The following is a 55,592-nucleotide window of genomic DNA, read 5'->3' as shown; positions in this document are numbered from 1 at the left end:
ATCACGTCGATCTCTTCGTGGCCGAGGTGGCCGCCTTCGCCTGCGTGGGGGTTCAGGCCGCAGACCAGAATGCGCGGGTTGGCCAGGCCGAATTTGTCGCGCAGGTCGGCATGCAGGATGCGGGTGACGCGCTCCAGGCGATCCGGGGTAATGGCATCGGCGATCTGTCGCAGCGGCAGGTGGGTGGTCACTAGGGCGACGCGCAGGCCGCGGGTGGCGAGCATCATCACCACCTGGGCGGTGTGGGTGAGATCGGCGAGAAACTCGGTATGGCCGGAGAAGGCGATGCCGGCTTCGTTGATGACGCCCTTGTGCACGGGGGCGGTGATCATCCCGGCGAAATGTCCGTCCAGGCAGCCTTGGCCGGCGCGGGTGAGGGTTTCCAGCACATAGGCGGCGTTGGCCTGGTTCAGCTTGCCCGGTTCGACCGGCGCTGCCAGTGGAGTGTCCCAGACATAAAGGCTGCCGGCCGGAGCAGCGACATCGGGCCAGTGGCCGGGGCCGACTTCCTGCAGGTCGATGTTCAGCCCCAGCAGCGCGGCACGCTCTGCCAGCAGTTCACGACTGGCGACGGCAACCAGTGGATGCGGTTGAATTTCGCGGGCCAGCAGCAGGCAGAGGTCGGGACCGATGCCGGCGGGCTCGCCGGGAGTGAGGGCGAAAAGGTGGGAAGTGCTCATGGATGACTCTCGAATCAGGATTTACCGCGAATGTTCCTACTCTACGACGAAGCTTCCTGCAGGCAAAAAGAAACCCGGCCATGGCCGGGTTTCTTCGTAGCGACTCGCACTGCTTACTGCTTGATCTCGACGTAGGCTTCGTCGCGGATCTGGCGCAGCCAGGCCTGCAGTTCCTCGTCGTACTTGCGTGCGCGGAGGGTCTGGGCGGCTTGTTGCTCGCGGAACTTGTCGCTGCTGTCGGTGGCGCGACGGCCGAGGACTTCCAGCACGTGCCAGCCGAACGGCGAGCGGAACGGCTTGGTGACCTGGCCTTGCGGCGCATTGTTCATCACGTCGCGGAATTCCGGTACCAGGGATTCCGGGTCGACCCAGTTGAGGTCGCCGCCGTTGAGCTTGGAGCCCGGGTCTTCGGAGAATTTCTTCGCCAGGTCGCTGAAGCTCTCGCCGGCCTGGATGCGCTCGTAGAGCTTCTCGGCCAGGCGCTGGGTTTCTTCTTCGCTGCGAATCTCGCTGGGCTTGAGCAGGATATGGCGGACGTGGACTTCGTCACGCAGCATCTTGCTGCCACCGCGCTTCTCTTCCAGCTTGATGATGATGAAACCGCCCGGGGTGCGGACCGGCTCGGTCACGTCGCCCACAGCCAGGGTGCCAATCATGCTGTCGAACGGCGAGGGCAGCTGGGCGGCCTTGCGCCAGCCGATCTCGCCGCCTTCCAGGGCGTTGTCGCCGGCCGAGCGGGATACCGCCAGCTGGCCGAAGTCCGCGCCCTGCTTGAGCTGCTGGTACATTTCCTGAGCCTGGCGAGCCGCAGCCTGCACCGTCTCGGGCGAAGCGCTGTCCGGCACCGGGATCAGGATGTTGGCCAGGCGGTATTCTTCCGAGAGCTGGATCTTGCCGAGGTCGGAGGCCAGGAAGTTCTGCACTTCCTGCTCGCTGACCTGGATGCGCTCGGCCACACGGCGCTGGCGCACACGGCTGATGATCATCTCGCGGCGCACCTGCTCGCGGGCCTCGTCGTACGACAGGCCGTCGTGGGCGAGGGCAGCACGGAACTGGTCCAGGCTCATGTTGTTGCGCTGGGCAATGGTGCCCATGGCCTGGTTCAGCTCTTCATCGGTAATGCGCACGCCGGAGCGGTCGCCGATCTGCAGCTGGATGTTCTCGATGATCAGGCGCTCGAGCACCTGCTGGGTCAGCACATGCTCGGGCGGCAGCGGCGCGCCGCGCTTCTGGATGGTTGCACGGACTTCGCGCAGGCGCTGGTCCAGCTGGCTCTGCATCACTACGTCGTTGTCGACGATGGCGACCACACGGTCCAACGGAACCACTTCGGCGTGCACGACGGAACTTGCCAACAGCGCGCCCAGCATCAGCGGGCGCAGGGCCTTACATAGCATTGTCTTCACGTTGACGATAACCCTGGATACCTTGGTCGAGGAAGCCTTCCACCTGGTTGCCAACCACGCCGCCAAGGCCTTTCAAGATGATTTGAAGGAACACACCGTGGTCGCCCTTCGACGTGTTGTTGGAGCTGATGTATTGGTCGTCGTCGTAGTCAACCCAGTAACGATTGATCAGACGAAGCTTCCAGCAGCAGCTGTCGTACTCGAAACCACCGAAGGCCTCCAGCGTGCGGCTCTGGTTGTAGTCGAACTGCCAGCGGCCGATGGCGGCCCACTGTGGCAGCACGGGCCACATGAAGGAGAAATCGTGCTGCTCGATCTTGTACTCGTCGCTACCGTATTCGAACCGTCCGGTGTTCGGGTCGAAGCGTTTGCTGTCCGCGCGGTAGCGATAGCCAGCGTTCAGCACCTTGCGAGGATCGGCTTCGGGCTGATAGTGGAACATCACGTTGCCGTTGTCGGTGTGGTGAGTGTTCGGGTTCCAGTTGAAGTCCGAGCTGGCGTACCAGTCGCGGTTGAAACGATAGATGCCGGTGAGTGCGTAGGGCGAGCGCCAGGTGTCTGCGTCGGCGTTATCAATCGTATTGTTCGGATTAGCCGCATTGTAATTGCGCAGATAGGTCTCGGTCAGACCAGGAAGTTGAACGCGACGATCGCTGAAGTAATAGATCTGGCCAGCAGCGATGTACGCCCGCTCGAAACCGTCGTCCTCGATGAAGCGCGAACCCAGGCCGAGGGACAGCTGGTTGGCGTCGCCGATTCGGTCGCGGCCGGTGAAGCGGTTTTCACGCCATAGCGAGTCGTAGCTGAAGGTGAATTCGCCTGTATCGAAGACGGGCAGGTTGTCCTGGTCCTTGTACGGGACGTACAGGTACATCGCCCGGGGTTCCAGGGTCTGGCGGTATTTGCTGCCACCGAAGGTGGTGTCGCGGTCGAAGTACAAGCCGCCATCCAGCTTGGCCAGGCCCAGCGAGCGGTCTGGGCTGCTGTCGAAGCTGACATCGCCGTAGTTCGTACTTGGATTGGCAAGCTGGGCTTTGCCAACGCTGTCCAAGTCCAGATCGTACTTGGTGTACATGGCCTTGACGGTCGGCGTAATGAAGCCCCAGCTGCGGTTCATTGGCAGGCTGATACCAGGCTCGGCATGGAAGCGATCACCGGTGGCTCGCGCGAGGCCCTGGATATTGGCGTCCGGGCGGGTGCCTTTGATGGTGCCGTCGTCGTTGAGGTAGACGGTTTCGTCGAGGTCACGATCAAAGCGCACGGCTTCGGTGCTGTAGGTGAAATTCAGGCCGCCCGGATTGAACGGCAGCTTGCCGTCAAGGGTGAGCTGCGGCAAGCGATCATACGGGGTGACGTCGGTCACGGTCGCCAACTGGTAGGACTGCGCGTTCAGCCGGGCGGTATAGCTGTCGCCGCGGTAGGTTAGCGAGCCCTGCTGGTTGACGTAGGTCGGCGAGCCAATGCCCAGCGAAGTGTCCAGGTCCTGGAAGTAGTACGGGTCGCTGATGCGGGTGTAGTCCACCTGCGCTAGCCAGCGGGAATCCAGTCCGCTGGTGTTTTTCCAGCCGTACAGCCAACGGGTGTCGGTGTACTTCGGGAAGTCTTCGCGGTCATCGTCCTTGTCGTTGAGGTAGGCCGCGTTGAACTGGCCTTCGCTGCTGTGGGTCAGGTAGCGGAACTCGCCTTCCATCAGCAGACCGCGCTTGACCATGTAGTGCGGGTACAACGTGGCGTCGTAGTTGGGCGCCAGGTTGAAGTAGTACGGCGTGGTCAGGGTGAAACCGGTGTCGGTCGAGCTGGCGAAGGAAGGCGCCAGGAAGCCGGATTGACGACGGTTGTCGATCGGGAAATAGATGTACGGGGTGTAGAAGACCGGAATGTCCTTCACCCGCAGGGTCGCGTTGGTCGCGGTGCCGAAGCCGGTGGCCGGGTTCAGCTTGATGTTGTTGCCCTTCATGACCCAGGCGTTGCTGCCCGGCTCGCAACGGGTGTAGGTGCCGTCCTTGAGCTGGATGATCGCGTCTTCCTGGCGCTTGGCGTACAGCGCGCTGCCGCGGATCTGCGCCTGGTGCATGACGTATTCGGCGTTGTCGATCTTCGCCGCGCCGTTGTCCAGTTGCAGCTCGGCATGGTCACCGACGATCAGCGCGCCGTTGTCGCGCAGCTTGACGTTGCCGACCAGCTCGCCGCGGTTCTCGGCCTGGTGCAGGTTGGCCTCGTCGGCCTCGACCTGCATGCTGCCCTGACGCAGGACCACGTTACCCGCGAGGGTGGCGATCTGCTTTTCCTGCTCGTAGCGGGAAACCTTCGCCGAGACGTAGGTCGGGGCCTCGTCGTTCGGCGTCTTGTCGTTCATGCCTGGACGTACCGGCTCGACGTAGGCGCCGCTGCAGTACGGGCCCATTTCGGCCTGTTGTGCAGCGGTGAGCTTGTCGCGTGGGATCCAGTCGAGGTGGCTGTAGTCGCTGCTGCGCGACTTCAGGCCGCGGCCGCCGGATTCGGTGACCAGTTGTTTCGGCTCTTCGCCAGCGGCGCTGCTCGAGCTGCCCGAGGACTTCGAGCTGCTCGCGGCCGTGCCGCCAGCGCTGACGGAGGTGGCCCCATGCTGTGGGCGCGGTACTGTGCTGGCGCTGTTCTGCGAGGAGCAGTCCCAGGCGCCGGATGCGGAGGGCTGGCAGGCGAACTGCTCGCCGGGCGCCGCGGTCACAGTGGCGAGCGGTTGGATAGCCAGCAGGCCACCGGTCACCAGTAAGGGGAATTTTCTACGGAACACGGGGAAATTCACTGCCATCTTGTTAATCCGGGCTTCCTGCGAGCCTTCAGCCCAAAACGGGCCGCACGCCTATCGATGGGCTCAAAAAGATGCTGGATAATAAAGCATGACCCGCGCAACGGCTAGCGCCGTGGAGAACCCCGAAAAATGACCGAGGATGCTCGTTACCAGCAGATGATCCGCTGGTTGGACTTGAGTTTGCCCGCAGTGTTCAACGTGCAAGGCTGGGGGCAGGTGCCCGAGGCCAGCCTCACCGCGGCCAGCAGCGACGCCAGTTTCCGCCGTTATTTCCGCTGGCAGGGAGCAGGCCGCAGCCTGATCGTGATGGATGCGCCGCCACCCCAGGAAGACTGCCGTCCGTTCATCAAGGTCGCCGGTCTGCTGGCCGAGGCTGGAGTGCACGTTCCGAAGATTCTGGCCCAGGATGTCGAGCAGGGCTTCCTGTTGCTCGATGATCTGGGGCGGCAGACCTACCTCGATGTACTCACTGCGCAGAATGCCGAGGAGCTGTTCGAGAACGCCCTGGATGCCCTGGTGGCCTTCCAGCAGGTGGATGTGGCCGAGCGCCTTCCGGCCTACGACGAAGCCCTGTTGCGCCGCGAGCTGCAGCTGTTTCCCGACTGGTACCTGCAGCGCCATCTGGGCGTGACGCTGGAGGGCGAACAGCTCGCTCGCTGGGAACGCACCTGCGACCTGCTGGTGCGCAGCGCCCTGGGACAGCCCTGTGTGTTCGTGCACCGCGACTACATGCCGCGCAACCTGATGCTCAGCGAGCCGAACCCCGGCATCCTCGATTTCCAGGATGCGGTCTACGGTCCGGTGACCTATGACGTGACCTGCCTTTATAAGGATGCCTTCCTCAGTTGGCCGGAACCGCGGGTCCACGACGGCCTGTCGCGCTACTGGCGCAAGGCCCAGGCGGCCGGTATTCCGCTGCCGGAGAACTTCGAGACCTTCTTCCGCGCCAGCGACCTGATGGGCGCCCAGCGTCACCTGAAGGTGATCGGCATCTTCGCGCGCATCTGCCATCGCGATGGCAAGCCTCGCTACCTCGGCGATGTGCCGCGTTTCTTCCGCTACCTGGAAAGCGTCATCGCGCGCCGGCCGGAACTGGCCGACCTTGCTGCGCTGCTGGCCGACCTGCCCGAAGACGAGACGCATCCCGCATGAAGGCCATGATTCTCGCCGCAGGCAAGGGTGAACGCCTGCGCCCGCTGACCCTGCACACGCCCAAGCCGCTGGTGCGCGCTGGCGGCGTGCCGCTCATCGAGTACCAGTTGCAGGCGCTGCGCCAGGCTGGCTTCGATCAGGTGGTGATCAACCACGCCTGGCTTGGCCAGCAGATCGAAGACCACCTGGGCGATGGCTCGGCCGTTGGCGTGAGCATCCGCTATTCGCCCGAGGGCGAGCCGCTGGAAACCGGCGGCGGCATCTTCAAGGCGCTGCCGCTGTTGGGGGACGACGCCTTCGTCATCGCCAACGGTGACATCTGGACAGACTTCGATTACGCAAGCCTGCACGGCGCGTTGGCCGAGGGCGACCTGGCGCATCTGGTGCTGGTGGATAATCCCGGCCACCACGCTCGGGGTGATTTCTGCCTGCGTGACGGCCGCGTCAGCGACTACCGGGAAGGTCAGCCGAGCCTGACCTACAGCGGCATCGCCATCCTCCGTCCGCAACTGTTCGACGGCTGCCAGCCCGGCGCGTTCAAGTTGGCGCCGTTGCTGCGCCAAGCGATGGAGGCGGGGTGCGTAAGTGGCGTGCACCATCGTGGCCGCTGGATTGATGTCGGCACCCACGAGCGCCTGGCAGACGTCGAACGCCAGTTGGCGGAGGGCTGAAGTGTTCTGGCCGGGTACCCTGGTGGGTGTCATCGCCGGATGGGCGTTGGCGAGCATTCCGGGCGCCATGCTTGGTGCGTTGCTCGGCCAGGTGCTCGACCGGCGCTTGAAGCAGCGCACCTGGCGGGGCTTGCTGGAGCAGTTGCGCGGCGGCCCTCGGGTAGGCGACCAGGAACTGCTCTTCCTGCTGCTCGGCAGACTGGCCAAGAGCCGCGGCCGTGTGGTCGATGCGCACATCCAGCAGGCGCGTTCCGAAATGCAGCGCTTGCAGCTGGATGACAAGTCCCGTCGCCAGGCCATTGATGCCTTCGGTCGCGGCAAGCTGGGCGGTGAATTGCTGGACGTCGGCCTGCGCCAGCGCCATGGCCAGGAGGCGACTGCCGAAGGGCTACTCCAGGCCTGTTGGCGAATGGCCTGGGCGAGCGGTACGCCGAACGCTGCGCAGAAGAACCTGCTGCTGCAGTGGGGCGATTCACTGGGGCTTTCTCGCTCCAGGGTATTGGCGATGTCGTCCGGTGCCGAGCCGCCCAAGCCGCCGGCTACTCCGCGCGAATCCTATACCGGAGCGCTGCGACTGCTGGGCGTGACGGCAGAGAGTGAGCCGGAGGAGATCAAGCGCGCCTACCGCAAGCTGATCAGCCAGAACCACCCGGACAAGCTCGAAGGCATGGGTGCCAGCCCCGAGCGGATTGCTGCGGCGACCAACAGGACCCGCGAGATCCAGGCGGCCTACCTGCTGGTGCGCCAGCGTCGCGGCTTCCGCTGACTCAGGGCTGCTCGATCGGCTCCAGGTGCATCGACAGCCAGCCGCGGATGCGCCGGTAGAGCTGTTCCTGCTCGGTGCCCAGGTCGGCTGGCAGGGCGTTCATGCCAATCTGCACATAGTTGGGGGCTTTCTGCCGCTTGCTGGCTTGCAGGCGCAGCTTGGCTGCCGCTACATCGGTTGACTTGTCCTTGTAGTAGAAATCGCCGGTGGCGAGGTTCAGCAAGGGGACGGTCTCGTCCAGCGATGGTTTGAAGTCGCGCGGCATCTCCGGCGCCACCAGCAGCAGGTTCTTGATGTCCGCTGGTGTGCGCTCGCCCAGGTAGCGAGTGGCCCAATAGGCGCCGGTACCATGACCAAGCAGGACGATGGTTTTGGGTTTGTGCTGCTGCGCCAACTCGACCGCTGCCTGGATGCGCGCCAGCACCCGTTCGGCGTGGGCCTTGCGCAGCTCCACCGGGTCGGTGGGCGGCGGCGGGGCTTCCGGGCTGGCCTGGGCCGGTTCCGCACTGCCGGTCTCGGCGGTGCTTTCCGGAGTTGGCGTCGCGCTGCCTTGGCTGCCTTTCACTTCCGGTTTGCTCGCGCTATCGGCAGCGCTGGCGTCGGTGTCGGCGCTGGCTTTGTCGGGCGATTCCTTCGGCCGTGGAATTGGTGCAGTGCTCTGTGGGTCGGGCAGGGTGACGGCCAGGGTCTGCCAGCCGGCATCGGGCAGCTTGCGCCGCAGCGGTCCGATCGCCACCGGCCAGTCGGCGCTTTCGCCATCGCCGGGGATGAGGATCACGGCGCCTTCGGCATCGGCGGTATTGGCCGGCAGCCAGAGGGCAAGGAAGGTTTCGTCGCCGGCCTTGAGTTCCTGGCGCTCGCTTTCGGGTAACTGGCGCACCAGGCCGTTGGCTTCGTCCTGGCTGCGCTCGCTCACCGCCTGGCGCACCACCGGTACCGTGGTTGATTTTGCGTCGGTGGCGGGCTTGGCGTCTTCGGCCCGACTGGCGCCCAGCGGTGACAGGCCGAGGGACAGGCAAAGGGCGAGAAGCGTCGGTCGAGACAATTGCGGCATCGGTGATATCCCAGTCTGGCGGGCAGCACGCGGCGGGGCGCGAGTGCGGCCAGCCTAGCGGCTTGTATTAGCTTTGTCAGGCGCAGGCGTGCCGGGTTCAACCGGGGTTGCGGTAAGGTATGCCGGCCCTTTGCTTTGACCCGAGTGAAATCCATGGTGTTGTCGGCATGAGTCGTGTGTTCTGGAAAGCCTGCCTGGCGTATTTCCTGTGCCTGCCCCTGCTGGCCATGGCGGAAACCGCCGTGCCGCCACTGGCGCTGGACGTAGCGCAGCGCGCCTGGCTTGCAGAGCATCCGCAACTGCGCGTGGGCGCCGTACTGGAGGCGCCCTATGTGCAACAGGATCGCCGGCTACAGCAGCTCTCCGGGGCCAACGTGGAATTGCTGGAATGGCTGGCCAAGGCCATGGGTGTCAGCCTCGAGTGGCGTACCTACCCGGACCAGGCCGCGTTGGAACGAGCCGTGCACAGCGGCGAAATCGACCTGGCGCCCGGCGTCAGCCAGACGCCCTCGACCCTTCGCGACTGGCTGTTTTCCGACCCCTACCTGCGCGTGCCGCGGCTGGTGGTGGGCGACCGCCGCAGCGGCACGTCAGTGGAGCTGGACAGCCTGCGCGAGGGCGAATCGGTCTCTGTGCGGGGGCCCGGCCCGGTGGTGGATTACCTGCGCAGCACCTATTCGGGCTTGACCCTGCAGATCGTCGACAGCGACCGCGAAGTGCTGCGCAAGGTGCTGGGCCGCGAGGCCAATTACGCAGTGATCGACGAGGCGCAACTGGCGCGGCTGACCCGCGAAACCGAATTTACCGGCCTCTGGGTGGTGGCCGATATCGGCTATCCACAATTGCTGCGCGTGGCGACGCGGCGCGGCTTGCCGGAATTGGCCGGGATCATCGACGCGGCCCTGCGCGCGGTGCCGGCCAAGGACCTCGACCAGCTGCACGAACGCTGGCTGCAACCGACCTACCCGCGCCTGGGGTCTTCCCCCGGCTTCTGGCAGAACCTCTGCATCCTGCTCGGCCTGCTGCTGCTGTTCGCCGTTGCCGCACTGCTCTGGCTGCGCCGGCAGCACCGCGCATTGGAGTCGCGCCTGCTGGCGGCGCGCCGCGACATCGAGCTGCGCCAGGCTGCGGAGCAGGCGTTGCGCCTGACCCAGTTCGCCATCGACAGCAGCACCGTCGGCATCCTCTGGGTCAACTGGGATAGCCATGTGCGCTATGCCAACCGCGCCGCCGAGGAGCTGCTCGGTTATGCCGCGGGCGCCGTGGTGGACCGGCCGCTGGCGGACTTCGAACCGACGCTGAACATGGACCGCTGGCTCAACCTCTGGCGCCGCGCGCGCAACGCCGACGAAGCTCCGCTGAGCTTCGAAACCCGCTGCCTGCGTGCCGACGGCCAATGGCTGCCGGCCGATGTCTCGCTGAGCTTCCTGCGCTTCGGTGATTCGGAGTACCTGCTGGTCTTCCTCAGCGACGTCACCGAACGCCGCCGCGCCCGCGCCGCGCTGGAAGAGAGCGAGGCGCGTCTGCAGGGCATCGCCGCCAACGTGCCGGGGCTGGTGTTCCGCCTGGAGCCCAATGCGCCGGACGACGACTCCGACTTTGCCTACATCAGCTTCATCACCGGCGGCAGCGAAACCTCGCTGGGCTACTCGCCCGGTTACCTGCGCGAGAGTGGCCTGGGCATCATGGGCCTGGTGCATCCGTCCGAGCGCGAGGGCTATCTCGCCAGCCAGCTGGAAGCGGTGGCAGGCCAGCGCAACTGGCTGTGGCAGGGCCGCATCCTCACCCGCAGCAACGAGCCGCGCTGGGTCGACATCAAGGCGACGGTGCGGACCCTGGACGACGGTCGGTCGGCCTGGGACGGCGTGGTCTGGGACATCACCGAGCACAAGCACATCGAGCTCGAACTGCAGGATTCCCGCGGGCAACTGCGCGAGCTGTCGGCGCACCTGGAGAGCGTGCGGGAGGAGGAGAAGGCGCGCATCGCCCGCGAGGTGCACGATGAATTGGGCCAGGTGCTCACCGTGCTGAAGCTGGAAACCTCGATGTGCGAACTGGCCTATGGCGAGCTGGACGCGGGGCTGCGCGAGCGCCTGGACAACATGAAGCGTCTTATCGCCCAGTTGTTCCAGCTGGTGCGCGATGTGGCCACCGCGTTGCGCCCGCCGATCCTCGATGCCGGCATCGGTTCGGCGGTGGAGTGGCAGGCGCGCCGCTTCGAATCGCGCACGCAGATTCCCTGCCTGGTGGAGGTACCGGAGAACCCGCCGGAGTTGTCGGACGCCAAGGCCATCGGCCTGTTCCGCATCCTCCAGGAGGCGCTGACCAATGTGATGCGCCATGCCCAGGCGCATACTGTGGAACTGCAGCTGAGCGTCGAGGGCAGCGAGCTGTGCCTGCGCATCGCCGATGACGGCGTGGGCTTCGATCCGCAGGCCACGCGCCAGGGTGTGTCCTTCGGCCTGGTGGGCATGCGCGAGCGGGTGCTGATGTTCGGCGGCACCCTGCAGATCGACAGCCAGCCTGGGGAGGGCACCACGCTGTGGATCCGGGTGCCTCTGCGCTCCCGAAGCGCTTAATCGGGCGACAACGGCATCGGCATCGATAACGACAATGACAATGACAATGACAAGTGCGAAGCGGGAGGAAGGGCAGTGATTCGAGTGCTGGTGGCGGAAGACCATACGATCGTGCGCGAAGGCATCAAGCAACTGATCGGCATGGCCAAGGACCTGCAAGTGGTCGGCGAGGCCACCAATGGCGAGCAACTGCTCGAGAACCTGCGCCAGACCCCCTGCGAAGTGGTCCTGCTGGATATCTCGATGCCTGGCGTCAATGGCCTGGAGGCCATCCCGCGTATCCGTGCGCTGAATAATCCGCCGGCGATCCTGATGTTGTCGATGCACGACGAGGTGCAGATGGTCGCCCGTGCGCTAAAGGTCGGCGCCGCTGGCTACGCCACCAAGGACAGCGACCCGGCGCTGCTGCTCACGGCGATCCGCAAGGTCGCCAGCGGTGGCCGCTACATCGACCCGGACCTCGCCGACCGCATGGTCTTCGAAGTCGGCCTTACCGATTCTCGCCCACCCCACGCACTGCTCTCCGAGCGTGAATTCTCGGTGTTCGAGCGCCTGGTGCACGGCGAGGGCGTCAACGAGATCGCCCAGCAACTGGCGGTCAGCAGCAAGACCATCAGCACCCACAAGGCGCGGCTGATGCAGAAACTCAATGCCAACTCGGTGGCCGATCTGGTGCGCTACGCCATGGAGCACAAGCTCGTCTGACCGACCCGTGCCGCCGGTTTGATCTGTGGCAGATGGCTCGCTGAATTTTCCCTTCACTCTGTGCGACGTGTCCGATTTCTGTAACAAACCGTCTATCTAGCGGGCGTGAGGCAGGGAATGATTGCCCGCTTCATGCGGTACGTCGTGATAACAAGGAGAAGAAGATGTTGCGAGCGGTAAGGGGAGGGCTGCTGTTCGGCCTGCTGGGGAGCGCTGCGATGCCGGCGCTGGCGGACTACGTCACGGTGATTTCCTTCGGTGGCGCCAACAAGGAAGCCCAGGAGGCAGCCTTCTACAAACCGTTCAAGGAAGTGACCGGCAACGCCGTCGTCCACGGCTCCTACAACGGCGACCTGGCCAAGCTCAAGCGCATGGTGGAAATCAGCCACGTGTCCTGGGATGTGGTGGAAGTCGAGGCCCCCGAACTCGCGCGCGGCTGCGAGGAAGGGCTGTTCATGAAGCTTGACCCCAAGACCCTGGGCAACACCGCCGATTTCGTTCCCGGCGCGGTGCAGCCGTGCGGCGTTGGCATCTTCGTCTGGACCACGCTGCTGGCCTACAACCAGAACAAGCTTCAGGGCACGCCCAGCAGTTGGGCGGATTTCTGGGACACGAAGAAATTCCCCGGCAAGCGCGGCCTGCGCTGGGGCGCGAAGTACAGCCTGGAATTCGCCCTGATGGCCGATGGTGTCGCGCCCAGGGACGTCTACAAGGTGCTCGCCACCAATGACGGCGTCGATCGCGCCTTCCGCAAGCTCGACGAACTGAAGCCGAACATCAACTGGTGGAAATCCGGCCAGGATCCGGTGCGCGATCTCGCCGACGGCACCGTGGTGATGAGCTCCGCCTATAACGGCCGGATCGCCGCCGCGCAGGGCGAGCAGAAGGGCTTCCGCATGGTCTGGGCCGGCGGTATCTACGACTTCGATTTCTGGGCGCTGCCCTCGGGCGTGTTCAAGAAGGAACTGGCCGAGCAATTCGTCAACTTCGCCGGCCAGCCGCAACAGCAGAAGGCCTTCGCCGAAAACATTTCCTACGGCCCGACCAACCGCAAGGCGGTGGAGCTGCTGGCGCCGGATGTGGCGGCCAATCTACCGACCGCGCCGCAGAACATCGCCAATGCCGTCGGCATGGACGTGGCGTTCTGGGCCGAGCACGGCGATGCGCTGGAGAAGCGCTTCCAGGCCTGGGCCAAGCGCTGATCCGCGGACTGCCGACCAGCTATTGGTCGGCAGTCGGTTTCCCTGTTTTTTGTAGGGCGATCCCTACAAAGCATCCTCTCTAAGCCTTATAGCAATCTCTCATACCGCCCGATTTGCGCGCCGGTCCAGCTTCTCTAGGCTTGAGATCAACGGCATTTACAAAAAAACAAAGGTGCGGTGATGGCCGAGAATCAGGCAAACGATGTGCTGGTGAGTTTCCGTGGCGTGCAGAAGAGCTACGACGGCGAATCCCTCATCGTGAAGGACCTCAATCTGGACATTCGCAAAGGCGAATTCCTGACACTGCTGGGGCCGTCCGGTTCCGGCAAGACCACCAGCCTGATGATGCTGGCCGGTTTCGAAACTCCTACCGCCGGTGAAATCCAGCTCGCCGGCCGCGCCATCAACAACGTCCCCCCGCACAAGCGCGACATCGGCATGGTGTTCCAGAACTATGCGCTGTTCCCGCACATGACGGTGGCCGAGAACCTGGCCTTCCCGCTCTCCGTGCGCGGCATGAGCAAGACCGATGTCAGCGAGCGCGTGAAGCGTGCGCTGTCGATGGTCCAGCTCGACACCTTCGCCGGCCGTTATCCCGCCCAGCTCTCCGGTGGCCAGCAGCAGCGTGTGGCCCTGGCCCGCGCGCTGGTCTTCGAGCCGCAACTGGTGCTGATGGACGAACCCCTGGGTGCGCTGGATAAACAGCTGCGTGAACACATGCAGATGGAGATCAAGCACATCCACCAGCGCCTGGGCGTGACCGTGGTCTACGTGACCCACGACCAGGGCGAAGCCCTGACCATGTCCGACCGCGTGGCCGTGTTCCACCAGGGCGAGATCCAGCAGATCGCTCCGCCGGCCGAGCTCTACGAGCACCCGCGCAACTCCTTCGTCGCCAACTTCATTGGCGAGAACAACCGCATCGCCGGCCAGCTCCAGGCCCGCGATGGCGACCGCTGCACCGTGGGCCTGGCCCGTGGCGAGAAGGTCGAAGCGCTGGCGGTCAACGTCGGCAATGTCGGTGACACCGTCAGCCTGTCGATCCGCCCCGAGCGCGTGCGCCTCAACGGCCACAGTGAAAACTGCGTGAACCGTTTCTCCGGCCGTGTCGCCGAATTCATCTACCTGGGCGACCACGTGCGCATTCGCCTGGAGGTCTGCGGCCGTACCGATTTCTTCGTCAAACAGCCGATCGCCGAGCTCGATCCCGCGCTCAGTGTTGGCGACGTGGTTCCGCTGGGCTGGGAAGTCGAGCACGTCCGCGCGCTCGACCCACTGTCCGCGGCGTAACGAAAGCGGACCGGCCACTCCCGGACGCATCCAAGAAAAACAAACTGCACACTGTGGAGACAACAATAATGTCGAAGTCCTTGAAAGCATCGGGGCTCAAACTCGCAGCGCTGACTCTGGGCGTGGCCTTTGCGGCCCAGTCCATGGCCGCCACCGACCTGACCGTGGTGTCCTTCGGCGGTGCCAACAAGAACGCCCAGGTGAAGGCGTTCTACGAGCCCTACGAAAAATCCACCGGCAACAAGATCGTCGCCGGCGAATACAACGGCGAGATGGCCAAGGTGAAGGCCATGGTCGACACCAACAGCGTCTCCTGGGACCTGGTGGAAGTCGAATCGCCGGAACTGGCCCGCGGCTGTGACGAAGGCCTGTTCGAAGAAATCGACCCGGCTATCCTCGGCAAGGCCGAAGACTACGTGCCGGGCGCCGTCAGCAACTGCGGCGTCGGCTTCTTCGTGTGGTCGACCGTACTGGCCTACAACGCCGACAAGCTGAAGAGCGCGCCGACCAGCTGGGCCGATTTCTGGGACACCCAGAAATTCCCGGGCAAGCGCGGCCTGCGCAAGGGCGCCAAGTACACCCTGGAATTCGCCCTGATGGCCGACGGCGTCGCGCCCAAGGACGTCTACAAGGTGCTGGCCACCAAAGAAGGCCAGGACCGCGCCTTCAAGAAACTCGACCAGATCAAGCCGAACATCCAGTGGTGGGAAGCCGGCGCCCAGCCGCCGCAGTACCTCGCCTCCGGTGACGTGGTCATGAGCTCCGCCTACAACGGCCGCATCGCCGCCGTGCAGAAAGAGAGCAACCTGAAGATCGTCTGGAACGGCGGCATCTACGACTTCGACGCCTGGGCCATCCCCAAAGGCGCCAAGAAGAAGGACGAGAGCCTGAAGTTCATCGCCTTCTCGGTCCAGCCCGAGCAGCAGAAGACCTACTCCGAGAACATCGCCTACGGCCCGGTCAACAAGAACGCCGTACCGCTGCTGAGCAAGGACCTGCTGAAAGACATGCCGACCACCCCGGAAAACATGCAGGGCCAGGTGGGCATGGACGTGACCTTCTGGGCTGACTACGGCGAGCAGTTGGAGCAGCGCTTCAACGCCTGGGCTGCCAAGTAAGCAGCCGTCCCTTGCCGTCGCGGCTGCCCGAGCCGCGACGGACCGGAGCCGCCGTTCCCCCTCGCGGCGGTTCCTCCTGACACCACACCTTGGCCGCTCCCGGGCGGCCTGTTTTACCGGAGTTCGCTATGGCCACCGCTGTGTCTCTGAACGAGGTCGCCGGCCCCACCCTCAAGCAGCGCCTGGCGCGCGCGGAGCGGATGAACCGTCTGAAGTCCCAGGCGCTGGTGCTGCCCCTGCTGGTCTTCCTGCTGCTGACCTTCCTGGTGCCCATCGCGGCGCTGCTCTACAAGAGCGTGAACAACCCCGAGGTCGTCGGCGCGATGCCGCTGACCGTCAACGCCATTTCCGAATGGGACGGCAAGTCGCTGCCCTCGGACGCGGTGTACAAGGCGCTGAGCGAAGACCTGGTCGCCGCGCGCAAGAACCAGACCATCGGTGACCTTTCCAAGCGCCTGAACATGGAACTGGCCGGCTACCGCAGCCTGCTATCCAAGACTGCCCGTGCGCTGCCGTTCAAGGAGCAGCCGGCGTCGTACAAGGATGCGATGGAGGCCCTCGACGAGCGCTGGGGCGACCCGGCCTACTGGCAGGCGATCCGCCGCAATGCCAGCTCCGTCACGCCTTATTACCTGCTGGCGGCACTCGATCACCGCATCGACGACCTGGGCGAGATCGCCCGCGCCACGCCTGACCAGTCGATCTACCTGGACATCTTCGCCCGCACCTTCTGGATGGGCGCGGTGATCACCCTGATCTGCCTGGCGCTGGCCTACCCGCTGGCCTACCTGCTGGCGATCCTGCCGACCCGCAAGTCCAACCTGCTGATGATCATGGTGCTGCTGCCGTTCTGGACCTCGATCCTGGTGCGCGTCGCTGCGTGGATCGTGCTGCTGCAGTCGGGCGGCCTGATCAACGGCGCGCTGCTGAAGATGGGCCTGATCGACCAGCCGCTGCAACTCGTGTTCAACCGCACCGGCGTGTACATCTCCATGGTGCACATCATGCTGCCGTTCATGATCCTGCCGATCTACAGCGTGATGAAGGGTATTTCCCCGAGCTACATGCGCGCCGCGATCTCCCTGGGCTGCCACCCGTTCGCCAGCTTCTGGAAGGTCTACTTCCCGCAGACCGTGGCCGGTGTCGGCGCCGGTTGCCTGCTGGTGTTCATCCTGTCGATCGGCTACTACATCACCCCGGCGCTGCTGGGCAGCCCGAACGACCAGATGGTCAGCTACTTCGTCGCCTTCTACACCAACACCACCATCAACTGGGGCATGGCCACGGCCCTGGGCGGCCTGCTGCTGTTCGCCACCCTGGTGCTCTACGTGATCTATGGCTGGCTGGTGGGCGCGAGCCGCCTGCGCCTGGGCTGATGGAGCCTGTTCAAGACCTTGCCGAACGCAGCTCAGGCAAGGCGAGAACAGGCGAGAAAGCGCAGTTTACGCGCTGTAAATGAGCATTTTGAGCCTGTTCTCAACGCCGCATGAGCAAGTGCAGGCTGGTATTGAGCAGGCTCCGAGGAGAACAAGAAGATGCTGAGTCCTTACATGTCCCCGGTCGAGCGCGTGTGGTTCTACACCCTGCGCATCCTCTGCGGCCTGATCCTGCTGTTCCTGGTGCTGCCGGTACTGGTCATCGTGCCGCTGTCGTTCAACTCCGGCACCTTCCTGGTCTACCCGCTGCAGGGCTTCTCCCTGCGCTGGTATGCCGATTTCTTCAACTCCGCCGAATGGATGCGCGCGCTGACCAACAGCATCATCGTCGCCCCGGCGGCCACCGTGCTGGCCATGGTCTTTGGCACCCTGGCGTCGATCGGCCTGACCCGTGGCGACTTCCGCGGCAAGGCGCTGATCATGAGCCTGGTGATCTCGCCGATGGTCGTGCCGGTGGTGATCATCGGCGTGGCGAGCTACCTGTTCTTCGCACCGCTGGGCCTGGGCAACAGCTATATCTCGCTGATCATCGTCCACGCGGTGCTCGGTGTGCCCTTCGTCATCATCACCGTGTCGGCGACCCTGCAGGGCTTCAACTACAACCTGGTGCGCGCCGCCGCCAGCCTGGGCGCGCCGCCGGTGCTGACCTTCTTCAAGGTCACCCTGCCGCTGATCGCTCCCGGCGTGATTTCCGGTGCGCTGTTCGCCTTCGCCACGTCCTTCGATGAAGTCGTGGTGACCCTGTTCCTTGCCGGCCCTGAGCAGGCCACCCTGCCGCGCCAGATGTTCAGCGGCATCCGCGAGAACCTCAGCCCGACCATCGCCGCCGCGGCGACCCTGCTGATCGGTTTCTCCGTCCTGCTCCTGCTGACCCTCGAGTGGCTGCGCGGCCGCAGCGAGAAACTGCGTACCGCCCCGACTTCCTGAGTTCACAGTGTTTCGCGGACGTTCCCGTCGCCGTGCTCACCCACGGCGGCGGGACCGGTCCGCGATTTTTTTTGCCTGAATTTCCGCCTGGGCTTGCCCCGCCCGGCATCGACTATCGGCCCAGTCCCCTTCCAGCCGTCCGAGCGGCTACAATGCGCGCCATCCGTGATTTCCGCCCACAGAGGTGCGCCATGCAACCCTACGCCATCGCTCCGTCGATCCTGTCCGCCGATTTTGCCCGCCTGGGCGAGGACGTCGACAAGGTGCTCGCCGCCGGCGCCGACATCGTCCACTTCGATGTGATGGACAACCACTACGTGCCGAACCTGACCATCGGCCCGATGGTCTGCACGGCCCTGCGCAAGTACGGCGTCACCGCGCCCATCGACGTGCACCTGATGGTTTCCCCGGTGGATCGCATCATCGGCGACTTCATCGAAGCCGGCGCCACCTACATCACCTTCCATCCCGAAGCCACCCAGCACATCGACCGCTCCCTGCAACTGATCAAGGACGGCGGCTGCAAGGCCGGGCTGGTATTCAATCCGGCCACCTCGCTGGACGCGCTGAAGTACGTGATGGACAAGATCGACATGGTTCTGCTGATGAGCGTGAACCCCGGCTTCGGCGGGCAGAAGTTCATCCCCGGCACCCTCGACAAGCTGCGAGAAGCCCGCGCGCTGATCGACGCTTCCGGCCGCGATATCCGTCTGGAAATCGACGGCGGGGTGAATGTGAAGAACATCCGCGAGATCGCCGCTGCTGGCGCCGACACCTTCGTCGCCGGTTCCGCCATCTTCAACGCACCGGACTACGCCGAGGTCATTCGCGCCATGCATGCCGAGCTGGCGCAGGCGCGCAAGTGATGAGCGCTGCACAACTGCCGTTCGCCGGGCTGCCGCGTCTGGTGATGTTCGACCTGGACGGCACCCTGGTGGACTCGGTCCCCGACCTCGCTGCGGCGGTGGACAAGATGCTGCTGGCGCTCGGGCGCCAGCCGGCCGGCCTGGACGCCGTGCGTCACTGGGTCGGCAACGGCGCGCGCGTACTGGTGCGCCGCGCCCTGGCGGGCGACATCGAGCATGAAAGTGTTAGCGAAGAAGACACCGAGCGCGCGCTGGAAATCTTCATGGACGCCTACGCCGACAGCCATGCGTTGACCGTGGTCTACCCCGGCGTCATCGAGACCCTGAAGTGGCTGAAGAAGCGCGGCGTCGAGCTGGCGCTGATCACCAACAAGCCCGAGCGCTTCGTCGGCCCCCTGCTGGACGAGATGAAGCTGGGCAAATTCTTCCGCTGGATCATCGGCGGTGACACCCTGCCGCAGCAGAAGCCCGACCCGGCCGCGCTGCTGTTCGTAATGAAGATGGCCGGTGTATCGGCAGAGCAGGCGCTGTTCGTCGGCGACTCGCGCAACGACATCCTTGCGGCCAAGGCCGCCGGCGTGCGCAGCGTCGGCCTGAGCTACGGCTATAACCATGGCCGCCCCATTGCCGAAGAAACCCCGACGCTCGTGCTCGACGACCTGCGCCATCTGCTGCCTTGCTTCGACTCGGGCAAAGCGATAGTGTTGCCCGACTCCGCTTCAAAACCCGCTCAGCGAGACAGCACCGTGGAAACGGCTCCCCACACACTCTGGATGAAAGTCATCAAGGCCCTGGCCCGCTGGCGCTGGCGCGCCTGACATCCTTTGGCCGGTACGACCGGCGTGTGTGCACCCAAGTCCGTTTCCCCCTCAGAGCCCGTTTACTATCTGCTGCGCGTCGGCGGCACTGCGTTGAAATCGCTTTCGAGATGCTCATTTACTGCGTGTAAACTCCGCTCTCTCAAGCGATTTCGCCTTGTTCCGCTCTAGCTCGCGAGATCCTAAACAGGCTCTTATTCCACGAGGCTGATCATGACCCGCGAAGAATTCCAGCGCCTGGCCGCCGAAGGCTACAACCGCATTCCGCTGACCTGCGAAACCCTTGCCGACTTCGACACCCCGCTGTCGATCTACCTCAAGCTCGCCGACGGTCCGAACACCTACCTGCTCGAATCCGTGCAGGGCGGCGAGAAGTGGGGTCGCTATTCGATCATCGGCCTGCCCAGCCGCACCGTGCTGCGCGTCTACGGCCACCAGGCGAGCATCAAGGTCGACGGCGTCGAGACCGAGAGCTTCGAATGTGCCGACCCGCTGGCCTTCGTCGAAGCGTTCAAGGATCGCTACCGCGTGCCGACCATCGCTGGTCTGCCGCGTTTCAACGGTGGCCTGGTGGGCTACTTCGGCTATGACTGCGTGCGCTACGTCGAGCAGCGCCTGGCGCAGTGCCCGAACCCGGACCCGCTGAACAATCCGGACATCCTGCTGATGGTCTCCGACGCGGTCGTCGTGTTCGACAACCTCGCCGGCAAGATGCACGCGATCGTCCTCGCCGATCCGGCCCAGGCCGACGCCTACGACAAGGGCCTGGCGCAACTGGACGAGCTGCTGGAGCGCCTGCGCCAGCCGATTACCCCGCGCCGCGGCCTGGACTTCAGCGCGGTCAACGCGCCGGAGCCGCAGTTCCGCGCCAGCTTCACCCGCGAGGATTACGAGCGGGCGGTGGACACCGTGAAGGAGTACATCCTCGCCGGTGACTGCATGCAGGTCGTGCCGTCGCAGCGCATGTCCATCGACTTCAGCGCCGCGCCCATCGACCTGTACCGCGCGCTGCGCTGCTTCAACCCGACGCCGTACATGTACTTCTTCAACTTCGGCGACTTCCATGTCGTCGGCAGCTCGCCGGAAGTGCTGGTGCGTGTCGAAGATGGCGAAGTCACCGTGCGCCCCATCGCCGGTACCCGCCCGCGTGGCGCGACCGAAGAAGCCGACCGCGCACTGGAAGAGGACCTGCTGTCCGACGCCAAGGAAATCGCCGAGCACCTGATGCTCATCGACCTGGGCCGCAACGACGTCGGTCGCGTGTCGCAGACCGGCAGCGTGAAGGTCACCGAGCAGATGGTGATCGAGCGCTATTCCAACGTCATGCACATCGTTTCCAACGTGAACGGCCAACTCAAGCCGGAGCTCTCGGCGATGGACGCCCTGCGCGCCATCCTGCCGGCCGGCACGCTGTCCGGCGCACCGAAGATCCGCGCCATGGAAATCATCGACGAGCTGGAGCCGGTCAAGCGTGGCGTCTACGGCGGTGCCGTGGGCTATCTCGCGTGGAACGGCAACATGGATACCGCTATCGCCATTCGCACCGCGGTGATCAAGAACGGCGAACTCCACGTGCAGGCCGGCGGCGGTATCGTCGCCGACTCGGTGCCGGCGGCGGAGTGGGAAGAAACCATCAACAAGCGCCGCGCGATGTTCCGCGCCGTGGCGCTGGCCGAGCACACCGCGCGTTTGCACGGTAACGATTGAGTCGCTGATTCGACTGAAAAGCCCCGCTTCGGCGGGGCTTTTTCTTTTCGTAGGAGCGGACTCCGTCTGCGATATCCAGCTACGAGTCGCGCCGGGAGCTATCGCGGACGGAGCCCGCTCCTACGCGATACATCAGGTTCCCTGACTCGGCTTTCGCGCAGTCGCCGGCTGCTCTGTGTAGGAGCGAGCTTGCTCGCGAACCGATCAACATCGGAGCACCCGGCCAACGCCGTTCGCGAGCAAGCTCGCTCCTACAAGAGCCTGATCACCCGGCCTGGCGCGCCTCCATCACCTGAAGACCCGACTTGCGCTGAACCAAGGCAGCATTCGCCTGCTGCGAGCGCTCCTCCACATACGCGGCGAGATGATCCACCGCGACGTATTGCATCGCCTTGTGGCTGTCATCCAGCGTGGTCACCGGCAGGGCGATGCGCCCGCAGGACAGTGCCTTGCTGAAATTCTCCCGGTTCAGGTTGCGGAACCAGCGCTCGCGCACTTGCTCCAGCGGCACCAGGACGTCCCCGAAGATCTGATAGACCAGGCTCACCGTCTCCGGGCGCGGGGCGGGGCGAATATCGGCGGTCGACTGCATGGGACTCTCCTGTTCCGATGGTGGTGGCGACAGGAGAAATATAGCAAAGGTTGTATTTCTTTTCAATCGCCGCGCAGAGAAAACCCCGCCGAAGCAGGGTTCATGACCAGCAGGCGATGCTTAGCGAACCAGGGTCGGTGCGCGGCGATGGCGTACCGTCGACCACCAGAACACCCAGCCGATCATGCGGATCTGGCCGCTGTCGAACTGCTCCGCCGGGTACTCCTCGTCAGGGTATTCGTCGCGGTTGAAGCTGCGCAGGCGGATGCCTCCGCCAGGCAGGCGATAGACGAACTTCACCCGCAGCATGCCCTCATGTTCCAGGGCGTAGATCTCACCGTCGGTGATGTGCGTGGTGGCCGTGTCGATGCCGATGGTGGAGCCATCCATGATCAGCGGCTCCATGCTGTTGCCGGTGAGCTGGGCGCAGATCGCCGCCGCCGGGTCGACTCCCGCAGCGCGCAAGGTGGCGTACGAGAAACGCAGCTTGCGCCCTTCTATCTCGCGCACCGCGGTGCGGCCGGCGCCAGCCGCCAGTTCCACTTCCTTGTACAGGCGTAGTTCCACTTCGTCCTCGTCCAGCGGTGTGTCGCTATCCCATGGGTGCAGCGGTTCCAGCCGCAGCGGGCTGCCATCGGCCGGGCGCACTACCGGCGCGCTGGTGGTGGCCGCCGGCGAACCTTCTCCGGTCGCCAGCCAGGTCGGCGAGACGCCCAGGGCGCTGGCGATCTCGATCAGCTTGCGCGTGCTCTGCGCCTTGCCCGAGGTCAGCTTGTGGATGGTGTTCTGCGAAACCCCGGCAGCTTCAGCCAGGGTTTCCTGCTTCAGGTTACGCGAGGCCATCGCCTGTTTGAGGCGGTCTGCCAGCGTCGATGAGGGTGAGTTTTCCATGGGGGCACTCTACCTCCTGGGTTGTAGGCTGTAAATAGCTTTGGTGTTGACTAAATATAGCCATGGTTGTAATCATAAAGCCAGCAGCCGACCGAAGAGATGAATACCGGTTCGGCTGAAGGGAGGCGAACGGCTTCCCCCTCACCGCGGCAAGGACGCCGCGGGTTGCCTGCGAAGCGCGATGCGCGGGGCAGGCTGGAGGGCGCGGGCAGGCCAGGGAGGTGCTGCCCGCGCACCGGCAAGGGACGCCGCCACGATGGTCAGGCGTCCGCGACGAACAGATCGCGACTGACCACCACAGGCCGACCGAAGGCTCGGCGACCACGGAGGGCAGGTCGCCAGGAGGACCTTCATGAATCAACACCTGCAACACGCCAGGCATTGCGCACAAACCGTCGATACGGAGGTGCGCCGTGGCTGATATCGCTGACTACGCCAACGACCTGGTGCTCGACCGGATCGAAGACCTGCTGCATAGCCGCCGCTCTCGCCTGGCAGTCAGCTCCGCCGAGTATTGCGAAGACTGCGGCGACGATATTCCACCCGCACGTCGACTGGCCGCACCGGGCTGTACGCGCTGCATCGACTGCCAGGCAATGGACGAACTGGAGCGGCGGCACTGAGCCGCCAGGGAGAAATGCCGTGATCAAACCGATCGATGAAATGCTCAAGCTCTGGGCCGAGGAAATGCACAATCCGGGTAGCGCCGGCGGTGGTTACGCGGGGGGCAACCTGCTGGCGATGATGATTGCCAACAGGGGCGAAATGATCCGCGGTACCCGGGGTAGCAAGGTGATCCTTGATCGCGTCGCCGAACTGGACCTGATCATCAACCAGTTGCCGGACGAGCAGAAAGACGTCGTCACCGAGCACTACCTCAACCGCGACAGCGAAGCCGCGCAGAAGTACCGGCACTGCCGCTGCAGCCGCAACACCTTCTACCTGCGCCTGCATGTGGCGCACCAGAGCATCCAGTCGCGGCTGATGCGCCGCGCCGCCTGAATCCTTCCAGCCCTTCTCCGAAGCCCGGCCCTGCGCCGGGCTTCGTGCTTTTCGTGGGGGACCTTGAGCTATGCTCGCGCCCCATGAAAACGCCTATTCTTCTCCGCCGCGCTGAACCGGCCGACGCCGATGCCATCCTGCGCATCCTCGGCGAAACCTATGAAGCCACCTGGAAGCCCGCGCTGAGTACCCAAGCCATCGCGCGCTTCGAGTCTTCCGCACATACCGTCGCCTATGTGCGCGAGCGCCTGCCGCATTTCCAGGTCGCCTGCATCGATGGCGAGATCGTCGGCCTGCTCGATTGGCGCGACGACTTCATCGATGCTCTGCACGTCTCACCCGGCCAGCAGCGCCGCGGTATTGGTGCTGTGTTGCTGGATCACGCGGAACAGAATATCCGCGCTGCAGGTTTCGCCCGGGCCCGGCTGGAGACCGACACCTTCAACCAGCAGGCGCGCGCTTTCTATGGCAAGCAGGGCTATGCGGAGGTTGATTTCTACCCGGATGAGGAGTGGCACAGCGGCTTTACCACCGTGCTGATGAGCAAGGTGCTCTGAAATTTCAGACGCTGGATTTCGGCGTTTCGGCAGCACATTACGGTGTGTCATCTGCGTATTGCAGCGCATTCCCTAAGAAGCCTTGTTCCGGCGGGAATCGGGGGGTAAAAAGTAGTCATTCTTGTAAAGGTGCGTCCCCAGGGAGCACAACGCGAAACCCCGAAAAGCCCGGCCTCAGCGCCGGGCTTTTTCATGCCCGCGTTTTTTGAACCGCCGATTCGGCGGGCGGCCGGCGAGCTTGCCGGCAGTGATCCCCGGCCGGCTGATAGCCGCCGGTTTCGCCCGTTCGCGGGCGTCTTTATCCAAGGTGAGCCAATGGGCAACGAACCTCAGACCCTGGCCGACGTGCCTTTGTGGGGGCTGATCCTGCTCGCGGTTGCGGGCGGCATCAGCGGTGAAATGTGGCGCGCCGACAAAGCGGGCCTGGGCGGCTGGCGATTGCTGCGACGCCTGGCGCTGCGCTCCGGTGCTTCCATCGTCTGCGGCATGGCGGTGATGTTCTTGGCCATGGCCTGCGGCGCCTCGCTGACTCTCGCTGCGGCCATCGGCAGCCTGACCGCGGCGGCCGGTGCGGAGATCGCCGTCGGTCTTTATGAACGCTGGGCGGCGAAGCGCCTGGGCGTCTGCGAACTGCCGCCGAGCGAGCGCGGACAAGAGTGATGCTTCAAGGAGACGACATGTCCGAACAACCTTTGACCCTCGCCCTGCTGCTCGACACGGTGGAGCAGGCGCTATCCACGCGACTGACCGAGATCGGCGCCATTCTGCGTGGCCCACTCAAGCAAGCGCCGGCGACACTTCCTGCGCTGGCGCTGGAGTACGCCGGCCTGCTGCCCGGCCGTGATCCCGGCAATGGCCAGACCGCACTGGTCTGCCGGCTCCAGGCGCGCATTCTGGTAGCAAGGGATGACGCGCAAGCCGAGGCTTTTGCACTGCGCAACGTCGCCGCGCTGGCCATGCTATTGCGCGCCCAGAACTGGGGGCTGGAACTGGAGCCGGTCAGCTTCATCCAGGCCCAGCCGGACAGCGAAAGTCCTGCGCTGGCGACGTGCCGGGCGTGGCTGGTCGAGTGGCAGCAACCGGTATTGCTCGGTGAAACGGAATGGCCGTGGGAAGACCAGCCGCCGGGCAGCCTGGTGCTGGGGTTCGATCCCGAGACCGGTCCCGGTCATGAGGACGATTACTTCGATCCTGGAGCGCTGCAATGAACCAGGACTACGTGAGCGCCGAGCACGACCGCATGCTGGCCGCGCTGGTCATGCCATGCGAGGTGGTAGCGGTGGACCTGGCGGCGGCGCGGGTACGCGTGCGGTCCGGCGAGTGGACCAGCGCCTGGGTGCGCTGGCACGCACAGGCCGCTGGTGCCGCTCGGCACTGGCGCGCGCCGAGCCTGGGCGAGCAGGGCGTATTGCTGAGCCCGTCTGGCATGGCCGCGATGGGCACCTTCGTGCCCGGCTTGTTCGGGGTGGCAGCGGCTGCACCGAACAATCGCGGCGAGGTGGAGAGCTGGCATTTCCCCGATGGCGCGGTGCTGAGCTACGACTGGCAGGCGCATCGCTACGACCTGCAACTGCCTGCTGGCAGTGCAACGGTGAAGGTCGGTGGCACCCAGGTGGTGATCGATCCGGGGGCGGTGACCGTCTCTGCCGCGAGCATCCAGCTGACCGGGCCGGTGAACATCAAGGGCGCGCTGACGGTGAACGGCAATATCAGCAGCACCGGTTCGATCATGGACACCGCCGGCAACAGCAATCACCACACCCACTGACGACAGTCGATTATCAACCCGGGCCCGCCATGTGCGGGCCTTTGCATTTCTGGAGACCTGCCATGGGCAAAGAATCCTGTGCGCACCCTGAGTGGCGGAGGGCGCGGCCATGATCGGCATGGATCGGCGCAACGGTCAGCCGCTCAGTGGGCTGGCACACCTGAAACAATCCATCGAGGACATCCTCGGCACGCCGCTGGGCAGTCGACGCATGCGCCCCGAGTACGGCAGTCGCCTGCGGCGCATGGTCGACCTGCCGGTGACCGAGGGCTGGAAGGGCGCAGTACAGGCGGAAGTAGCCCGCGCCATCGGCCGTTGGGAGCCGCGCCTGCGCCTGAGTTCCGTGCAGGTGACGGCGGTGATGGGCGGCCGCGTTTCGCTGCGCTTGCGCGGCATCTACCTGGGTGACGAAGTCGGTCTGGAGGTGGCGGCATGAGCCTCATCGACCTGTCCCAGTTGCCCGCCCCGGAAGTGGTAGAAAACCTCGACTACGAGAGCCTCTACGACGAGCTACTGGCAGATTTCCGCAGTGCCATGGGTGAGGCCTGGAGCGCCGCGCTGGAGTCCGATCCGGTGGTCAAGCTGCTGGAGTTGGCGGCCTACCGGGAGCTGCTGCTGCGCGCCCGGATCAACGACGCTGCCCGTGCCGTGATGCTCGGCTACGCAACCCAGGGCGACCTCGATCAACTGGCCGCCGGTTACAACGTCAAGCGCCTGGTGATCCAGCAGGCAGACGCCACCACCTCGCCGCCGACGCCGGCCGTGCTGGAGGGCGACGACTCGCTGCGCAACCGCACCCAGTTGGCCTTCGATCAGCTTTCGGTGGCCGGCCCGCGCAACGCCTATGTGGCCTTCGCGCTCGGCGCCGACGGGCGCATCGCCGACGTCTCGGCGGTCAGCCCGCAGCCGTGCGAAGCACTGGTCAGCGTGCTGTCTTCCGAGGGCAACGGTGCTGCTTCGGAAGAGCTGCTCCAGGCGGTGCGCACGGCTCTGAACGATGAGGATGTGCGCCCGGTAGGCGACCGCCTCACGGTGCAGTCCGCCGCCATCGTGCCTTACCAGGTCGATGCCGTGCTCTACATCTACCCGGGGCCGGAGGCCGAGCTGATCCAGCAGGCTGCCGAGGCTTCGCTGCAGAGCTACATCGCTACCCAGCGCCGCATCGGCCGGGATATCCGTCGTAGCGCGCTGTTTGCCGCCCTGCATGTGGAAGGCGTGCAGCGTGTCGAACTGGCGAAGCCGGCAGCGGACGTGGTGCTCGACTCCACCCAGGCGGCCTATTGCAGCGGCTACCAGATCCGCGTCGGTGGCTCCGATGAGTAGCCGCCTGCTGCCGATCAACTCGACGCCGCTGGAGCGTGCGCTGGCCGATGTGCAGGTCGGTGACCTGCCAGTGCCGCTGCGCGAGCTCATGGACCCGCAACGTTGCCCTGTCGCGCTGCTGCCGTATCTCGCCTGGGCCTGGTCGGTGGACCGCTGGGATCCGGCCTGGAACGAGGCGGTGAAGCGCAAGGCGGTGGCCGCTGCGTTCCGCATCCATCAGCACAAGGGAACCATCGCCGCGCTCCGGCGGGTGATCGAGCCGCTGGGTTACCTGATCGAGATCATCGAGTGGTGGCAGGGCTCGCCCATGGGCGAGCCGGGCACCTTCCGCCTGCGCATCGGCGTACTTGACAGCGGTATCAGCGAAGAGATGTACCAGGAGGTGGAGCGTCTGATCGAGGACGCCAAGCCGCTCACGCGGCACCTCATCGGGCTGGATATCAGCCTGGAATCCCAGGGGCGGATCACCGTCGGCTCCGGGCAATACGACGGCGACATCGTCACCGTCTATCCCTACCTCCCGGATGTGATCGAAGCGATCGGCAGCCACGGCTTGCCGTGCCGGGAGCACACCATCGATAGCTTGAGTGTCTACCCATGGCAGTAACCTACTACGCACTACTCACCACGATCGGTGCCGGCAAGCTGGCGAATGCCACTGCGCTGGGCACCTCCCTGAAAATCACCCAGCTCGCCGTCGGCGACGGCGGCGGCAACGTACCGACGCCCGATGCCAGCCGCACGAATCTGGTCAACGAAGTCCGTCGTGCGCCGCTGAACCGGCTGAGTGTCGACCCGGCGAACAGCTCGCAGATCATCGCCGAACAGGTCATCCCCGAGGACGTGGGTGGCTGGTGGATCCGCGAGATGGGCCTGTACGACGAAGTCGGCGCGCTGATCGCCTACGCCAACTGCGCGCCCTCCTATAAACCGCAACTGGCCGAAGGCAGCGGCCGCACCCAGACCGTGCGTATCGTGCTGATCGTCAGCAACGCCGCGTCGGTGGAGTTGAAGATCGATCCGAGTGTGGTGTTGGCAACTCGCGAGTACGTCGATAGCGCCATCGTCAGCGCGATGAATCGACTGGACTGCAAGCAGTCGGTGCGCGTGGCGTCGACCGCGAGCATCACCCTCAGCGGATTGCAGACCCTGGATGGCGTCGCCCTGATTGCTGGCGACCGCGTGTTGGTGAAGAACCAGAGCAACTCCGCTGACAACGGCATCTATGTCGCGGCGGCGGCCGCGTGGAAGCGGTCCACCGATGCCGACGAAAGCGGCGAAGTGACACCGGGCCTGACGGTGGTGGTGGAAAGTGGTACTTCCCAGGCAGACAGCATCTGGCAACTGGTGACCGATGGCGCGATCATCTTGGGCACTACGGCGCTGAGTTTCCAGAACATTACTAACGGCCTGGCGAAGCTGGCATCGCCGGCATTCTCCGGCACCCCAACTGCGCCCAATCCAGCTCAAGGTGATCTGTCCACACGCTTGGCGACTACCAGTTACGTCCGCAACCTGGTGGCTGGCCAACTGACGAAGTCTGTCGCGGGGGGAGCGGATGTCACCTTGACCGCTGACGAAGTCGGCTACGGCATGCTGGTGTTTACCGGTGTTCTCACCGCCAACATCAACGTGATCGTGCCGAATGTTTATCGTCAGTGGGTGGTGCATAACCGCACGAGCGGTGCGTTCACCGTGACGATCAAGACTGCTGCTGGAGCCGGCGTGACGGTGACCCAGGGGCGGCAGTGTTCGTTGGTCTGCAACTCGGTCGACGTGTACTACCCGGAAATGGATTTTGTGAACACATACCTGGCTGGAAGGCCCACCACCACGACGGCTGCGCGCGGCGACAGTTCGACTGCGGTGGCGACGACGGCTTACGTCCAGGACACGTTGAACAGTTCCGGTCTGGCAAGCACCGGAGCAGGAGAGGCTCCGGCCGATGCCTCGGCGCTGGCGGCATTGAAATCCGGTATGTATTACTTGCCGGCGAATGTTTCGCCTTACTCCAATTACGCGTTTCTGATGCGTATGACTTACGGCGGGAACAGGGGATTCGAGATCGCCAACATTCCCTCCGGCGATCGCTTCTTTGGTCGGTCCAGCAACAGCGACGGCACCTGGCGTGCACCGGTAGAACTGGCGAAGCTGGATTCGCCTGCTCTGAGTGGAGTGCCGACAGCTCCCACGCCGTCACCAGGAAGCAATTCGCAGCAACTCGCAACCACTGCGTTTGTACAATCGGCGGTGTCACCACTGGCACCACTGGCCTCTCCGACACTTACTGGGAATCCCACCGCCCCCACTCCGGCCCAGTACGACAACGATACATCGATAGCAACCACTGCTTTTGTCAAATCAGCAGGTGTGCAGTTCTCCAGTTGGCTGTCTTTTTCTACTGCTGGCGTTGCCATTCCGTCCAGTGCTTGTGGTAGGGCTATCCAGCTCTCTCTGCCAGCCAATGGCACCTTGACACTCCCGAGCGCCGCATCGGTTCCTAATGGCAGCGCTCTGTACTTCAGCAATTCCAGCGGTACTACCACTACCACGCTACAACGAGTGGGGAGCGACAACATCGCCCAGCCACAGGCCTCGATCATGATGGGAGTCGGCCCAGGTGACGATCTGGTGCTGATCAGTAATGGGGTGAACGCATGGTTTGCAGTGAGTGGTAGTGCCAGGTTGGGATCTGCAGCGGCGTTTGCGGCTAGTCCAACGGTTAGTGGTTATCAGCGGCTTCCCAGCGGTCTGCTGATTCAGTGGGGCAATGCTGTAATTGCCCAAGGGGCATCGTCTGGCAACTTCCCATTCACACTCCCGTTTCCCTCCACCTGTTTCCAGGTTATCGCGTGTGATGCAGGAAACAGCTGTATTCCGGTAGGAGCGTCCCCCATAACCAACTCCCAGTTCGTCGTCTACAGAGCAGGCAAGGTGTATATGAACTCGGGAGACTTGGTTGTGCCAGGAATTGTGACTTTCCGTTGGTTCGCAGTGGGCATCTAGTTACAGGTCTCACCGGAGCGTTGTCTTCATTGATCCAATCTTGGCGCGATGAGGACTCACAAAATCATCCATTACTTGTTCGAAAAACCGCCCTCACCTTCGTTGAATGGGCAAACCACCCGACCGCCTCCCGGCGGTTTTTTTATGTCTGGAGAAAACCCTATGAGCTTCTTTCACGGCGTCACCGTGACCAATGTCGACGTCGGTGCGCGCACCATTGCGCTACCGTCGTCCTCGATCATCGGCCTGGTGGATACCTTCACCCCCGATAGCAAACTGACCGCACAGGCGGACATGCCCGTGCTGCTCACCAACCTGCGTGAAGCGGCCGCCGCCTTCGGTACCGCATCGGCCATCTACAAGTCCTGCACCGCCATCTTCACCCAGTCCGCCGCAGTGGTCGTGGCGGTCGGCGTGGCGAAGGTCGAGGATGCTGCGCAGCAGACTTCCTCGATCATCGGCAGCGTCACCGAAGCCGGCCAGCGTACCGGCCTGCAGGCGCTGCTCGATGGCAAGTCGCGCTTCAATGCCCAGCCGCGCCTGCTGATCGCGCCGAAGCATTCCGCCACCCAGGCGGTTGGCACTGCGATGGGCGCGCTGGCCGAGAAGCTGCGCGCCATCGCCATCGTCGACGGCCCCAACACCACCGACGAGGCGGCGATCGCATACGCCGAAGAGTTCGGCAGCAAGCGCATCTACCTGGTCGATCCGGGCGTGCAGTACTGGGACACCGTCAGCAGCGCCACTGTTGACGCACCGGCATCCGCCAACGCCGCCGCGCTGTTCGCCTGGACCGACAGCCAGTACGGCTTCTGGTCCTCGCCGTCGAACAAGGAACTGCTCGGCATCACGGGTACCGGCCGCCCCATCGAATTCCTCGACGGCGACGAGACCTGCCGCGCCAACCTGCTCAACAACGCCAACATCACCACCATCATCCGCGACGACGGCTACCGCCTGTGGGGCAACCGCACCCTCTCCAGCGACGCCAAGTGGGCCTTCGTGACCCGCGTGCGAACCATGGACATGGTGATGGACGCAATCCTCGCCGGGCACAAGTGGGCGGTTGACCGCGGCATCACCAAGACCTACGTGAAGGATGTCACCGAGGGCCTGCAGGCCTTCATGCGCGACCTGAAGAACCAGGGCGCGGTGATCGACTTCGAGGTCTATGCCGACCCGGAACTCAACACCGCCAGCCAACTGGCCCAGGGCAAGGTGTACTGGAACATCCGCTTCACCGACGTACCGCCTGCCGAGAACCCCAACTTCCGCGTCGAGGTGACCGATCAGTGGCTCACCGAAGTCCTGGACGCAGCTTAAGGAGAACCCCAGATGATTCCGCAGATCCTCACCAATACCAACCTCTTCGTCGACGGCGTCAGCTTTGCCGGTGACGTGCCCTCCCTGACCCTGCCGACCCTCAAGGTGAAGACCCAGGAGTACCGTGCCGGTGGCATGGACGCTCCGGTCCTGCTCGACGTCGGCCTGGAGGCCATGGAGGCAAAGTTCACCACCAACGGCGCGCGCCGCGAGGCCATGAAGTTCTTCGGCCTGAGCGACCAGGGAGCATTCAACGGCACCTTCCGCGGCTCCTTCAAGACCCAGAAGGGCGGCACCGTTCCAGTGGTCGCCACCGTCCGTGGCCTGCTCAAGGAGATCAACCCGGGCGACTGGAAAGCCGGCGATCTGGCCGCCTGCACCTACAGCGTGGCGGTCACCTACTACAAGCTGGAAGTCGAGGGTCGCGAGATGTTCGAGATCGACCCGGCCAACTCGGTGCGCAAGATCGACGGCGTCGACCAGCTCGCCGCCATGCGTAACGACCTGGGCGTCTGAGGAGAGCCGTGATGCAAGACTCTGTCAAGCAGCCCGCGTGGCTGAGCCTTTCCGAGGACGCGGCGGTGGTGAAGCTGTCCCGTCCAACCTCCTGCAACGGCGTCGATGTGGACGTCCTCACCCTGCGTGCGCCGACCGTGCGTGACATCCGCCTGGCCAGCAAGGTGGCCAGTGATGACGAGGAGCGCGAGCTGCAACTGTTCGCCTCGCTGGTGCAGGTCAGCCGTCAGGACCTGGAGGGGCTCAAGCTCAGCGATTACCAGCGCCTGCAACACGCCTACTTTCGCCTGGTGCGAGAGGACGACGATGAGCTTCGCGCTGATGCGCCAGCTGGCGCGGCGACTGGCGACTGAGTCGGGCTTCACGGTCGGCGAACTGGAGTGCATGACCCTCAGCGACCTGCGTTGGTGGCTGGGGGACGAGGCGGGCTAGTTCGCCCTCGCGGAGCGTCGGGTGACCGGCGCTCCCTTGTCGTTGAAGTGACGAGTGTCGTCAGAGGGCGAGTGAAATGGAAATGAGTGAAAAGCCGGACGTGCTGGTGGCGGCTGTCGTCGGTCTGGGCAGCACGCTCGGCCGGGTGATAACGGACTCCGCCGTGCGCCTGGGAACCCTCGTTGGAAAACTGGATGCAGGTCTGCCCATGCGCACGCTGGTGGATGGCATCGATGCCGTTCAGGACAACCAGGATATCCGCCATCGCTCCAGTGAGCGCTACGCGGGGGAAACCAGGCTGGCGCTGCGACGGATCATCGATCTGCTGGGACTGCGGCCGGCAGAGGTTCGCTTGCCGAAAATCACCGTCGGTGTAGCGTCAGCGGCGAGCGCACCGGCGAGCGCACCGACGAACGATTGGCAGCGGATGGAAACGGCGACAAAGTCGTTGTCCGAGCTGAACTCTGTCGGTGATGTCGCGCGATCTTCCCTGAGCGCGAGCCTCGCGTTTCGTGGGCGTCTGGTGCAGGTTCGCGAAGCGGCAGGGCAACCCTACGACCCGGTCGCCGAGGCGGCATTGGGCAATCGCGTTGTGATGGCGGCGGATGCTGCTGCGATGCCCCGCGAAAAGGTGCTGGGCCTGGCGCAGGCGATGGCCGAGAGCAAGGTGCCGCTCCGCGATATGGACACGATGTTGCCGGTGGCGGCCAGGTTCGCCCAGGGGCAGGGCGTGTCGATGCAAACGACGGCACAGCTGATCAGCGCCCTGCAGCAGAAGGGGGGCATCAACAATGCCGCCGATCTGGAGCGTGCGTTGAGTGCAGTGGCGTGGCGTGGTCAGAAGGAAGCGCCGTCGGTCGAGCTGTTCAGCCGCGATCTGCTTGGCAGACTGGCCTCGTTGCGGGCAGGAGACTCGCAGAAGACTGAGGCCTTGTTGCAGACCAGGCAGTCCCTGGCTGCCGCCCCAGCCGACCTGTTGCAGCAGGGCGTCAAGCAACATCAGGAATCTCCGCTGGGGCAGTTGGAGGCCAGCGAGCAAAAGATTTCCGGCGCCATGCTGGGAATTGGTGATGCCATGCTCAGCCATCAGGGCGCCCTGGAGTTTGTCGGCGGTGGTCTGCTGGCGCTGAAGTCCCTGATCGACGCAAAGAAATTCGTCGAGGACGCCAATGATGCAATGCCCTGGAACTGGGGCAAGCGCGATGTCCAGGATGTCTTCGTCACCAACTGGCCGGCCTGCGTGTGCGACGGTCTCCTCGAGGGCAGGCCGAAAGGCAAGGGCAAAGGCAAGGGCGGCGGAAAATCGAAAACCGGCGGCTCGGGCAGGGCGGCGCGTGGCGGTATCTTCCAGCGCGCCCGGTCCACCTTGGGACGCGCCGCGGGAGCCGCCTCCGGATGGCTCGGCCGGGCGGCACAAACCGTGCGCTCTTCGCGTGTCGGTCGCGCCGCTGGTGGCATCCTGCGTCGTGGCGCAGGCCTGGCACGCCGCGTGGGTGCTTCCGGCATCGGAAGGGCGGCGGGCGGATTGGTACGGAAAGCTGGAGCGGGCTTGCGACGTTTCGGGCCGATCAATGCCGCGTTGGCGATCGCCGATGTTGCCTCGGTCTATGCCAGTGACCAGTCGCCTGCGCAGAAGGCCGTCGGCTACGGCAAGGCCGGAGGCTCGGCCATTGGTGCGGCAGCAGGTGCTGCGCTAGGCACGCTGATTCCGATTCCCGTCGTGGGGACGCTGGTGGGCGGCGCCATCGGCGCGACCGTCGGCGAATGGATAGGTGGCAGGGTCGGTGCGCTGTTCGGTCCGTCGGACGAAGCAGCGAAATCGCAGTCTGCCGCGCCGGCACCGGCAGCTCCGGTCGCCGCAGCTATGGCCGCCAACGCTCCAGCCAGCTGGACCTTCTCGCCGCAGGTGAGCATCAACGTGGCGGGCAACATCGTCAATCCGCAGCAACTGCTGGATGAGCTGGTCCCGGCAATGCGCCGGCTGATCGCCGAGGCCCAGCAGGAAAGGCAGCGCAATGCGCTGTTCGACACCGTCGTCATGTAGGGAGGCCCCATGACCTATCTGGAACAGTTCAATACCGGCCTCGGGATGATTGCGGGCGCTGCCACGGCCGCCCGGCGCGACCTGGAGCAGGTCGCCGCACCGGTGGACAAGGCAATGCTGCACATTCGCAGCGGCGTCGCAGCGCTCGAAGGCCTGCCCGGCGTCACGCCCGAGGCGGCAGCCAAGCTCAAGCGCGTCACCGATGGCATCGTTCGTGCCCAGGGCAAGTTGCAGGACGGGGTGAAGAAAGCCCAGGCCGAGCAGGAAAAGCTGCAGAAGAACCTCGACAAGGCCAGGCAAGTGGCGGCCGAGGTCAACGAGCACGTGGAGAAGCTGGGAGAAGAGATCAGCAATGCCGGCCAGGCGGTGAACAAGGTGCTGGGCAAGATTGATCCGCGCCTGAAGGACATCCTGCCAAGCTCGGTGCTGGCACCCAGGCTCGACCCTTCCGAGCAGATGTGCAAGGTGCCGCAGCACCTGTTGATCATGACCCCGTTGAAGTCGACCGAGCAGACTTACTACTTCAACGTCGACACCACCGGCTTCCAGCGGCTGACCCGCACCAGCAGCTATGCCTGGAAGGACCAGGCACGGCTTGGCCGGCGCAGCGCGCAGCAGAGCGTCGGCCTCGGCCCGGAAACGCTCACGCTCAATGGCGTGGTCATGCCGCTGTTCATCCGTGCCGGCGACACCTCGCAGCGCGTCGGCTGGAACCAGCCACGGATGCTGCGCGACATTGCCGCGCTGAGCGAGCCGGTCCATCTCGGTACCGGCCGCGGCGATGACCTGGGCAACTGGTGCCTGACCAAGATCACCGAGACGCAGGAGGCGTTGTTCGCCAATGGCGTGCCGCGTCAGCAAACCCTCGACCTGGAGTTCACCCGCTATGGCGACGACGATAGTCAGAAGCGCTGACGGCGATCTGCTGGACCGCCTCTGTTACCAGCGCTACGGGCATCTCAATGGCTGCGTGGAAGCCGTGCTGGATGCCAATCCCGGACTGGCCGACGAAGCTCAACCGTTACGGGGAGGCGTGATCATCCGCCTGCCGGAACTGCTCGTGCCGGCAGACCAGAGCGTGCGCTTGTGGGAGTGACCACCAGCATTCGCTTCAGTAACCAGGCCCCGCTCAAGCGGGGCCTTTTCATTCAAGGTGGCTTATGAAACCTGCCTTCCGCATCAGTGCCGACGGCGCGGACATTACTGCGTTGATCAGCGACCGGTTGATCGAGCTGCAACTGACCGACAAGCCTGGCCTGGAGTCCGATACCTTCCAGATCACTATCGATGACCGCGATGGCGCCGTCACGCTGCCCCGGCGCGGCGCGGCGCTGGAAGTCTTCCTCGGCTACGACGGCGCGCCGCTTACGCGCATGGGCCGCTATGTGGTGGATACGCTGACCTACAGCGGCATGCCGGACAACCTGGTGATCAAGGGCAAGAGCGGGGACATGCGCGGCCAGGGCAAGGCCGCCCGCAGTGGCAGTTGGGAAGGCATGAGCCTGGCGAGCGTGGTGGCGGATATCGCGGCGCGCAATGGCTGGCGCGGGGCGTGCAATGTCGAGACAGTGATCGCGCGCATCGATCAGATTCGAGAGTCGGACTTCAACTTCATCACCCGGCTGGCCCGGCAGTATGACTGCACCGCGAAGCTGGCCAACAACAGCCTGCTGGTGCAGCCGCGCCAGTCTGGCCGCAGCGCCAGTGGGCCGGCCTTGGAGATACCGGTGCTGGGGCGCGGGGACGTGGGTTCGTTCCGCTTTACCCTGGATGATCGCAAGGTCGTGGCAGCGGTGAAGGTGCCCTATCGCGGCGCCGACGGCGTGCAGAAGCAGGTTCGTGTGACCAACCCGGACGCACCTTCACAAATCGCCGCGGAGCATTGCGACCGCCACCCGCAGCCGGACGAGGCAGCCGCCCGGCGCGTCGCTGCGGCACGGTTGGCCGAGTTCAATCGCAACAGCGCTGAAGTGCAGCTGGACTTGCCCGGCCGCGCCGATCTGTTCGCCGAACTGACTATTGATCTGCAGGGCTTCAAGGCTGGGCTCGACGGCCGCTACCTGATCGACTCGGTCACCCAGCATTATTCCACGGGTGGCTGGACTACCACGGTGCAGTGCAACGGCGGGGCGCAGGGGAAGGGCAAGGCTGGGGAGGGCGGCTGATATGCAAATCGACGAACGCCAGCTGCTGCTGATCCTGCCCAACGCCCGCCCTGTCGCGGGCGTTTTTCTTCCGGCACTCGACGCCGCCATGGGGGATTTCGGAATCGACACGCCGCCGCGTGTTGCTGCCTTCATCGCCCAGGTCGGCCATGAAAGTGCCCATCTGACCCGCTGCGTGGAAAGCCTGACATACAGCGCCCAGCGTCTGGCCGCCGTCTGGCCCCGGCGCTTCCGCAGCGCCGACGGCTCGCCCACGGCGCTGGCGCGAGAGGTGGCGTACCAGCCGGAGCGCATTGCCAACCTCGTCTACGCCGGGCGCAACGGAAACGGTGATGAAGCCTCTGGCGACGGCTGGCGTTTTCGTGGACGCGGCCTGCTGCAGGTGACGGGACGGAGCAACTATCGCTCGGTTGGCGAAGGGCTCGCACAGCCCTTTGTCGCCCGCCCACAACTGCTGGCGGAACCCCGCTGGGCGTGTCGGTCCGCCGCCTGGTGGTGGCAGCGTAACGGGCTTGGCGAGCTGGCGGACGCCGGGCGCTTCGAGGACATTACCCGGCGCATCAATGGTGGGCTCAATGGCCTGGAGGAGCGCTTGCTGCTCTGGCGGCGCGCGCAGGAGGTGCTGGGATGAGCCGTTTCTGGCTGGCGCTGGGGATGGCCTGCTTCCTGCTGAGTGGCCTGTTCGGCGGTTGGTTGGCGTCGCGCTTCTATGGCGGGCAGTTGCAGGGCCTGCAGCTTGAGCAGGCGCGCTGCAGCGAAGCCGGCAAGGCGCTGGAATCCCGGCTGGTGCTGCAGAACGAGCAGCTCGACGCGTTGGCTGAAAGCTCTCGCCAGCGTGCGGAGGTCGCCGAGCGAGCCCTGGCCCAGGCCCGTGACCTGGCGCAAAGCCATGAAGATGCCGCCAACCGACTGTTGCTGGAGCGCAGCGAGGGCGAAGAGTGCGCGGTGGTTCGTCAACTGATCGACCGTGAGCTGCTGCCATGAAAGTGCTCATGCTGATCTTCCCGCTGTTGATCGCCGGTTGCGCCGCGACTTCACCCAAACCTGTGGAAATCCGTATTCCCATCCCGGTGCCGTGCCAGACACCGGCCATCGAAGCTCCCCGATTCGCCACCACCGCCCTGCGCCCGGCGGACGACCTGCAAACCAAGATACGTGCGTTGCTGGCCGAGCGGCAGCAACACCTGGCCTACGAAACCCGCCTGCGTGCTGCCCTCCAGGCGTGCCAGTGAAACGTCCTACCTTCGTCGGCAGGGGCGCCGCGCGTATTGCGCTGGCGCCCGGCCTTGGGCTACTGTTCGGCCATCGCTAGGCGAGACCGCAACCGTGATCCACCGCACCCGCATCATCACCTCCCTCCTCAAGGCATTCGCCCGTTGGCGCTGGCGCGCCTGATTCCTTCTTTCCCGGCATAGCGCCGGTCTCTTCTTACGCGTCCATTTCTCCCATCCGCTGGCATAATTGCCAGATTCGCGCAGCCTACGAGGCCGCAACGGGTGTCGACGATGGCGCGATCCGAAAGCAGTGCAATCATGAGGTTCGAGCAGACATGCTGCTGATGATCGATAACTACGATTCCTTCACCTACAACCTGGTGCAGTACTTCGCCGAGTTGAAGGCCGACATCCACGTCGTTCGCAATGACGAACTGAGCGTCGACCAGATCGCCGCGCTCAATCCCGAGCGCATCGTCCTGTCCCCCGGTCCGTGCACCCCGAACGAAGCGGGTGTTTCCCTGGAGGTGATCGAACGCTTCGCCGGCAAGCTGCCGTTGCTGGGCGTGTGCCTGGGCCACCAGTCCATCGGCCAGGCTTTCGGTGGCGACGTGGTGCGGGCGCGCCAGGTCATGCATGGCAAGGTCAGCCCGGTGTTCCACAAGGACCAGGGTGTATTCGCCGGCCTGAACAACCCGCTGACCCAGACCCGCTATCACTCCCTGGTGGTCAAGCGCGAGACGCTGCCCGACTGCCTGGAGATCACCGCCTGGACGGCGCTGGAAGACGGCTCGGTCGACGAGATCATGGGCCTGCGCCACAAGACGCTGAACGTCGAGGGCGTGCAGTTCCACCCCGAGTCGATCCTCTCCGAACAAGGCCACGAGATGCTGGCCAACTTCCTCAAGCAGACCGGCGGGGTGCGCGCATGAATATCAAGGAAGCCCTCAACCGCGTGGTCAACCAGCTGGACTTGTCCACCGAGGAAATGCAGGACGTCATGCGCGAGATCATGACCGGGCAGTGCACCGACGCGCAGATCGGCGCCTTCCTAATGGGCATGCGCATGAAGAGCGAGACCATCGACGAAATCGTCGGCGCCGTCGCGGTGATGCGCGAGCTGGCCGACCAGGTCGAACTGGACAGCCTCAAGCACGTGGTCGACGTGGTCGGCACTGGCGGTGACGGCGCGAACATCTTCAACGTGTCCTCGGCGGCGGCCTTCGTCGTCGCCGCGGCGGGCGGCAAAGTCGCCAAGCACGGCAACCGTGCGGTCTCCGGCAAGAGCGGCAGCGCCGACCTGCTGGAAGCGGCCGGCATCTACCTGGACCTCAAGCCAGTCCAGGTGAAGCGCTGCATCGAGACCGTCGGTGTCGGCTTCATGTTCGCCCAGGTCCACCACAAAGCGATGAAGCACGCCGCCGGCCCGCGCCGCGAGCTGGGCCTGCGTACCCTGTTCAACATGCTTGGCCCGCTGACCAACCCGGCCGGTGTGAAACACCAGGTGGTCGGCGTGTTCAGCCAGGCGCTGTGCCGTCCGCTGGCCGAGGTGCTCAAGCGTCTGGGCAGCGAGCACATCCTGGTGGTGCATTCGCGCGATGGCCTGGACGAGTTCAGTCTCGCCGCACCGACCCATGTCGCCGAACTGAAGGACGGCGTGGTCACCGAGTACGAAGTGCAGCCGGAAGACTTCGGCATCAAGAGCCAGAGCCTGATCGGCCTGACCGTGGACAGCCCGCAGCAGTCGCTGGAACTGATCCGTGATGCCCTTGGCCGGCGCAAGACCGAGGCTGGGCAGAAGGCCGCCGAGCTGATCGTGCTCAACGCCGGCGCCGCGCTCTACGCGGCGGACCTGGCCACCAGCCTGCACGAAGGCATGCAATTGGCCCACGACGCCCTGCACACCGGGCTTGCGCGGGAGAAGATGGAAGAGCTGGCGGCCTTCACCGCCGTTTACCGAGAGGAGAACGCACAGTGAGTGTGCCGACGGTTCTGCAGAAGATCCTGGCCCGCAAGGCCGAAGAAGTCGCTGATCGCCGCACCCGCGTGAGCATTGCCGAGCTGGAACAGCTGGCGCGTGCCGCGGACGCACCCCGTGGTTTCGCCAATGCCCTGCTGGAGCGCGCCAAGCGCCGCGAGCCGGCGGTGATCGCCGAGGTGAAGAAGGCGTCCCCGAGCAAGGGCATCCTGCGCGAGAACTTCGATCCCGCCGACATTGCCCGCAGTTACGAGGAGGGCGGCGCCGCCTGCCTCTCCGTGCTGACCGACATCGATTTCTTCCTCGGCAGCGACGCCTACCTCAAGGAAGCCCGCGCAGCCTGCACGCTGCCGGTGATCCGCAAGGACTTCCTGATCGACCCTTATCAGGTGGTGGAAGCCCGCGCCATCGGCGCCGACTGCATCCTGCTGATCGTCTCGGCGCTGGATGACGTGCGCATGGCCGAGCTGGCTTCGGTGGCCAAGGACGTCGGCCTCGACGTGCTGGTGGAAGTGCACGACGCCCCGGAACTGGAGCGCGCGCTGAAGACCCTGGACACTCCGCTGGTCGGTATCAACAACCGCAACCTGCACACTTTCGAAGTCAGCCTTGAGACCACTCTGGACTTGCTGCCGGAAATCCCGCGTGAGCGCATGGTGATCACCGAAAGCGGTATCCTCAACCGCGCCGACGTGGAGCTGATGGAAGTCAGCGACGTGTTCGGCTTCCTGGTCGGCGAAGCCTTCATGCGTGCCGACGAGCCGGGTACCGAGCTCAAGCGCCTGTTCTTCCCCGAGCGCAGCAAGGTCAAGCTGGGCGCCGATCCGGACTGACAGCTCCTACAGAGTCAGGACAACAAAAAAGCCGGCGATTGCCGGCTTTTTTGCGTTCTGGGGATGCTTCAGCGGGTGCCGAAGACCACCATGGTCTTGCCTTTCACATGCACCAGGCCCTGTTCCTCCAGGCTCTTGAGCACGCGGCCGACCATCTCGCGGGAGCAGCCGACGATGCGGCCGATTTCCTGGCGGGTGATCTTGATCTGCATGCCGTCCGGGTGGGTCATGGCGTCCGGCTGCTGGCACAGGTCCAGCAGAGTGCGGGCGACGCGGCCGGTGACATCGAGGAAGGCCAGGTCGCCGACCTTGCGCGTGGTCTTGCGCAGGCGATCGGCCATCTGGCTGCCCAGGGTGAAGAGAATCTCCGGATCCTGCTGGCTCAGTTCGCGGAATTTCGCGTAGCTGATCTCGGCGACTTCGCATTCGGTCTTGGCGCGGATCCAGGCGCTGCGCTCCTGGCCGGTGCTGCCTTCCTTCTCGAAGAGCCCCATCTCCCCGAAGAAATCGCCGGTGTTGAGGTACCCGATGATCATCTCGCGGCCATCGTCGTCCTCGATCAGGACGGTGACCGACCCCTTGATGATGAAGAACAGGCTTTCGCAGCGGTCGCCAGCGTAGATGATGGTGCTCTTGGCGGTGAAGCGGCGGCGATGACAGTGCGCGAGCAACTTGTCGAGGTTCTTGATTTTGGGTGTGAGGGTAATAGCTACCATGCCCGAGTCCCGGAAAGAATAAAGAGTGGCCTTTGCACAACAGGCGCTAATGATTTTTTATGACCAGCTGTAGTGCCGTGCGTCCCTGGCTCGATCCCCCTCGATCCGCAGGGCGGCAGATTGCCTTGCTGAGCATTCTTGCGCGTACGTAAATCCGCAAGAGCTTAACAGACGACGTGTTACCAACAATCGGAAAGCTGGAACATTCGTGCGGGCAATTTCCTAGAGTGTGCCAGTAAACCGGCGCCAGCTTAAGTGATAAATGCATACTCGCCGTGTGGAAATGAGACCTGGGTAACAGCCGCAGGCCCCGGTGGGCGTGCTAGAGGGCTGTGTTAAGCTATCGCCCCTTTTTTCCGGCGGAGTCCTTTGCAATGAAAGCGCGAATCCAGTGGGCGGGCGAGGCCATGTTCCTCGGTGAATCCGGCAGCGGTCACGTGGTGGTAATGGACGGCCCGCCGGACGCCGGTGGCCGCAACCTGGGTGTGCGTCCGATGGAAATGCTGCTGCTCGGCCTCGGTGGCTGCACCAACTTCGATGTGGTCAGCATCCTGAAGAAAGGTCGCCAGCCGGTGGAGAGCTGTGAGGCCTTCCTTGAGGCCGAGCGCGCCGACGAAGACCCGAAGGTGTTCACCAAGATCCATGTGCATTTCGTGGTCAAGGGACGTGGTCTGAAGGAAGCGCAGGTCAAGCGTGCGGTCGAGCTGTCGGCCGAGAAATACTGCTCCGCCTCGATCATGCTCGGCCGCGCCGGCGTGGAGATCACCCACGATTACGAGATCGTGGAACTGGGCTGACAGCTCCTTTCATCCTTTCATCCTTTCATCATCAAGGGTGCGCAAAATCTGGCAGAGGTCGCCTGACCTCTGCATAATGCGCCACCTTTTTTCAGGGCCTTCCGCCCGAAACCAGAAACCACAATCGCCATCGCGAAGAGGTGTAAACCGTCCTACGCAGGTGCGCCGTACGCATCTGACGGGCATGCTCAACCACGCGGCAGAGCCGCATTTGATGAGAGTTCTCCCACGGTGAAAAGCAAACTCAAGCTCCACGGGTTCAACAACCTGACGAAGACCTTGAGCTTCAACATCTATGACATCTGCTACGCCGAGACGCCTGAAGACCAGCAGGCCTACGTGCAGTACATCGACGAAGAGTACGATGCCGAGCGTCTCACGCAGATCCTCACCGATGTTGTCGACATCATTGGCGCAAACATCCTGAACATCGCCCGTCAGGATTACGATCCGCAAGGCGCCAGCGTAACCATCCTGATCTCCGAGCAGCCGGTCACCCCGACCGACAGCCAGATCGAGGAATCCCCGGGGCCGCTACCGGAAACCATCCTGGCGCACCTCGATAAGAGCCATATCACCGTGCACACCTATCCGGAGATCCATCCGGTGGAAGGCATCGCGACCTTCCGTGTGGATATCGATGTGTCGACCTGCGGCGTCATCTCGCCGCTCAAGGCGCTCAACTACCTCATCCACCAGTTCGACTCGGACATCGTCACCGTGGATTACCGCGTGCGCGGTTTCACCCGTGACGTGGAAGGCAGGAAGCACTTCATCGACCACGAGATCAACTCGATCCAGAACTACCTGTCCGACGACACGTACGAGGCCTATCAGATGACCGACGTGAACGTGTACCAGGAGAACCTGTTCCACACCAAGATGCTGCTCAAGGAGTTCGACCTGGACAACTACCTGTTCGGCGATGCCACGAGCAACCTTTCGCCCGAACAGCGCAAGCAGGTGGAAGAGCGCGTTCGGCACGAGATGCTGGAGATCTTCTACGCGCGCAACATGCCGCGCTGATCGAGCTACTGCGCTGGGAGATACGGCATTGAAAGGCCGGGCTGAAATGCTCATTTGCTGCAGCAAACTCCGCTTTCATCCCGACTTTTCGCCTTGTCTCCCTGCGCTCGTAACGCTCGATAGTAGAACCGAAAAAGGGGCGCCCACTGGGCGCCCCTTTTTCGTTGCCGGCCGGATCAGATCCGGTAGGTGGACTTGGTCATCACCTTGGACAGCAGCGTCATGCCGAACTTCACCGGTGCCGGGAAGCGCAGGCCGCCAGCCTCGATGGCGCTGGTGGCGTGGTGCTCTTCGTCCTCGCGCATCTGCTCGAGTATGGCGCGGGACTTCTGGTCCTCGGCGGGGATTTCCGCCAGGTGTTCGTCCAGGTGCTTGCAGACCTGGTCTTCGGTGGCGGCGACGAAGCCCAGGCTGACGCGGTCGCTGATCAGCCCGGCGGCTGCGCCGACGCCGAAGGATAGCCCGTAGAAGAGCGGGTTGAGCACGCTCGGACGGCTGCCCAGTTCACGGATGCGTTGCTCACACCAGGCAAGATGGTCGACCTCTTCGTCGGCCGCTTCTTCCATGGCCTTGCGCACCTTCGGCAGCTTGGCGGTCAGCGCCTGGCCCTGGTACAGCGCCTGGGCGCAGACCTCGCCGGTGTGGTTGATGCGCATCAGGCCGGCCACATGGCGGGCGTCAGTCTCGCTGAGCTCGGCGTCGGGCTGGACGATGGCGGGGGACGGGCGCCCCGGATGACCGCTGAACGGCAGCAGGGTGCGCAGTGCGGCATCGGCCTGCAGCAGGAAGCGGTCGGCGGGAGAGTAGTGACGGTCGGCGGACATGGCGCACCTCCGAGTAGGAACATTCGCCCGGCAGTTTACCGGATGGCGGATGACAGGTCTTGCCGAGGTGCGCGCAGCTTCCTTTTATCGACGGGGCGCCAATCAACCCGGTGGCCAGTGCATCTGGCGTTGACCCAGCACATGCATGTGGATGTGGTGCACGGTCTGGCCGCCCAGGTCGTTGCAGTTCATCACCACGCGGAAGCCCTCGTCGCAACCCTGCTCCTTCGCCAGCCGCTGGGCGGTGAAGAGGATGTGGCCGGCCAACGGCTTGTCTGCCTCGGTCAGGTCATTGAGGGTGGAGACGTGCTTCTTCGGAATCACCAGGAAATGTACGGGCGCCTGCGGGCCGATGTCGTGGAAGGCGATGACCTGGTCATCCTCATAGAGCTTGCGCGCGGGAATTTCCCCGGCGACGATCTTGCAGAACAGACAGTCCACGAAATGCACCTCCAGTCATATGGGCAGGAGCAGCAGTTTAGCGGCCGTCGACCGCCGCGCCCAGTTCCGGGCCGGCCAGCGCAAGGAGCGAGCGTGCAGAACGATATCCATGACCTGGGCCTGGTGCTCGATTCCAGGGTCAAACTGATCGTGATCGAATCCTGGGACGAGCCCAGGGTCCTGGAAACCCTGACCGGCCTGGCGGTACGGCGCGGGCTCAACCTGCAATTCTGGTCGGCGACCGAAGGGCTGCAGCGCTTGGGTTTTGGTGGAGAGCCCCAGGGCGAGGGCGACAGCCGTGAGGCGGAGAATGCCCTGCGGCTGATCAAGGCCGATCCGCAGCCGAACCTCTATGTGCTCTGCGATCTGCATCCCTATCTGGCGGACAACCCGCGTGCCGTGCGCCTGCTCAAGGAGATCGCCATGGCCGAGGGGAATTTCCGCCCCACGGTGGTGCTGGTTTCCCATGCACTGAAGCTGCCCGCCGAGGTCCAGCGCTTCGCGGCGCGCTTTGCCTTGTCGTTGCCATCCGAGGATGAACTGGTGGGGCTGGTCCGCGAGGAAGCGACACGCTGGAGTGAGCGTAACCGGGGCGCGCGGGTACGTACGGACAACCGCACGCTGCGCCAGGTAGTGAAGAACCTGCGCGGACTCACTCATGGTGAGGCGCGGCTGCTGGCGCGCAGCGTGATCTGCAACGATGGGGCGATCACCCAGGAAGACCTGCCGGAGCTGAACCGCACCAAGTTCGAGCTCCTCAACCTCGATGGCGTGCTCAGCTTCGAGCACGATACCGCGCGTTTCGCCGAAGTGGGTGGGCTGGCCAGCCTCAAGCGCTGGCTGGGCGAGCGGCAGAGCGCGTTCACCGAAGGCAAGGACAAGGATCTGCCCAAGGGCGTGCTGCTGGTCGGTGTGCAGGGCGCTGGCAAGAGCCTGGCAGCCAAAGCGATCGCCGGCCTGTGGGGCCTGCCGCTGCTACGCCTGGACTTCGGCAGCCTCTACAACAAGTACTTCGGCGAGACCGAGCGCAACCTGCGCGAAGCGCTGCGCCTGGCCGACAGCATGGCGCCCTGCGTGCTCTGGGCGGACGAAATCGAAAAAGGCGTCGCCACCGGTGACCAGGACAATGGCGTCAGCCAGCGCGTTCTGGCCACGCTGCTGACCTGGATGGCCGAGCGCAAGGCGCCGGTGTTCATGGTGGCCACCGCCAACGCCATTGAGCGCCTACCGCCGGAACTGGTGCGCAAGGGGCGTTTCGACGAGCTGTTCTTCGTCGACCTGCCAGACGACGAGGTACGCCAGGATATCTTCCGCATCCACCTGCAGCGTCGTGAACTGGACGCCGCCCAGTTCGAACTGGGTGAGCTGGCCGCTGCCACCGAAGGGTTCTCCGGCGCGGAGATCGAGCAGGCAGTCGTCGGCGCTTTCTATGCCGCGCAGGCTCGGCAGAAGTCCGTGGACCAGGCGTTGCTGCTGGAAGAAATCCGCCGCACAGCGCCGCTGTCGGTGGTGATGGCCGAGGAGTTGGCAGCCCTGCGCGCGTGGGCCGATGGCCGTACGGTACGCGCGGACTGAACCTGGCTAGCTGGCCAGGGCCAGGCGATTGACCCGGCCGGCCAGCTTGCGCAGGGCCCAGCGCGGAAGCAGGCGCACCGCGCAGGCGAAAAGTCGGTTGCGCCAGCCGGGGATGATGATCGCCGGCGCGCGGCGCAGTGCCTTCACCGCGAGGAAGGCGACTTCCTCGGGCGACATGATCCGCTTGCCATTGTCGAGCTTGCCCAGGCGCATGTCGGCGTTGCGGTAGAACGCCGTGCGGGTTGGGCCTGGGCAGAGCACGGAAACCTTGATGCCACGGCTTTTGAGCTCCTCGCGCAACCCCTCGGAGAAGTGCAGCACGAACGCCTTGCTGGCGTAGTAGCTGCTCATCCAGGGGCCGGGCAGGAGGCTCGCCATGGAGGCGACGTTGAGAATCCTCCCGCCGCCGCTGCGCTCCATCATGGCGCCGATGCCGTGGCACAGGCGGGCCAGGGCCAGCACATTGAGCTCCAGCAATTCCTGCTCGCGGGACCAATCCTGGTCGATGAAGGCGCCGGAGGTGCCGACACCGGCGTTGTTTACCAGCAGTTCGATCTGCCGCCCGCTCTGTTCCAACTCGTGGAGCAGTCCGGATATCTGCAGCGGTTCGGAGAGGTCGCAGACGCGGAACAGCACCTCCACCCCGAAACGCTGGGACAGTTCGCAAGCGATGCTGTCCAGCGCGTCGCGCTTGCGCGCCACCAGGATCAGCGCTTGGCCGCGACGCGCGAGGGCTTCGGCCAGGGCCAGGCCGATACCGCTGGAGGCGCCGGTGATGAGGGCAAAACGAGGCATTCAGGAGTCTCTGTGGCGGGGTGGCGTTCGACCACGCCCGCCACGGGTTGTTGCATTACTGATCCGAGTCGCCGCCTTCGGTGTCACCACTGCTGAAGTCGCCGTCGGAGGGCTCCGCGGTGGCCGCCGGGTCGGCAGCTTCGTCGCCCTGCTGGGACTGCGCCTGCGCAGCCTGGGCGCGCTCGATGTAGCTCTGGTAGGCCGGGATCGCGATGGCGGCGAGGATACCGCCAAACACCGGGAACAGCAGCCAGGAGAAGGCCAGGACCTTGACGGCGGTGCTGTTGGGCGGCGGCGGCGGACCGAAGCGGTTGGCGGATTGCTCGCCGGGCATGAACAGCAGCAGCAGGCTGAGGACCACGTTGACGAAGGGTACCAGCAATGCCAGCCAGAGCCAGCCGGACCAGCCCAGGTCATGCAGGCGCTGCACGCCGATGGGCACGCTGAAGACCATGGCGGCAATGACCACGGCGGCAATGGCGGCCACGCCCAGGGGCAGCGAAACGGCCATCAGCAGGCTGGCAACCAGGTAGGCGCCGAAGACGATGAAGGAGAGTGCCGCTGACCAGCCAAGGTAGCGCACGCGGCCGATACGGCCGGACAGGCTACGGACTTTCAGTTCACCGAACTCCGGCAGGTCGTCGCCGACCTTCGCCTGGGGCGGAGCATAGGGAGATGCCGCGCCATTGGAGGGCGTGGCGGCCACGCTGGGCGCAGGGTTGGCTGCCAGTTCTGCCTGGCGAGCCAAATACTTCTCGATGACGATGCCGCAGGCGCTGCACTCGATGGCGCTGGCTTGCTCATGCCCGCACTTGGGGCAGGTCATCCGCTCGTTGCTGGCCGTTTCACCGGCCGCGCGGGCAGCCAGGGTCGCTTCGCTGGGATGGTCGTCGGTTTCCACCAGGCTGAAGCCCGGGGCGCCTTCGGCTTCCTTGCGGGCATTGGCACCGGCGCCATGGAGCGCGCGCAAGTACTTGTCGGCCTCGTCGCCGGACAGGTCGCGCTTGAGCACGACCGGCTGGCCGCTGAACAGCGCTTCGATCTTCGCGGCATCGCTCTTGAACAGGCGGGCGAGGTTTTCCTTGGCGGTCTCCAGCGGCGTCTGCGGCATCAGCGCGCCGTCGAACACGATCTTGAAGCGGGATTGGTCCATAGGGGCATCCTTGTCTTCTGGCTATGTTGGAATCGCTACAGCGTAATCGGGGCGCCGAAGGCCAACAAGCGGCCTCGGCGGATATCTCGTGAGCGGTGCCGCAGCTCAGACCAGCAGTTGGTTGGACAGGCCGGCGCTGCGGGTCAGGGCCTGGCGGTATTCATGGTCCAGGCGCGCGATCAGCTCGCCCACGGCCGGCAGGTCTCGGATATCGCCGACGCCCTGGCCGGCGGACCACACGGTCTTCCAGGCCTTGGCCTCGTCGCTCACCGGCTTGAGTTTCTCGCCGTAGTTGAGCGCGCCCTTGTCATTCAGCCGCTGCATGTCGAAGCCGGCAGCCTCCAGACTCTGGCGCATGAAGCTGGCCGGTACGCCGGAAACGGCAGGGGTGTGGATGATATCGGCGGCGCGGGCGTCGAGCAGCATGTGCTTGTAGGCTTCCGAGGCCGCGCTTTCGCGGGTGGCGATGAAGCGGGTGCCGAGGTAGGCGAGGTCGGCGCCCAGCACCTGGGCGGCAAGGATCTCGTGGCCATGGTTGATGCAGCCGGCCAGCAGCAGGGTCTTGTCGAAGAACTGGCGAATCTCCGCGACCAGCGCGAAGGGGCTCCAGGTACCGGCATGGCCGCCGGCACCTGCGGCCACCGCGATCAAGCCGTCGACCCCAGCTTCCGCCGCCTTCTCGGCGTGGCGACGGGTGGTGACGTCATGGAACACCAGGCCGCCATAGCTGTGCACGGCATCGACCACCTCGCGCACCGCGCCCAGGCTGGTGATCACGATGGGCACCTTGTGCTCGACGCACAGTTTCAGGTCGGCCTGCAGGCGCGGATTGGTGTTGTGGACGATCAGGTTGACCGCATAGGGCGCTGCCTGCGGATCGGCTGCCAGCCCGGCTTCGATCTCTTCCAGCCAGGCCTTGAAACCGCTGCTCTCGCGCTGGTTCAGTGCGGGGAAACTGCCGACGATGCCGCTCTTGCAGCACGCCAGCACCAGTTGCGGGGTGGAGACCAGGAACATCGGTGCCGCCACCAGGGGAATGCGCAGGCGGCGGTCGAGCAGGGCGGGCAGGGACATGACAGTCTCCTTGTCGGGATCAGAAGGGTTTGACGACCACCAGGATCACGATGGCGATCAGGAACAGCACCGGCACTTCGTTGAACCAGCGGTAGAACACATGGCTGCGCCCGTTCTCGCCGCGCGCGAAGCGCTTGAGCATGGCGCCGCAGGCGTGGTGGTAGCCGATCAGCAGCACCACCAGCGTGAGCTTGGCGTGCATCCAGCCCTGGGTCAGCCAGGCGGGGTTGAGATAGAGCATCCAGGCACCGAGGACGATACTGAGGATCATCGTCGGGCCCATGATGCCGCGGTACAGCTTGCGCTCCATGACGCAGAAGCGTTCGCGGCTGGCGGCGTCCTCGCTCATGGCGTGGTAGACGAACAGGCGCGGGAGATAGAAGAGGCCGGCGAACCAGCAGACTACGGCAATGATGTGAAAGGCTTTCAACCACAGGTAAAGCATCGGGACGTCCTCGGATCACGGTTGAGCCGATAGTAGTGGCGCCGTGCAATGCCGTCATCCCTGTGGCGGCTGCAGTGTGGGAAAGTTCGTTCGACTGCGGCAATCGGTATCGCCAGGCGTCAATCAGGCCCCTGATCGGAAAGCGGAAACTCTTGCGCCGCGTAACCCTCAATTCAGGCGGATTCGCTCTGTTCAGCGGGGGCGGTGGCTCATATCATGACTGCCCCTGAATTTGGCCCCATAGGTGGAGTGACAGGCAGATGATCAAGGTCGGTATCGTAGGCGGTACGGGTTATACGGGCGTGGAACTGCTGCGCCTGCTGGCACAGCATCCCCAGGCGCGCGTCGAGGTGATCACCTCGCGCTCCGAGGAGGGCGTGAAAGTCGCCGACATGTACCCGAACCTGCGAGGCCACTACGACGGCCTGGCCTTCAGCGTGCCGGACGTGAAACGTCTGGGCGAGTGCGACGTGGTGTTCTTCGCCACCCCGCATGGCGTGGCCCACGCGCTGGCTGGCGAACTGCTGGCCACCGGTACCCGGGTGATCGACCTGTCCGCGGACTTCCGCCTGCAGGACGCCGAGGAGTGGGCCAAGTGGTACGGCCAGCCCCACGGCGCGCCGGAGCTGCTGCCCGAAGCCGTCTATGGCCTGCCGGAAGTCAATCGCGAGGCGATCAAGTCCGCTCGCCTGATCGCCGTTCCCGGCTGCTACCCAACCGCCACCCAGCTCGGCTTCATCCCGCTGCTGGAGAACGGCCTGGCTGACGCCAGCCAGCTGATTGCCGACTGCAAGTCCGGCGTCAGCGGCGCCGGTCGTGGTGCCAAGGTCGGCTCGCTGTTCTGCGAAGCCGGCGAAAGCATGATGGCGTACTCGGTGAAAGGTCACCGGCACCTGCCGGAAATCAGCCAGGGCCTGCGTCGTGCCGCCAAAGGCGATGTTGGCCTGACCTTCGTGCCGCACCTGACCCCGATGATCCGCGGCATCCATGCGACGCTATACGCTCGCGTCGCCGACCGTGGTGTCGATCTGCAGAAGCTCTATGAAGAGCGTTACGCCAATGAGCCGTTCGTCGACGTGATGCCCGCTGGCAGCCATCCGGAAACCCGCAGTGTGCGTGGCGCCAACGTCTGCCGCATCGCGGTGCACCGTCCCCAGGGCGGCGACCTGGTGGTGATCCTGTCGGTCATCGACAACTTGGTGAAGGGCGCGTCCGGCCAGGCGATCCAGAACATGAACATCCTCTTCGGTCTGGACGAGCACCTGGGCCTGTCCAACGTCGCGCTGCTGCCGTAAGGAAAGATTGCCCCGGAAGGCGGTCGATTGATCTGGACCAATGGATGAGTCGGATTAGTTGACCGTTTTTCTGGGGTAAGCGGATAATAGTCCGCAATGTTGTAACGTACGGCTTCGGCCGGGAGAGTTGTCACCATGACCATCGAAACCTTCACCCCCACTCCGCTGATGTTCTCGCAAGGCGCTGCGAACAAGGTGAAGAACCTGATCGACGAAGAAGGCAACCCGCGCCTCAAGCTGCGGGTGTTCGTCACGGGCGGTGGCTGTTCGGGCTTCCAGTACGGCTTCACCTTCGATGAAGACACCGCGGACGATGACACCATCGTCGAGCGCGACGGCGTCAACCTCGTGGTCGATCCGATGAGCTTCCAGTACCTCGCCGGTGCGGAAGTGGACTACCAGGAAGGTCTCGAAGGTTCGCGGTTCGTCATCAAGAACCCGAACGCAGCGACCACCTGCGGCTGCGGTCAGTCCTTCTCGATCTGATGCCGTAAAAGCGAAAACGCCGCGCAGATGCGCGGCGTTTTTGTTTGTGGGGCGGGTTCAGGCGGGGTAGAGCGCGCCAAGAATGCGCGGCCCCTGGGCGGCGGTGACTTCCGGGCAATTGCCAGGCTCTCGCTGGAGAAAACGATGGGCCAGCCAGGCGAAGGCCATGGCTTCCATCCATTCCGGCGGTACGCCGCGGTCGATGCTGCTGATCACGCTGGCGCCCGGTAGATGCGCAGCAAGGCGCTGCATCAGCGTCGCGTTGAAGGCGCCGCCACCGCAAACCACTACTTCCTCGCAGCCGGGCTGCGCTTCCAGCAGCGCTGCGGCGATGCTTTGCGCGGTCAGCTCCAGCAGGGTTGCCTGTACATCTTTGTCCTCGACCGGGTCGTGCTTGGCCAGGACCGTGTTCAGCCAATTCAGGTTGAAGCGTTCGCGTCCGGTGCTCTTCGGGCCTTTCGCGGCAAAGAACTCATCGGACAGCATCTTCTGCAGTAGCGCCTGATCGATGCTGCCGCTGGCAGCCCAGGCGCCGTCACGGTCATAGGGTTCGCCGCGCTGCTCCTGAATCCAGGCATCCAGCAGCACGTTGCCGGGACCGCAATCGAATCCGCGAACCGGCTCGCCGGGGCTCAGCAGCGAAACGTTGCTGAATCCGCCTACGTTGAGGATGGCGCACTCGCGGCTATCGCTGCCGAACAGCGCGCGGTGGAAGGCAGGCACCAGCGGTGCGCCCTGGCCGCCGGCGGCGACGTCACGGCGACGGAAGTCGGCCACCACATCGATCCCGGTCAGCTCGGCGAGCAGTGCCGGGTTGCCGATCTGCACGGTGAAGCCCAGGTGCGGCTCGTGGCGAATGGTCTGGCCGTGGCTGCCAATCGCGCGAACGGCGCTGGCGGCTAGATTCTCGCGAGCCAGGAGATCGTTGATGCCCTGTGCGGCGATACGCACCCAGCGGTTTTCCGCTAGGGTGGTGCGGGCTATTTCGTCAGGGCCGGAAGAGCAGAGTGCCAGGAGATCGGCACGCAGCGCCGCAGGCATGGGAAGGTAGTGGGAGGCGAGCAGAGTGGTCTGCTCGCCTTGCTCGACCAGGGCGATGTCCAGTCCATCGAGACTGGTCCCGGACATTACCCCCAGATAGAGCGGCATCGATCAGCGCTTGTTCAGGGCCAGGAAGGTTGCCTTCTCCTGGTCCATGCGCGCGATCAGCGGTTGCGCCTGGGCCATGAAGCGCTTGCGCTCCGGGCCGGTCAGCGGGTCGGCGGTCGGCAGCTTGGCACTCAGCGGATCGACGTGCTGGCCGTTGACCTGGAACTCGTAATGCAGGTGCGGGCCGGTGGCCAGCCCCGTCATGCCGACGTAGCCGATGATCTGGCCCTGCTTCACTGCCACGCCGGAGCGGATGCCTTTGGCGAAGCGGCTCATGTGGCCGTAAACGGTGCGATAGCGCTGGCCGTGCTGGATCACCACGGCGTTGCCGTAGCCACCCTTGCGGCCGGCTTCGAGGATCTTGCCGTCGCCGGTCGCCTTGATCGGGGTGCCGATCGGCGCTGCGTAGTCCACGCCCTTGTGTGCACGAATCTTGTTCAGGATCGGATGGAAACGCCCAATAGAGAAGCGCGAGCTGATGCGGGCGAAGTCCACCGGGGTGCGGATGAACGCCTTGCGCATGCTGCTGCCATCCGCGCGCAGGTAGCTGGTGTTGCCCTGCTTGTTGGTGTAGCGCACCGCGGTGTATTCCTTGCCGCGGTTGACGAAGCGCACCGCGAGGATACTACCGGTGCCGACCTGCTTGCCCTTCACCTGCTGGGATTCGTAGATCACGTCGAACTCGTCACCCTGGCGAATATCCTGGGCGAAGTCGATGTCGTAGCCCAGGACGTTGGCCATCGACATGATCAGGTCGTGGGACAGCCCGGCATTGCGGCCCGCGACGAACAGCGAGCTGTCGATGCGGCCGTGGGCATAGTTGGCATGTACCGAGGGTTTGACCAGGTCGCGCTTGAAGTCATAGCCCTTGGCGGACTTGGCCAGGCTGATGGTCTCCAGATCGCTGCGCTTGACCTTGAGGCCCTGCAACTCGCCCTTGGAATCGATAAGGAAGTCCACGTCCTGGCCGACATCAAGACGGGTGAACTGCTTGGCGTCCTTATTGGCGGCAAGCATGTCGTGCACGGCGTTCGCCGGCAGGCCGGCCTTCGCGAACACGTTGGAAAGAGTGTCACCCTTGCCCACAGTCACGCTTTTCCACGCAGGTTCTGCGGAAGCGGAGGGGGAGGGTTGCTGGTTCGAATCGGCGAGATCGTTCTTCTTTTCCGCGTCTTTTCCGGCGCTGTTCTGGTTGTCGGGCTGCCCTTCAATCTGTGCGAAAGGGGAGGAGCCGCCGTCTTCCGTGACCGGAGCGGGTCGAAGGTCGTCTTTTTCCTGGAGGATCTGCTCGGTGCCGTTTTCCAGCTCGAGATTGAGCGTGGTCTTCTTCGCCTCGACCTCGGCCGAGGGGAACACCAGCAGAGCCAGGCTGAGGAGCGCTGCTACACCGCTTGCGGCCAGCAGATGGCTCTTCGGGTAGTACGGCGCTTTCTGATCGGATTGCGTCATGGCGTGAGTGGTGTTTTTGGAATGTGAAATAACTGCCTAAAATATAACCAAATTCCCTCTGAAGCAACCCTGATGTCGGGCTTCTGACGTCCTGTCCTCTGGCGCTGGGCAAAACTTGTTTTTAGTGCCTGTTCTTGTATCGTTGGTTCCCTTTCGCAATTCGCAACGTACAGGAAACTGCAATGAAGTCGGTCGAAGAGCAGCTGGCGCTGATCAAGCGCGGAGCAGACGAAATTCTCGTGGAGGCCGAGCTGATCGAAAAGCTCAAGCGCGGCCAGCCCCTGCGTATCAAGGCCGGCTTCGACCCGACCGCTCCTGACCTGCACCTGGGGCATACCGTCCTTATTAATAAGCTGCGCCAATTCCAGGAGTTGGGTCATCAGGTGATCTTCCTGATCGGCGACTTCACTGGGATGATCGGTGACCCGAGCGGTAAGAGTGTTACCCGTCCACCCCTCACCCGCGAGCAGGTTCTCGACAACGCCGAGACGTACAAAGCCCAGGTCTTCAAGATTCTCGACCCCGCGAAGACCGAGGTGGCGTTCAATTCCACCTGGATGGACCAGCTTTCCCCCGCTGATTTCATTCGTCTGGCTTCCCAGTACACCGTTGCTCGTATGCTGGAACGCGATGATTTTAGCAAACGCTATGCCAGCAACCAGTCCATCGCCATTCACGAGTTCCTTTACCCGCTGGTTCAGGGCTACGACTCGGTAGCGCTGCGGGCGGACGTCGAGCTCGGCGGCACCGATCAGAAATTCAACCTGCTGATGGGGCGCGAGCTCCAGCGTGCCTATGAGCAGGAGCCGCAGTGCATCCTGACCATGCCGCTGCTTGAAGGTCTGGATGGCGTGAAGAAGATGTCCAAGTCTCTGGGCAACTACATCGGTATCCAGGAAGCGCCGGGCGTCATGTACAGCAAGCTGGTCTCCATTCCCGACACCTTGATGTGGCGTTACTTCGAGCTGCTCAGCTTCCGCTCCATGGAAGAGATCGATGGTTTCCGCAAGGATGTAGAGGCTGGCGCCAACCCGCGCGACATCAAGATCAAGCTGGCTGAAGAGATCGTCGCTCGCTTCCATGGCGAAGAGGCTGCTGCTTCGGCGCACAAGTCCGCTGGTAACCGTCTTAAGGAAGGCGAGCTGCCGGAAGATCTGCCGGAAGTGGAAGTGGCGGCGGCAGAAGATCTGCCCATTGGTGCCGTCCTTAATAAGGCAGGGCTGGTGAAGAACTCTGCAGTCGCTCGCGACCTGTTGTCCTCTGGTGGCGTGCGCGTGGATGGCGACGTGGTGGATCGCAGCTTTGTCTTCAAAGTCGGCGCTACTCACGTGCTGCAGGCCGGCAAGAAGGCCTTCGCTCGTGTTTCTCTGGTCGCTGAGTGAAGAAAGTTTAAATTAGTCGTTGACGGCCAATTTAAACTCCCTATAATGCGCACCACTCCCAGCGACGAAGCGCTGAAAGAACTTGAAAATCAAGTACTTACAGAGATTCTAGGTTGGGTGTGGTGATCAGGCGGGTGATTCACTTGCCGCTCTTCATTAGCTGCTCCGGCAGC

The 55,592-nt window shown here is 64.3% G+C and carries 57 protein-coding genes (1 of these 57 running past the window's edge); 42 read left to right on the top strand and 15 right to left on the bottom strand.

What is annotated here, in order from left to right:
- The 3 genes from pdxA to A6723_RS09265 form a co-directional block, all read right to left on the bottom strand.
- A protein-coding gene (gene pdxA / locus A6723_RS09275; RefSeq protein WP_054908029.1) for a 4-hydroxythreonine-4-phosphate dehydrogenase PdxA crosses the window boundary here: on the bottom strand, positions 1–680 show its 5' portion. Its footprint begins 322 nt before the window's first position; the window shows 680 of its 1,002 coding nt (coding positions 1–680); it begins with the start codon at positions 678–680; its stop codon lies off the left edge, out of view.
- Positions 681–793: 113 nt separating this feature from the next.
- Positions 794–2,086, bottom strand: coding sequence for a peptidylprolyl isomerase (locus A6723_RS09270; RefSeq protein ID WP_139092940.1), 1,293 nt, complete (start codon positions 2,084–2,086; stop codon positions 794–796).
- The gene (locus A6723_RS09265; protein ID WP_054908031.1) at positions 2,067–4,877 is read right to left on the bottom strand and encodes an LPS-assembly protein LptD; all 2,811 of its coding nucleotides are present in this window, start codon (positions 4,875–4,877) and stop codon (positions 2,067–2,069) included. The genes A6723_RS09270 and A6723_RS09265 overlap by 20 nt, the downstream gene beginning before the upstream one ends.
- Positions 4,878–5,006: 129 nt before the next feature.
- On the opposite strand from A6723_RS09265, the gene A6723_RS09260 reads away from it, so the two are divergent.
- The 3 genes from A6723_RS09260 to A6723_RS09250 are packed head-to-tail and all read left to right on the top strand — an operon-like array spanning position 5,007 to position 7,466.
- Entirely contained in the window at positions 5,007–6,029 is a 1,023-nt protein-coding gene (locus A6723_RS09260) for an aminoglycoside phosphotransferase family protein (protein WP_054908032.1), read from the top strand.
- Entirely contained in the window at positions 6,026–6,700 is a 675-nt protein-coding gene (gene murU / locus A6723_RS09255) for an N-acetylmuramate alpha-1-phosphate uridylyltransferase MurU (RefSeq protein ID WP_054908033.1), read from the top strand. Before A6723_RS09260 ends, murU begins: the two co-directional genes overlap by 4 nt.
- Before the next feature lies 1 nt (position 6,701).
- Positions 6,702–7,466, top strand: coding sequence for a DnaJ domain-containing protein (locus A6723_RS09250; RefSeq protein ID WP_054908034.1), 765 nt, complete (start codon positions 6,702–6,704; stop codon positions 7,464–7,466).
- 1 nt (position 7,467) lies between these two features.
- On the opposite strand, the gene A6723_RS09245 is transcribed toward A6723_RS09250, so the two are convergent.
- Positions 7,468–8,520, bottom strand: coding sequence for an alpha/beta hydrolase family protein (locus tag A6723_RS09245; protein WP_054908035.1), 1,053 nt, complete (start codon positions 8,518–8,520; stop codon positions 7,468–7,470).
- 167 nt (positions 8,521–8,687) lie between these two features.
- Between A6723_RS09245 and A6723_RS09240 the strand changes: the two genes are divergently transcribed.
- From A6723_RS09240 to trpE, 10 genes are all read left to right on the top strand, one after another.
- Positions 8,688–11,099 (top strand): PAS domain S-box protein, encoded by a 2,412-nt coding sequence (locus A6723_RS09240; protein WP_054908036.1) that lies wholly within the window; start codon positions 8,688–8,690, stop codon positions 11,097–11,099.
- A gap of 75 nt (positions 11,100–11,174) precedes the next feature.
- The gene (locus A6723_RS09235) at positions 11,175–11,804 is read left to right on the top strand and encodes a response regulator transcription factor (protein ID WP_024763597.1); all 630 of its coding nucleotides are present in this window, start codon (positions 11,175–11,177) and stop codon (positions 11,802–11,804) included.
- 164 nt (positions 11,805–11,968) lie between these two features.
- A complete protein-coding gene (locus tag A6723_RS09230) occupies positions 11,969–13,006 on the top strand; it encodes an ABC transporter substrate-binding protein (RefSeq protein ID WP_054908037.1) in 1,038 nt (345 codons plus the stop codon).
- Between the two features lie 180 nt (positions 13,007–13,186).
- Positions 13,187–14,296, top strand: coding sequence for an ABC transporter ATP-binding protein (locus A6723_RS09225; RefSeq protein WP_024763595.1), 1,110 nt, complete (start codon positions 13,187–13,189; stop codon positions 14,294–14,296).
- Between the two features lie 68 nt (positions 14,297–14,364).
- Entirely contained in the window at positions 14,365–15,414 is a 1,050-nt protein-coding gene (locus tag A6723_RS09220) for an ABC transporter substrate-binding protein (RefSeq protein ID WP_024763594.1), read from the top strand.
- Positions 15,415–15,542: 128 nt separating this feature from the next.
- Positions 15,543–16,790 carry an ABC transporter permease gene (locus tag A6723_RS09215; protein ID WP_054908040.1) on the top strand — a complete coding sequence of 416 codons (1,248 nt, stop codon included), beginning with the start codon at positions 15,543–15,545 and terminating at the stop codon, positions 16,788–16,790.
- Between the two features lie 159 nt (positions 16,791–16,949).
- Positions 16,950–17,777, top strand: a complete 828-nt coding sequence (locus A6723_RS09210) for an ABC transporter permease (protein ID WP_054908041.1) — start codon at positions 16,950–16,952, stop codon at positions 17,775–17,777.
- A 191-nt stretch (positions 17,778–17,968) separates the two neighbouring features.
- Positions 17,969–18,643, top strand: a complete 675-nt coding sequence (rpe, locus tag A6723_RS09205; RefSeq protein WP_045212681.1) for a ribulose-phosphate 3-epimerase — start codon at positions 17,969–17,971, stop codon at positions 18,641–18,643.
- Positions 18,643–19,461: a phosphoglycolate phosphatase gene (locus tag A6723_RS09200; protein ID WP_054908042.1), complete on the top strand. Its 819-nt coding sequence runs from the start codon at positions 18,643–18,645 to the stop codon at positions 19,459–19,461. The genes rpe and A6723_RS09200 overlap by 1 nt, the downstream gene beginning before the upstream one ends.
- Before the next feature lie 213 nt (positions 19,462–19,674).
- A complete protein-coding gene (gene trpE, locus A6723_RS09195; RefSeq protein WP_054908043.1) occupies positions 19,675–21,168 on the top strand; it encodes an anthranilate synthase component I in 1,494 nt (497 codons plus the stop codon).
- 265 nt (positions 21,169–21,433) lie between these two features.
- Here trpE and A6723_RS09190 read toward each other — a convergent pair whose 3' ends face one another.
- Together A6723_RS09190 and A6723_RS09185 are read right to left on the bottom strand one after the other, a co-directional pair.
- Entirely contained in the window at positions 21,434–21,760 is a 327-nt protein-coding gene (locus A6723_RS09190; protein ID WP_054908044.1) for a pyocin activator PrtN family protein, read from the bottom strand.
- A 120-nt stretch (positions 21,761–21,880) separates the two neighbouring features.
- Entirely contained in the window at positions 21,881–22,651 is a 771-nt protein-coding gene (locus A6723_RS09185) for a helix-turn-helix transcriptional regulator (RefSeq protein ID WP_054908045.1), read from the bottom strand.
- Between the two features lie 413 nt (positions 22,652–23,064).
- On the opposite strand from A6723_RS09185, the gene A6723_RS09180 reads away from it, so the two are divergent.
- From A6723_RS09180 to trpC, 23 genes are all read left to right on the top strand, one after another.
- Entirely contained in the window at positions 23,065–23,274 is a 210-nt protein-coding gene (locus tag A6723_RS09180; RefSeq protein WP_024763589.1) for a TraR/DksA C4-type zinc finger protein, read from the top strand.
- A gap of 19 nt (positions 23,275–23,293) precedes the next feature.
- Complete coding sequence (locus tag A6723_RS09175; protein WP_024763588.1) at positions 23,294–23,653, top strand: hypothetical protein; 360 nt, start codon at positions 23,294–23,296, stop codon at positions 23,651–23,653.
- Positions 23,654–23,736: 83 nt separating this feature from the next.
- Complete coding sequence (locus tag A6723_RS09170) at positions 23,737–24,210, top strand: GNAT family N-acetyltransferase (RefSeq protein ID WP_054908046.1); 474 nt, start codon at positions 23,737–23,739, stop codon at positions 24,208–24,210.
- Positions 24,211–24,525: 315 nt separating this feature from the next.
- Entirely contained in the window at positions 24,526–24,870 is a 345-nt protein-coding gene (locus tag A6723_RS09165; RefSeq protein WP_024763586.1) for a phage holin family protein, read from the top strand.
- A gap of 17 nt (positions 24,871–24,887) precedes the next feature.
- On the top strand, positions 24,888–25,418 hold the full coding sequence (locus A6723_RS09160; protein ID WP_054908047.1) for a hypothetical protein: 531 nt from the start codon (positions 24,888–24,890) through the stop codon (positions 25,416–25,418).
- Positions 25,415–25,978: a phage baseplate assembly protein V gene (locus A6723_RS09155; protein WP_054908048.1), complete on the top strand. Its 564-nt coding sequence runs from the start codon at positions 25,415–25,417 to the stop codon at positions 25,976–25,978. The genes A6723_RS09160 and A6723_RS09155 overlap by 4 nt, the downstream gene beginning before the upstream one ends.
- 109 nt (positions 25,979–26,087) lie before the next feature.
- The gene (locus tag A6723_RS09150) at positions 26,088–26,414 is read left to right on the top strand and encodes a GPW/gp25 family protein (protein WP_024763583.1); all 327 of its coding nucleotides are present in this window, start codon (positions 26,088–26,090) and stop codon (positions 26,412–26,414) included.
- Entirely contained in the window at positions 26,411–27,301 is an 891-nt protein-coding gene (locus tag A6723_RS09145; RefSeq protein ID WP_024763582.1) for a baseplate J/gp47 family protein, read from the top strand. The genes A6723_RS09150 and A6723_RS09145 overlap by 4 nt, the downstream gene beginning before the upstream one ends.
- Positions 27,294–27,908: a phage tail protein I gene (locus A6723_RS09140; RefSeq protein ID WP_054908049.1), complete on the top strand. Its 615-nt coding sequence runs from the start codon at positions 27,294–27,296 to the stop codon at positions 27,906–27,908. Before A6723_RS09145 ends, A6723_RS09140 begins: the two co-directional genes overlap by 8 nt.
- The gene (locus A6723_RS32620; protein WP_371914050.1) at positions 27,899–30,307 is read left to right on the top strand and encodes a phage tail protein; all 2,409 of its coding nucleotides are present in this window, start codon (positions 27,899–27,901) and stop codon (positions 30,305–30,307) included. Before A6723_RS09140 ends, A6723_RS32620 begins: the two co-directional genes overlap by 10 nt.
- A 162-nt stretch (positions 30,308–30,469) precedes the next feature.
- Positions 30,470–31,630, top strand: a complete 1,161-nt coding sequence (locus A6723_RS09130) for a phage tail sheath family protein (RefSeq protein ID WP_054908050.1) — start codon at positions 30,470–30,472, stop codon at positions 31,628–31,630.
- A 12-nt stretch (positions 31,631–31,642) separates the two neighbouring features.
- Complete coding sequence (locus tag A6723_RS09125; protein ID WP_024763578.1) at positions 31,643–32,146, top strand: phage major tail tube protein; 504 nt, start codon at positions 31,643–31,645, stop codon at positions 32,144–32,146.
- 11 nt (positions 32,147–32,157) lie between these two features.
- Positions 32,158–32,499 (top strand): phage tail assembly protein, encoded by a 342-nt coding sequence (locus tag A6723_RS09120; RefSeq protein WP_024763577.1) that lies wholly within the window; start codon positions 32,158–32,160, stop codon positions 32,497–32,499.
- Between the two features lie 155 nt (positions 32,500–32,654).
- A complete protein-coding gene (locus A6723_RS09115) occupies positions 32,655–34,622 on the top strand; it encodes a glycine zipper domain-containing protein (RefSeq protein ID WP_054908051.1) in 1,968 nt (655 codons plus the stop codon).
- A gap of 9 nt (positions 34,623–34,631) precedes the next feature.
- A complete protein-coding gene (locus A6723_RS09110) occupies positions 34,632–35,537 on the top strand; it encodes a phage tail protein (protein WP_037010789.1) in 906 nt (301 codons plus the stop codon).
- Positions 35,509–35,718 carry a tail protein X gene (locus A6723_RS09105; protein WP_024763574.1) on the top strand — a complete coding sequence of 70 codons (210 nt, stop codon included), beginning with the start codon at positions 35,509–35,511 and terminating at the stop codon, positions 35,716–35,718. The genes A6723_RS09110 and A6723_RS09105 overlap by 29 nt, the downstream gene beginning before the upstream one ends.
- A 64-nt stretch (positions 35,719–35,782) precedes the next feature.
- Positions 35,783–36,787 carry a phage late control D family protein gene (locus A6723_RS09100; RefSeq protein WP_054908052.1) on the top strand — a complete coding sequence of 335 codons (1,005 nt, stop codon included), beginning with the start codon at positions 35,783–35,785 and terminating at the stop codon, positions 36,785–36,787.
- A gap of 1 nt (position 36,788) precedes the next feature.
- Positions 36,789–37,418 carry a glycoside hydrolase family 19 protein gene (locus A6723_RS09095; protein ID WP_054908053.1) on the top strand — a complete coding sequence of 210 codons (630 nt, stop codon included), beginning with the start codon at positions 36,789–36,791 and terminating at the stop codon, positions 37,416–37,418.
- Positions 37,415–37,771, top strand: a complete 357-nt coding sequence (locus A6723_RS09090; protein WP_054908054.1) for a hypothetical protein — start codon at positions 37,415–37,417, stop codon at positions 37,769–37,771. The genes A6723_RS09095 and A6723_RS09090 overlap by 4 nt, the downstream gene beginning before the upstream one ends.
- A complete protein-coding gene (locus A6723_RS09085) occupies positions 37,768–38,019 on the top strand; it encodes a hypothetical protein (RefSeq protein ID WP_054908055.1) in 252 nt (83 codons plus the stop codon). The genes A6723_RS09090 and A6723_RS09085 overlap by 4 nt, the downstream gene beginning before the upstream one ends.
- A 317-nt stretch (positions 38,020–38,336) precedes the next feature.
- Positions 38,337–38,933 carry an aminodeoxychorismate/anthranilate synthase component II gene (locus tag A6723_RS09080; RefSeq protein ID WP_054908056.1) on the top strand — a complete coding sequence of 199 codons (597 nt, stop codon included), beginning with the start codon at positions 38,337–38,339 and terminating at the stop codon, positions 38,931–38,933.
- The gene (trpD, locus tag A6723_RS09075; protein ID WP_054908057.1) at positions 38,930–39,979 is read left to right on the top strand and encodes an anthranilate phosphoribosyltransferase; all 1,050 of its coding nucleotides are present in this window, start codon (positions 38,930–38,932) and stop codon (positions 39,977–39,979) included. The genes A6723_RS09080 and trpD overlap by 4 nt, the downstream gene beginning before the upstream one ends.
- Positions 39,976–40,812, top strand: coding sequence for an indole-3-glycerol phosphate synthase TrpC (gene trpC, locus A6723_RS09070; protein WP_045212629.1), 837 nt, complete (start codon positions 39,976–39,978; stop codon positions 40,810–40,812). Before trpD ends, trpC begins: the two co-directional genes overlap by 4 nt.
- Positions 40,813–40,880: 68 nt before the next feature.
- On the opposite strand, the gene crp is transcribed toward trpC, so the two are convergent.
- Positions 40,881–41,528, bottom strand: coding sequence for a cAMP-activated global transcriptional regulator CRP (crp, locus tag A6723_RS09065; RefSeq protein ID WP_024763566.1), 648 nt, complete (start codon positions 41,526–41,528; stop codon positions 40,881–40,883).
- Positions 41,529–41,902: 374 nt separating this feature from the next.
- Between crp and A6723_RS09060 the strand changes: the two genes are divergently transcribed.
- On the top strand, positions 41,903–42,325 hold the full coding sequence (locus tag A6723_RS09060; RefSeq protein ID WP_015475289.1) for an OsmC family protein: 423 nt from the start codon (positions 41,903–41,905) through the stop codon (positions 42,323–42,325).
- Positions 42,326–42,556: 231 nt separating this feature from the next.
- Complete coding sequence (speD, locus tag A6723_RS09055) at positions 42,557–43,351, top strand: adenosylmethionine decarboxylase (protein ID WP_024763565.1); 795 nt, start codon at positions 42,557–42,559, stop codon at positions 43,349–43,351.
- 176 nt (positions 43,352–43,527) lie between these two features.
- Here the strand turns inward: speD and coq7 are convergent, their stop codons facing one another.
- Positions 43,528–44,175: a 2-polyprenyl-3-methyl-6-methoxy-1,4-benzoquinone monooxygenase gene (coq7, locus tag A6723_RS09050; RefSeq protein WP_024763564.1), complete on the bottom strand. Its 648-nt coding sequence runs from the start codon at positions 44,173–44,175 to the stop codon at positions 43,528–43,530.
- 102 nt (positions 44,176–44,277) lie between these two features.
- Complete coding sequence (locus tag A6723_RS09045) at positions 44,278–44,616, bottom strand: histidine triad nucleotide-binding protein (RefSeq protein WP_024763563.1); 339 nt, start codon at positions 44,614–44,616, stop codon at positions 44,278–44,280.
- Positions 44,617–44,709: 93 nt separating this feature from the next.
- On the opposite strand from A6723_RS09045, the gene A6723_RS09040 reads away from it, so the two are divergent.
- Positions 44,710–46,191, top strand: a complete 1,482-nt coding sequence (locus tag A6723_RS09040; protein ID WP_054908058.1) for an AAA family ATPase — start codon at positions 44,710–44,712, stop codon at positions 46,189–46,191.
- A gap of 6 nt (positions 46,192–46,197) precedes the next feature.
- On the opposite strand, the gene A6723_RS09035 is transcribed toward A6723_RS09040, so the two are convergent.
- From A6723_RS09035 to hemJ, 4 genes are all read right to left on the bottom strand, one after another.
- On the bottom strand, positions 46,198–46,986 hold the full coding sequence (locus tag A6723_RS09035; RefSeq protein ID WP_054908059.1) for an SDR family oxidoreductase: 789 nt from the start codon (positions 46,984–46,986) through the stop codon (positions 46,198–46,200).
- Positions 46,987–47,041: 55 nt separating this feature from the next.
- Positions 47,042–48,139: a DUF805 domain-containing protein gene (locus tag A6723_RS09030; protein ID WP_054908060.1), complete on the bottom strand. Its 1,098-nt coding sequence runs from the start codon at positions 48,137–48,139 to the stop codon at positions 47,042–47,044.
- A 105-nt stretch (positions 48,140–48,244) separates the two neighbouring features.
- Positions 48,245–49,213 (bottom strand): nitronate monooxygenase family protein, encoded by a 969-nt coding sequence (locus tag A6723_RS09025; protein ID WP_024763559.1) that lies wholly within the window; start codon positions 49,211–49,213, stop codon positions 48,245–48,247.
- Positions 49,214–49,232: 19 nt separating this feature from the next.
- Entirely contained in the window at positions 49,233–49,658 is a 426-nt protein-coding gene (gene hemJ, locus A6723_RS09020) for a protoporphyrinogen oxidase HemJ (protein WP_054908061.1), read from the bottom strand.
- 260 nt (positions 49,659–49,918) lie between these two features.
- Between hemJ and argC the strand changes: the two genes are divergently transcribed.
- Positions 49,919–50,953, top strand: a complete 1,035-nt coding sequence (argC, locus tag A6723_RS09015) for an N-acetyl-gamma-glutamyl-phosphate reductase (RefSeq protein WP_045212607.1) — start codon at positions 49,919–49,921, stop codon at positions 50,951–50,953.
- A 135-nt stretch (positions 50,954–51,088) separates the two neighbouring features.
- Entirely contained in the window at positions 51,089–51,439 is a 351-nt protein-coding gene (gene erpA / locus A6723_RS09010; protein WP_045212604.1) for an iron-sulfur cluster insertion protein ErpA, read from the top strand.
- 57 nt (positions 51,440–51,496) lie between these two features.
- Here erpA and A6723_RS09005 read toward each other — a convergent pair whose 3' ends face one another.
- Both A6723_RS09005 and A6723_RS09000 read right to left on the bottom strand, forming a co-directional pair.
- On the bottom strand, positions 51,497–52,588 hold the full coding sequence (locus tag A6723_RS09005; protein ID WP_054908062.1) for an anhydro-N-acetylmuramic acid kinase: 1,092 nt from the start codon (positions 52,586–52,588) through the stop codon (positions 51,497–51,499).
- A 3-nt stretch (positions 52,589–52,591) separates the two neighbouring features.
- Positions 52,592–54,037 (bottom strand): peptidoglycan DD-metalloendopeptidase family protein, encoded by a 1,446-nt coding sequence (locus tag A6723_RS09000; RefSeq protein WP_054908063.1) that lies wholly within the window; start codon positions 54,035–54,037, stop codon positions 52,592–52,594.
- A 182-nt stretch (positions 54,038–54,219) separates the two neighbouring features.
- Between A6723_RS09000 and tyrS the strand changes: the two genes are divergently transcribed.
- A complete protein-coding gene (gene tyrS, locus A6723_RS08995; RefSeq protein WP_024763553.1) occupies positions 54,220–55,419 on the top strand; it encodes a tyrosine--tRNA ligase in 1,200 nt (399 codons plus the stop codon).
- The last annotated feature ends 173 nt before the right edge of the window (positions 55,420–55,592 follow it).

The sequence above is a fragment of the Pseudomonas sp. AU11447 genome, assembly GCF_001672555.2.
Lineage (GTDB): Bacteria > Pseudomonadota > Gammaproteobacteria > Pseudomonadales > Pseudomonadaceae > Pseudomonas > Pseudomonas nitroreducens.
This window is presented reverse-complemented; position numbering and strand designations above follow the sequence as displayed.

What these genes read in the sequence shown, in the direction of transcription:
- A6723_RS09100 (WP_054908052.1), top strand. Translation starts at nt 35,783, where the DNA reads ATGAAACCTGCCTTCCGCATCAGTGCCGACGGCGCGGACATTACTGCG.
- A6723_RS09150 (WP_024763583.1), top strand. Translation starts at nt 26,088, where the DNA reads ATGATCGGCATGGATCGGCGCAACGGTCAGCCGCTCAGTGGGCTGGCA.
- A6723_RS09185 (WP_054908045.1), bottom strand. Translation starts at nt 22,651, where the DNA reads ATGGAAAACTCACCCTCATCGACGCTGGCAGACCGCCTCAAACAGGCG.
- coq7 (WP_024763564.1), bottom strand. Translation starts at nt 44,175, where the DNA reads ATGTCCGCCGACCGTCACTACTCTCCCGCCGACCGCTTCCTGCTGCAG.
- rpe (WP_045212681.1), top strand. Translation starts at nt 17,969, where the DNA reads ATGCAACCCTACGCCATCGCTCCGTCGATCCTGTCCGCCGATTTTGCC.
- A6723_RS09120 (WP_024763577.1), top strand. Translation starts at nt 32,158, where the DNA reads ATGCAAGACTCTGTCAAGCAGCCCGCGTGGCTGAGCCTTTCCGAGGAC.
- A6723_RS09230 (WP_054908037.1), top strand. Translation starts at nt 11,969, where the DNA reads ATGTTGCGAGCGGTAAGGGGAGGGCTGCTGTTCGGCCTGCTGGGGAGC.
- argC (WP_045212607.1), top strand. Translation starts at nt 49,919, where the DNA reads ATGATCAAGGTCGGTATCGTAGGCGGTACGGGTTATACGGGCGTGGAA.
- tyrS (WP_024763553.1), top strand. Translation starts at nt 54,220, where the DNA reads ATGAAGTCGGTCGAAGAGCAGCTGGCGCTGATCAAGCGCGGAGCAGAC.
- A6723_RS09165 (WP_024763586.1), top strand. Translation starts at nt 24,526, where the DNA reads ATGGGCAACGAACCTCAGACCCTGGCCGACGTGCCTTTGTGGGGGCTG.
- A6723_RS09210 (WP_054908041.1), top strand. Translation starts at nt 16,950, where the DNA reads ATGCTGAGTCCTTACATGTCCCCGGTCGAGCGCGTGTGGTTCTACACC.
- A6723_RS09110 (WP_037010789.1), top strand. Translation starts at nt 34,632, where the DNA reads ATGACCTATCTGGAACAGTTCAATACCGGCCTCGGGATGATTGCGGGC.
- A6723_RS09005 (WP_054908062.1), bottom strand. Translation starts at nt 52,588, where the DNA reads ATGCCGCTCTATCTGGGGGTAATGTCCGGGACCAGTCTCGATGGACTG.
- A6723_RS09025 (WP_024763559.1), bottom strand. Translation starts at nt 49,213, where the DNA reads ATGTCCCTGCCCGCCCTGCTCGACCGCCGCCTGCGCATTCCCCTGGTG.
- A6723_RS09105 (WP_024763574.1), top strand. Translation starts at nt 35,509, where the DNA reads ATGGCGACGACGATAGTCAGAAGCGCTGACGGCGATCTGCTGGACCGC.
- erpA (WP_045212604.1), top strand. Translation starts at nt 51,089, where the DNA reads ATGACCATCGAAACCTTCACCCCCACTCCGCTGATGTTCTCGCAAGGC.
- A6723_RS09080 (WP_054908056.1), top strand. Translation starts at nt 38,337, where the DNA reads ATGCTGCTGATGATCGATAACTACGATTCCTTCACCTACAACCTGGTG.
- A6723_RS09140 (WP_054908049.1), top strand. Translation starts at nt 27,294, where the DNA reads ATGAGTAGCCGCCTGCTGCCGATCAACTCGACGCCGCTGGAGCGTGCG.
- A6723_RS09240 (WP_054908036.1), top strand. Translation starts at nt 8,688, where the DNA reads ATGAGTCGTGTGTTCTGGAAAGCCTGCCTGGCGTATTTCCTGTGCCTG.
- A6723_RS09225 (WP_024763595.1), top strand. Translation starts at nt 13,187, where the DNA reads ATGGCCGAGAATCAGGCAAACGATGTGCTGGTGAGTTTCCGTGGCGTG.
- A6723_RS09170 (WP_054908046.1), top strand. Translation starts at nt 23,737, where the DNA reads ATGAAAACGCCTATTCTTCTCCGCCGCGCTGAACCGGCCGACGCCGAT.
- A6723_RS09090 (WP_054908054.1), top strand. Translation starts at nt 37,415, where the DNA reads ATGAGCCGTTTCTGGCTGGCGCTGGGGATGGCCTGCTTCCTGCTGAGT.
- A6723_RS09155 (WP_054908048.1), top strand. Translation starts at nt 25,415, where the DNA reads ATGAACCAGGACTACGTGAGCGCCGAGCACGACCGCATGCTGGCCGCG.
- A6723_RS09215 (WP_054908040.1), top strand. Translation starts at nt 15,543, where the DNA reads ATGGCCACCGCTGTGTCTCTGAACGAGGTCGCCGGCCCCACCCTCAAG.
- A6723_RS09115 (WP_054908051.1), top strand. Translation starts at nt 32,655, where the DNA reads ATGGAAATGAGTGAAAAGCCGGACGTGCTGGTGGCGGCTGTCGTCGGT.
- A6723_RS09160 (WP_054908047.1), top strand. Translation starts at nt 24,888, where the DNA reads ATGTCCGAACAACCTTTGACCCTCGCCCTGCTGCTCGACACGGTGGAG.
- A6723_RS09190 (WP_054908044.1), bottom strand. Translation starts at nt 21,760, where the DNA reads ATGCAGTCGACCGCCGATATTCGCCCCGCCCCGCGCCCGGAGACGGTG.
- A6723_RS09145 (WP_024763582.1), top strand. Translation starts at nt 26,411, where the DNA reads ATGAGCCTCATCGACCTGTCCCAGTTGCCCGCCCCGGAAGTGGTAGAA.
- A6723_RS09000 (WP_054908063.1), bottom strand. Translation starts at nt 54,037, where the DNA reads ATGACGCAATCCGATCAGAAAGCGCCGTACTACCCGAAGAGCCATCTG.
- A6723_RS09035 (WP_054908059.1), bottom strand. Translation starts at nt 46,986, where the DNA reads ATGCCTCGTTTTGCCCTCATCACCGGCGCCTCCAGCGGTATCGGCCTG.
- A6723_RS09265 (WP_054908031.1), bottom strand. Translation starts at nt 4,877, where the DNA reads ATGGCAGTGAATTTCCCCGTGTTCCGTAGAAAATTCCCCTTACTGGTG.
- A6723_RS09060 (WP_015475289.1), top strand. Translation starts at nt 41,903, where the DNA reads ATGAAAGCGCGAATCCAGTGGGCGGGCGAGGCCATGTTCCTCGGTGAA.
- A6723_RS09260 (WP_054908032.1), top strand. Translation starts at nt 5,007, where the DNA reads ATGACCGAGGATGCTCGTTACCAGCAGATGATCCGCTGGTTGGACTTG.
- crp (WP_024763566.1), bottom strand. Translation starts at nt 41,528, where the DNA reads ATGGTAGCTATTACCCTCACACCCAAAATCAAGAACCTCGACAAGTTG.
- A6723_RS32620 (WP_371914050.1), top strand. Translation starts at nt 27,899, where the DNA reads ATGGCAGTAACCTACTACGCACTACTCACCACGATCGGTGCCGGCAAG.
- A6723_RS09245 (WP_054908035.1), bottom strand. Translation starts at nt 8,520, where the DNA reads ATGCCGCAATTGTCTCGACCGACGCTTCTCGCCCTTTGCCTGTCCCTC.
- A6723_RS09200 (WP_054908042.1), top strand. Translation starts at nt 18,643, where the DNA reads ATGAGCGCTGCACAACTGCCGTTCGCCGGGCTGCCGCGTCTGGTGATG.
- A6723_RS09125 (WP_024763578.1), top strand. Translation starts at nt 31,643, where the DNA reads ATGATTCCGCAGATCCTCACCAATACCAACCTCTTCGTCGACGGCGTC.
- trpD (WP_054908057.1), top strand. Translation starts at nt 38,930, where the DNA reads ATGAATATCAAGGAAGCCCTCAACCGCGTGGTCAACCAGCTGGACTTG.
- A6723_RS09085 (WP_054908055.1), top strand. Translation starts at nt 37,768, where the DNA reads ATGAAAGTGCTCATGCTGATCTTCCCGCTGTTGATCGCCGGTTGCGCC.
- A6723_RS09095 (WP_054908053.1), top strand. Translation starts at nt 36,789, where the DNA reads ATGCAAATCGACGAACGCCAGCTGCTGCTGATCCTGCCCAACGCCCGC.
- hemJ (WP_054908061.1), bottom strand. Translation starts at nt 49,658, where the DNA reads ATGCTTTACCTGTGGTTGAAAGCCTTTCACATCATTGCCGTAGTCTGC.
- trpE (WP_054908043.1), top strand. Translation starts at nt 19,675, where the DNA reads ATGACCCGCGAAGAATTCCAGCGCCTGGCCGCCGAAGGCTACAACCGC.
- A6723_RS09030 (WP_054908060.1), bottom strand. Translation starts at nt 48,139, where the DNA reads ATGGACCAATCCCGCTTCAAGATCGTGTTCGACGGCGCGCTGATGCCG.
- A6723_RS09220 (WP_024763594.1), top strand. Translation starts at nt 14,365, where the DNA reads ATGTCGAAGTCCTTGAAAGCATCGGGGCTCAAACTCGCAGCGCTGACT.
- A6723_RS09130 (WP_054908050.1), top strand. Translation starts at nt 30,470, where the DNA reads ATGAGCTTCTTTCACGGCGTCACCGTGACCAATGTCGACGTCGGTGCG.
- murU (WP_054908033.1), top strand. Translation starts at nt 6,026, where the DNA reads ATGAAGGCCATGATTCTCGCCGCAGGCAAGGGTGAACGCCTGCGCCCG.